Source organism: Halobacillus sp. ABD4_316 (assembly GCF_056161385.1).
The window spans coordinates 281,062-337,869 of record NZ_JBSWZA010000001.1 but is presented as its reverse complement, the minus strand read 5'-3'; the positions used below and the strand labels follow the sequence as shown (position 1 = coordinate 337,869).

Here is a 56,808-nt window from a genome sequence, read left to right as displayed (position 1 = left end):
ATAATCGGATTTTTCAAAGATAGGCCAGGCAGTTGAATCATCGTATTCATGAAAGCACAACCTCCTTATGGTGAAAGACCGGACCGTCACAGCAGATTCGCTTGTAGCCTTTTTCATCATGGGAAGGCACTACACAGGCAAAACAAGCGCCGATCCCGCATCCCATCCGTTCCTCCATGGAAATATATCCTTCTGTATCACCGAGCTGGTTGACCACTGCTTTCAGCATGGGCGTAGGTCCGCACGTATAATAGCGGTCAAACGAACCAGACATTCCGGCAATCCCGTCTGTTACAAACCCTTTATTTCCGGAGGTTCCGTCATCTGTCATAATGTGGACTTTCCCATATTGTTGAAATTCAGTCTTCAAAAAAGCGTGACGGATGGATTGAAATCCGAGAATAATAGTAAGGTCCGCTCCTTTTTCATACAACTCACGTGCCAGCCGGTATAGAGGGGGAACACCGATGCCTCCCCCTGTCAGAAGGACACTCTCTCCAGGCAGAGCCTTTACAGGAAAACCTCTGCCTCCGGGACCAAGCACATCAAGAGAATCACCTATCTGATAGGCTGTAAGAGCTTTTGTTCCTTTTCCAATCACTTTGTACAACAGGGTGATTGTTTCCTCATCTATATTGTAATCCGAGATGGATACCGGCCTACGTAAATATTCGTCCGCACTTGTCCGAATGTGAACAAATTGTCCAGGCTGCTTGATGTCATGCACCATACGCCCGCAAAGAATTAATTGGTACGTATCTTCGGCAACCAGCGTATGATCCACAACCGTCAGATCTTCTCTGATCACTGCCCCACCCCTTCCATCGGAGTAATGGCTCTTGCCGAAAAAGACATGGCGTTAATGACTTCAACGATAGCCGTTGCCGTATCAAGGCTCGTCAGACAAGCAATGCCGTTTTCCACAGCTTCCCGGCGGATTCTGAACCCGTCAGACCTTGCACGCATCCCTTTGTTCAACGTATTGATGACAAATTGAACTTCACCGTTCTGAATAAGGTCCAGCACATCCCTCTCTGCCGAACCAACTTTACCGACCGCTTCTACAGGAAGACCTTCCTGGGCAATTACGGTTGACGTGCCTTCTGTGGCAAACAAACGGAAACCGAGTTCATCAAAGGTCCGGGCGATGCGCACCATTTCTTCCTTATCCTTATCAGCAACCGTTAAAAGGACAGATCCTTGGACGGGTATTTTTAATCCAGAGGATATCATGCCTTTGTATAAGGCTTTCTCCAGCGTTTCATCATACCCGATGACTTCCCCTGTCGATTTCATTTCAGGTCCAAGCGTCGTATCGACACTTCTTAATTTTTCAAAGGAGAACACCGGCACTTTCACATAGACCCCTTTCGGCTTGCGGGCCGTTCCCGTGCTGTAGCCATGGTCGGTCAATTTCCCCCCCATCAGCACTTTCGTTGCCAGCCCGGCCATCGGAACACCGGTTATTTTGCTGAGAAAAGGAACGGTCCGGCTCGCTCTAGGATTAACTTCCAACACATAAGCGGTCCCATCTGAAATGACGAACTGGATATTGACGAGACCCTTCATCTTCAATTCTTTTGCGATATCAGCTGTGATGTCCAGACACTGCTTTTCAAGCGCAGGAGTCAACCGCCGGGGTGGGTAGACAGCCATGGAGTCACCTGAGTGGACACCGGCACGTTCAATATGTTCCATAACACCGGGTACGAACACATCCTCACCGTCTGTAATGGCATCTACTTCCACTTCCATCCCTGTCATATACTTATCGATCAAAATGGGGTGGCCGTTATGAACAAAAGCATTGGCATCCAGATAGGAAGCCAGTTCTTCACGCGAATACACGATGGCCATCGCTCTCCCACCGAGGACATAGGATGGGCGGACGACAATGGGATAACCGATTTTCTCAGCTGCGGCTGCAGCTTCTGCTTCACCAGCCACACTTTCTCCTCCCGGTTTCGGTACATTCAGACGGTTGAGCAGCTTTTCAAACAAGTCGCGGTCTTCTGTTTCATGGATGGCTTCCATCGTTGTTCCAAGGATCGGGATGCCATGCCGGCTCAGCCCTTCTACTAGATTTATCGCTGTCTGTCCACCGAATTGAACGATTACGCCTTCAGGATTTTCAAGGTCGGTGACATTGAGAACATCTTCAAGGGTCAAAGGTTCGAAGTACAATTTATCGGAGACACTGAAGTCAGTGGAAACCGTCTCCGGATTGTTGTTCATAATAATCGCTTCATAGCCCATATCTTTCAACGCAAGCACCGAGTGCACCGTAGCATAATCAAACTCGACCCCCTGACCAATTCGAATCGGGCCGGATCCAATGACGAGCACTTTTTTCCTTGATGAGGGAAGGGATTCATTTTCCTCTTCATAGCTGCTGTAAAAGTACGGCGTTTCGGATGCGAATTCCCCTGCGCACGTATCTACCATTTTATAGACTGGTTCAATATTCATACTCTTCCGCTTCTGTCGGACTTCATCGACCGAGACTCCTGCTGCACGGGAAATCTGCTGGTCGGACATCCCCAGCTGTTTCACTTTCCTTAGGAGAGAAGCAGACACTCCCTCTGTTTCAAGCTGCTGTTCCAGAAGGATGATCTGCTCCAATTTATAAAGGAAAAACTCATCAATCGCTGTTTTTTCGTGAAGTTCCTCTATAGAAAAGCCCCGCCGGAAAGCTTCGGCAATTAAGAAAATCCGTTCGTCGTCCGCTTTCACAATCCGTTCGTTCAATTCCTCTGCGGTTAAACGGGACGCGTGGGCCAGACGCAGTTCTTCCGTCCCCCCTTCAAGCGAGCGGATGCCTTTCAACAAGGACTCTTCCCAAGTCCTGCCGATGCTCATCACTTCGCCTGTCGCTTTCATCTGTGTGCCCAGAACGCGGTTTCCCTTGGCGAATTTATCGAACGGCCAACGGGGAATTTTGGATACGACATAATCCAGCGCAGGTTCAAAGCAGGCATATGTGGTTCCTGTAATCGGATTTTGAATCTCATCCAGCGTCATCCCTACTGCAATTTTCGCAGCAATTTTTGCGATAGGGTAACCCGTCGCTTTTGAAGCAAGCGCGGAGGAACGGCTGACTCTTGGATTCACTTCAATCACATAGTACTGGAAGCTGCCGGGATCGAGAGCCAGCTGCACGTTGCAGCCTCCCTCAATCTTCAAAGCTTCGATAATTTCCAAAGACACGTTTCGAAGCATCTGATATTCTCTGTCACTAAGTGTTTGAGATGGGGCGGTTACAATGGAATCACCCGTGTGTATTCCGACTGGATCAAAGTTTTCCATGTTACAGACGACAATTTTATTTTCTGTACTGTCCCGCATCACTTCGTATTCAATTTCCTTGAATCCGGCGATGTTTTTCTCGACGAGACATTGGGAGACGGGGCTTAGTGACAGTCCGCTTCTCACCGTTTCCCTCAGCTGCTCTTCATGATCACAAATCCCTCCACCGGCTCCGCCCATCGTATAAGCTGGACGGACGATGACTGGATAGCCGATACGATCGGCAAAACGTAACGCTTGATCCACTGTACTGACGATATCACTTTCCGGAACAGGGTGCTCCAATTCGTGCATGAGGGAGCGGAACTTCTCCCGGTCCTCCGCGCGCTGGATCGCTTCCAACGGTGTACCGAGCAGCTCCACCTGGTAGTGATCGAGAATGCCTGAGTCATGAAGTTCGACGGCCATGTTCAGACCTGTCTGGCCTCCCAGTGTCGGAAGCACGGCATCCGGCTGCTCCTTACGGATAATCTTTTTCATAAATTCAAGAGTCAAAGGTTCCATATAGACCTGATCCGCAAACGTATGATCCGTCATGATCGTAGCTGGATTGGAATTTGCCAGAATGACCTCATACCCTTCCTCTTTCAAAGACTGACAGGCCTGGGTGCCGGAATAATCAAATTCAGCCGCCTGACCGATGACGATGGGACCGGATCCGATGACGAGGATTTTATTTATATCTGTACGTTTAGGCATTGAGGTTCCTCCTTTGTACGCTTGTTCGTCTGTTCGATGTTTTCAAGAAAGTGGTCAAACAACCACGCTGTATCTTCTGGTCCCGGTGAGCTTTCGGGGTGATACTGCACACTAAAAACGGGCTGTGTGCGATGCTTCAGCCCTTCAACTGTCTCATCGTTCAGAGATACTTGTGTTGCCATCAATTCCGTATCTTCAAGAGATTCCAACGCTACGGTGTACCCATGGTTCTGTGAGGTAATGAAAGTTCGATTCGTTTCAAGATCTTTCACAGGCTGATTGGACCCACGATGTCCGAACTTCATTTTCATCGTATCGGCGCCACCTGCAAGAGCAATCAGCTGGTGGCCGAGACAGATGCCGAAAACCGGAACACGCCCGATGAGGTTCCGTACGGTTTCCACAGCCTCCGGGACATTTTTCGGATCTCCCGGGCCATTGGAGAGCATAACGCCGTCCGGTTTCAGCCTTAAGATCTCCTCATGACTGGTATGGTACGGGACAACTGTGACGTGACAGCTGCGCTTGGCAAAATCCCTTAAAATACCATGCTTCATTCCAAAGTCCATCAAAACAATCCTTTTCCCTCGGCCGGGTACAACGTACGGTTTCACAGTGGATACGTGCTGCACCTGGTTGTTGTAAGAAGGTGAATCCTCCAGCATTTTCATAACTTCTGAGGGGGATCGCTCACTGGAGGCAATCATCGCTTTCATCGTACCGTAACGGCGGATGATCTTGGTCAGTTTTCTCGTATCTACTCCGCTTATCCCGGGAATGTTCCTTGCCTCAAGGTAAGCATCCAGGGTTTCCTCACTGCGGAAGTTTGAAGGCCTTGCACAGTGCTCCTTCACAACAACTCCGAACACAGCGGGGTGAACCGTTTCAAAATCGTCACGGTTGATGCCGTAGTTTCCGATCAACGGGTACGTAAAAGTCACAATCTGACCGCAGTAGGAAGGATCGGACAGGACCTCTTGATAACCTGTCATTCCTGTGTTGAAAACAATTTCGCCGATCGATTCCCTTTCGCTTCCAAAACCTTCTCCTTTGAATACTGTTCCATCTTCAAGTACGAGCTGCTTCATGTGTACTCTCCTCCCACGCAAGATTTCCGTTGACTACGGTTAACACCGGCCAGCCTTTCAGTGTCCAGCCATTGAATGGCGTGTTTTTTCCTTTCGAAAGGAATGTTTCCCGCACCACATCCCTTTCACTGGTTAAATCAATCATAGTAAAATCTGCAGGAGCACCAGGGGCAAGCGTACCGTAAGGCAGATGGAAAACGGCTGCCGGCTTTACTGTCATCCAATCCACCAGTTCCTTCAAAGTGCAGAATCCTTCTTCAACGAGGTGTGTATATAGTAGAGGGAAAGCCGTTTCCAATCCTGTAATCCCAAAGGGGGCGTCTAAAAAGCCCTGCTGCTTTTCCTCTTCTGTATGTGGAGCATGGTCTGTAGCGATAAAGTCGATCGTGCCATCTTTTAAACCTTCAAGAAGGGCTTGTTGGTCCTCTCTGCTGCGAAGCGGTGGATTCATTTTATAAAACCCATGATCCTCGATGATGTCGTCTTCCTTCAGGACAAGATGGTGGGGAGTCACTTCAGCCGTTACATGGATCCCCGCTTTTTTTGCGTTGCGGATGATACGTACGGATTCTTTGGTGGAAACATGACAAATGTGATAGTGACAGCCGGTTTGTTCAGCGAGCAGGACATCTCTGGCAATCTGAACAGATTCCGCCGTTGACATGATGCCCGGCAGCGAAAGACGCTGACTCACATCCCCTTCATGACACACCCCTTTATGTACAAGAGAATTGTCCTCACAATGAGCGACTACAGCTTTATCGGCCGTTGAGGCAGCTTTCATGGCTTCCAGCATCATTCCCGCATCCTGAATTCCCACCCCATCATCAGTGAAGGCGAAGGCGCCTTTGTCTGCCAGTGTTTTCATATCCACAAGTTCCCGGCCGACCTGGCGGGTTGTGATGGAAGCATAAGGCAGGACACGGATATGGGCCGTCTCTTTTATTCGCTGCTGGAGCTCATCCAGGGTCTGCCCATCATCAGGGACAGGGGTGGTATTCGGCATGGCGCAGATGGTCGTAAATCCACCTTTCGCTGCTGCCTGTGTCCCAGTTTCAATCGTCTCCTTCGCTTCTCCACCTGGTTCGCGCAGATGGACATGTACATCAACAAAGCCGGGACTGATGAAAAGACCTTCCGCATCCCATACACGGTCGACCACCGTTTGGTTAAGGTTCTGCCCTATTTCCTGGATCCTCCCATTTTCCATCACCATTTCTGTGGATTCCATCTTTCCATCGCTTTGCAGCATACGAGCATTGATTACTTTTACCTTCATTTACAGTTCCCCCTTCATTAACGAATCCATAACAGCCATCCTAACAGCAACTCCATTGCTCATCTGCCTGAAAATTCTTGACTTACCACTCTCTACAAGATCACGATCGATTTCAACTCCGCGATTGACAGGAGCTGGATGAAGGATGATGCTGTGCGCATCCATTCTCGCTTCCCTTTCTTTCGTCAATCCGTACTGCTCAAGGTACGTGGCCGTGTCTTCTCGATGGATATGCCGCTCATGCTGGATTCTCAGGAGCATCAGTACATCACAGTTTGTGACAGCTTCATCCATAGAAATGTAATGATCCGCTATGGCTGCGTCCTGCCATTCGGGTTTACTGACAAAATAAACCTCCGCTCCAAGGCGGGAAAGCGCGGCAGCATTCGACCTGGCTACCCGGCTGTGTTTAATATCACCAGCGATACAGATGCGCAGCCCTTTGAAACTATGAAACTGTTCATAAATGGTATACAAGTCCAGGAGACTCTGTGTGGGATGCTCGCCACAACCATCTCCTCCGTTGATCAGAGTAAGATTCAAATGTGAAGCACAATGCTGAAGCAGACCCGTCTGTGACTGACGGACGACTGCCAGTTCGACTCCAAGGGATTCGAGTGTTTTCAACGTGTCATAGAGACTTTCCCCCTTCGTCAGGCTGGACTCCCGCCCCTCCAGATCGATGAGCTCAAACCCTGATTTTCGCTGAGCAATCTGGAAGCTTACTTTGGTCCGTGTGCTTGGTTCTAAAAAAAGGTTGGCAGCAAACCTGCCATGGTAAGAGGGACGATCCCCGGGCTTATTCAGACGCTCCGCCCTCTCGATAAGCTGGAATATCTGCGCCGGGCTCAGTTCCTTCATAGATAATAGATGTTGTAATGGCTGGACTACAGGCATATCCTTCACTCCGATCTTCTTGATTTTTGACCGGTATACAAAGAAAAAGGCACCCCCGGTGTACGGGGGTGCCTCACTCGCTGCGCAGGCAGACGAGCCATTCCCTGGTACACCTTTCCGGGCCTCACGGGACCCGATTAAAACGTGTGTTCTTGGTTATGCCACTTCATGCTGTTCTTTTTTCTCTTCCACTTCAGGTTCTTCAAACATTTTTCCATTGCCATAGCCTTTTTCTTTTCCTGGCAGCACTTGATGAAGGAAGACGCCGATCACTGCTGACAGAGCCATCCCGGCGATCTGAACCTCCTCGGTGACCTGTACGAAGGCGCCTCCTACGCCGAGAACAAGGATGATGGATGCTATTATCAGGTTGCGTTTTTCTCCAAAATCAATTTGATTATCAATCAGCATGCGTAGTCCACTGGAAGCGATAATTCCGAACAGAAGAATGGAAACCCCTCCCATAACGGCCGACGGGACAGACCCGATCACAGCCGTGACCATTCCGATAAAACCGAAGATGACTGCGATGACTGCTGCCCCTCCGATAACGAAAACGCTGTAGACTCTTGTGATGGCAAGCACGCCGATGTTTTCCCCATACGTTGTATTCGGAGGCCCGCCCAGACAGGATGCGATCATAGTGGCCGCTCCATCGCCGAGAATCGATTTATCAAGCCCCGGATTTTTCAAAAAGTTCCGCCCTACCACTTTGGAAAGAACCATTTGGTCCCCTGTATGTTCAGTAATCGTAACAAGGGCAAAAGGCACCATCAGGAGGGCAATTTCCCAGCTGATCACTTCCCATGGGCTGAAGTCGACAAAGGGAACGATGAAGTCAGGAACTTGGAAGAACGCTCCGAGAAAGCCTGTCAAAGAATCTGCTGAAGTGAGTGCCTGCCATTCTGCTTGAATCGCCGTTGTATCCACAATACCCTGGAATAAGGCAAAGATGTATCCGCCGACAATACCGAACAAGATGGGCAGCAGGGAGAAGAACCCCCTGAAAAAGATGGATGCGATGACTGTTAACCCTAAGGTGACCAGAGCTGTCGTCAAGTGTACACTGCTGTATACATTCTCTTCCTGTCCAGGCAGGTACATGGCCATATCGACCGCTGTGGAAGCCAGCCCAAGACCAATGACGATGATGACCGGGCCTACGACAATCGGCGGCAGCAGATTCATCAGCCATTTCGTTCCAAAAACAGTGATGAAGAGAGCGACCGCCCCGTATACAAGGCCTGTCAGGAAGCTTCCGACCATGGCCCCGGCTGCTCCGCTCGTCTTCGATACTTCAATAATGGGATAAATAAAAGCAAAGCTTGAACCAAGATAGGCCGGTACCTTTCCTCTTGTGATTAACAGATAGGCGAGAGTTCCAAATCCACTGGATACTAAAGCGACGGCTGGGGAAAGTCCTGTCAGAAAGGGGACAAGGATGGTAGCGCCGAACATCGCAAACAAGTGCTGCAGGCTTAAAGTCAGCCACTTCCCGGCTGCCGGAACTTCATGAATGTCTAATGCTGGTTGATGTTTTTCCATTTGTTCATTCCTCCTCTGCCCGTAAAAAAAGCCTCCCTACGCTTAAAAGGCGTAAAGAGGCACACGTGTAGCTGCTACACGAAAGGTCCATACGATTCCTTTTAAGCCTCACGGGACTTTTTTAAAGGGCGTGTTCATTCAGTTATCTTTCGAAAATTTTCACTTCGTCTTTCTCGTCCGTTTCCGCAAGCGTTACGGTGATGACTTCCTCAAGGGAAGTCGGCACATTCTTACCGACATAATCCGCACGGATAGGGAGTTCCCTGTGTCCCCGGTCAACGAGAACAGCAAGCTGGATTTCCTTCGGTCTACCGTGATCCATCAGTGCATCCATTGCGGCACGCACCGTTCGTCCTGTATACAGCACATCGTCGACGAGAATCACTTTCTTTCCATCAATATCCGTTTCAATATTGGTTTCTTTTAATTCCGGTTCGGACGTCTGTTTCTCAGGGGTGAGATCATCCCGGTATAACGTGATGTCCAGTTCTCCCCCCGGCAGTTCCCGGCCTTCAATTTCGGCTATTTTATTTCTTATCCTCCCGGCAATGGGAACACCGCGTGTTTTTATCCCGACAAGAACAAGATCTTCAATCCCTTTATTCTTCTCAATGATTTCATGGGAGATTCTGGTGAGTGCCCGCCGGATGGCTGCATCGTCCAGAACCGTAGCTTTCGGATTCATGGGCAAGCTCCTTTACAAAAAAACCCCTTTTCCACGTGTAGGCAGAAAAGGGGTTTTTTACGCATAGATCACTCGTAAAATTACCGTACCTTCTCAGCCTCACGGGACTGCTCTTAAAGGTCTTTATATTCTATTAAGGATTATGTCAAAGCATTCATCTTTTGTCAAGACTGGATTTACCCTTCACGAAGCTCGAGTTCACGAAGAACATCCGTAAATTCCCGGGGAGGATCCACTTCAAAGTGCATCCACTCTCCTGTGGAAGGATGCTCAAATCCCAGCACTTTGGCGTGAAGCGCCTGACCATTAAGATCGAGAGTTTTTCTCGGTCCGTATTTCGGGTCACCGGCCAGCGGATGGCTGATGTACCGCATATGGACACGGATCTGGTGGGTGCGCCCTGTTTCAAGCTTGCATTCGACGTGGGTAAAATCATTAAAAAGACGGATGACCCGGAAATGGGTCACGGCATCACGGCCGCCATCGACAACCGTCATCTTCTGACGATCCTTTGTATCACGGCCGATCGGGGCGTCAATGGTTCCATATTCATGACTGATCTCTCCATGGACGACCGCTTCATACTTCCGCTCCACTGTTTTCTTGGAAAGCTGGTCTGCAAGAGAGCGGTGGGCCTTATCATTTTTAGCCACCATAAGGAGCCCGCTCGTATCTTTATCAATTCGATGGACAATACCCGGCCGTTCCACCCCGTTGATGCCGGAAAGATCTGTACAATGATGAAGCAGCCCGTTGACGAGTGTGCCGGAATAATGCCCGGCGGCCGGGTGGATGACCATCCCTGAAGGTTTATTGACGACGATCACATCGGAGTCTTCATAAACGATGTCCAAGTTCATATCTTCCGGCAGAATATCCATCGGCTCCGGGTCAGGAACATGCCATGTAATGGTTTCCCCTTCCTGAACCTTATAATTACTTTTGACAGCTTTTCCGTCCACAAGAATGACATCATCCTTCAGCCATCCCTGGATCTGGGATCGGGACACCTCTTCAATGACTTCTGTTAATAATTTATCAATCCGGGTGGATTGGTCTTTTTCTGTTACGTTGTATTGTTCACTCAAGATTCTATACTTCCTTTCTTTTTACGCTCGTCTAAAAAAGCAGCGATCATGATGAAAGCAACACCGATGACGAGCGCCGAATCGGCGACATTAAAGATTGGGAAATCGTAGGTGAAAATATACGTGTTGGCAAAATCCACGACTTCCTTCCGAAAAATCCGGTCAATGAAATTGCCGACAGCTCCGGCGAGAATCAAGGAAAGGGCGGCTCCTACAAGGCGGCTCTGCTTTCCCATCTGCTGAAGATAGTAAATGACAAATCCAATCACGATTACCGTAATAATGTAAAAAAACCACATCTGCCCCTGGAGAATTCCCCAGGCAGCTCCCTGATTCCGGTGTGATGTTAAATAGAAGAAATTCTCGATAACCGGGATGCTTTGTCCTATTTCCATTTTAGTCACGACCAGATACTTCGTCCACTGGTCCAGTATGATCAGCACCAAGGCTGTCAGATAATACACATACATACGCGTCCTCCATCAAACAATTGTTATCCCTGGCTATTGTACCACATTTCGACAGGCGAAACCTGTTCCCATAGGAAAAGGCACCGCTGCACAGAACGGTGCCTGATGAATGGCACGGACCAGTTTATGTAGAATGCTGTTAAGGCTGGGAGCTGTACTCCTGTTCCATTTTCCGTTCCACTTCCTGCTCATTGTCAATCTCTGTATCAAACAGATGATCCCAATCATCATTTTCAATCATATCAATCTGTGCTTCCACAAGCATACGGAGCCTCGTTTTGAATACTTTAGCCTGCTTTTTCATATCCTCGACTTCAATGGAGATCCGGCGTGATTTTTCCAGTGCTTCATTAATAATACGGTCAGCGTTCTTTTCTGCTTCTTTAATAATGAGCTTCGACTCTTTGTTTGCACTGTTTTTTACATCTTCGGCCGTTTCCTGAGCCACAAGGATGGATTTATTCAATGTCGTTTCAATATCATTAAAATGACCAAGTCTCTCATTCAGCTGAGTCACTTCGCGCTCCAATTCTTTCTTTTGACGGATAACGATTTCATAATCCTTAATGACCTGATCCAGAAATTCGTTGACCTCATCTTCGTCATACCCACGGAAGCCCCGGGTGAATTCTTTGTTATGAATATCCAATGGTGTTAAAGGCACACCAGCCACCTCCCCATCTACTCGTTATGTTAAAGATTCGACAACAACCTGCGATTTCCTTCTTTTCAGCAGGATTAATTCAGGCGTGCTGTCATAATTTTGTATTTGTCCTTTTTCGTCTGGCCCGTTACTTCATCCAGACGGCTCCTCCCTCTTCCCTTGAGAGAAATCAAATCTCCGGGCTCCAGAGAAAATGCACCGTCTTCCACGGTCCGGAAATTCACTTTCACATGGCCGCCTTCAATAAATAGACCGGCTTTCTTTCGGGACATGCCGTAGATTTCTTTCACGATGACATCCAGACGAAGCGAAGAAACCGTCGTTTCTTTTTTCGTCCACGTTTCATCACTTTCTATACGACCCGTCCAAGGAACCTCCTTGAATTCGACGGTGGAACGCTTGATTCCCGTCAAATTCATTTTGATATAATCGCTGATTTCAGCAGCGGCCGTCAGCTGGATGATTCCATCCTTGACGACAACATCCCCGATTTTCTCACGGCGGATGCCAAGAGACATAAAAGCCCCGAGGACATCTCTGTGTTCCATCGTTACGAATTTCACCGGGTATTCGGCCTGAAGCAGGATCAGCCGGAAGTCTTCCTTGTCGATCTGCTCATAATCAGGAGCAATGACCGCCCGCTTCCGCTCACTGTTTTCCGCACCGCCTTCAAGCTGACAGATTAAATCCGCGTCATTGCCCATCACTGCTTTGACAATTTTCTGCTCACGCGGGTCGAGGAAATCTGATAAACGCCGCTGGTACTTTAAAGCCACATCCTCTCGCCAGGAAACCACCTGGTCGATAAACGGATGCTCTTCCTTTCTAAAATGCTGGTACATGTCCATAAAAATCCTCCATAACTACCAAAAGGAACAGAAAAGAGCGGGAAATGCCCTAGCTTCTGTTCCTTCTTTTATAACCCTGCAAGCATCCAGTAAAGCTGGTTCAATCCCTGCGAAGCAAACCGCAGAACGATAATGGCGACGAGCGGGGAAAGATCGATCATCCCAAGCGGTGGAATGATTTTCCTGAAAGGCTCGAGAAACGGTTCCGCCAGGCGGCCGAGTATCTGCCCGAAGCTGGATTCACGTGCTCCCGGAAACCAGGAAAGCAGGATGTAAATGATCAAGATCCAGCTGTATAATTGTAGTGCTGTCGTTAAAATGTTAAAAACAAAAGCCATGACTTACCACCTTCTATTCAAGTCCTCTTCTTCTGCTGTGATAATATCAGAAATCGATCCGGAAATTTCTACATTATCCGGTGTACAGAGGAAGGTTTGTGAACCTAGTTTTTGAATGTCTCCACCTATAGCATATACGGTTCCGCTTAAAAAATCTACTATCCGCTTCGCCTGATTGTGATCGACGCGCTGCAGATTAATGACAACGGCACGTCGGCTCACCAGCTGATCCGCAATATTCTGCGCCTCATTGTAGCTGTTCGGTTCACTCAGGACCATTTTGGACGAGGACTTTGCACTTTTCAGGCTGACAATGTTGTTACTGTCCTGCTTCTTCGTGTTTTTCTGGGGCTGATGGGACTCTTCGTCATCTTCTTCCACTTCTTCTTCAATGTATTCATATTCATCGTCTAACGTAAAAAATGAACGGAATTTATTTTTCATGCTCATTTCCATCACCTCATTGTTTTATTGTCCGCCGACAAGACAGGAACCGAGTCGTACGTGAGTAGCTCCTTCTTCTACAGCCAGCGCATAATCATTGCTCATTCCCATGGACAAGTATTCACAAGGGGCATGGGCATACCCTTTATCCCTGATCCGGTCCCTTAAGGCCCGAAGCTGACGGAAGACGCCGCGGAGACGCTCCTCATCTTCTGTATGCGGAGCCATTGTCATCAGACCAACGATTTTTACATGTTTAAAGTCCTGCACAGCTTCTATGAAGCTTTCCACTTCTGAGGCAGGGAGCCCATGCTTGGAGTCCTCCCCGCTGATATTCACCTGAACGAAGCATGGTACAGGTGCAGACGCCCTTTTATCAATTTCCTTTGCCAGGGAGCGCCTGTCAAGGGAATGAATCATCGACACATAATCGATGACTTCCTTCACTTTCCGGGACTGCAGCGTGCCGATGAAATGCCAGGTGGCCTGATCGCCGACCGCCTCATATTTTTCAAGCAGCCCTTCCCTGCGGTTTTCCCCAAGGTTGTGTATCCCTGCTTCCAATGCTTCCTGCGCCCGCTCGGTGGACACGTATTTTGTAACCGCCACAATGGATACTTCATTGGCATCACGCCCACACCTTTGACAGGCCTGTTCAATATTTTCTTTAATTTCTGCTAGATTTTCTGCTACAGACATTGCTGAACTCCTTCCCGTCCCTTAAGCTTTCAAAGCAATAAAACCGAGCATCCGCCCTGTTTCACCCTGATCACGGCGATGGGAGTAAAACTGATCTTCCTTCTCGTATGTACATGCACCGGAAACCTGAATTGCGGATTCCTGCATTCCCAATTCGATTAACATGTGTCTATTTAATTCTTTCAAGTCCAGTTGATACCGACCGCCGCCTTTATTCGAAACGCATGTTTCGTGGTAGGGCTTTGGTATGTGACGGATGACGTTGTCGTCCACTTCATACCGCTCTGGACTGATGCATGGACCGATCACAACCTGGATATCCTCCCTGGAGGACCCTTTCTCCTCCAGCGCAGCAATCATCCGGCCGGACATGCCGTGAACGGTTCCTTTCCATCCTGCATGAGCAATTCCAATCCATTGGGATTCGGGATCGAAAAAGTACAGGGGCACACAGTCGGCATAAAAAGCTCCAAGGACCAGATTCTTTTCTTTTGTGATCAGCCCGTCCACTCCAGCAGCGGCTGTTTCCAATGACTCGGAACCAGCACCAGCCGGCAGGGAGCCGGCGTCAGCTACTTTTGTGCCGTGAACCTGTTCCCCTATGACCCACCGGGACAAAGGGATACCGATTTCCTCTGCAAGAAGTCTGCGGTTTTCTATGACCAGGTCCTTGTCGTCATGGACATGGAGCCCCATATTCATGGATGCAAAAGAACCACGGCTGACCCCTCCGTTCCTCGTCGTTATTCCGGAAATGATTTCAGGATACTGTTGGAAACAGGAGAGCTGTCTCGTTGATTGTCGTTTGAAGGGTTCCATTTCTTAATCACCACCTCAATTTCATTCATTTTAACACATTTTCCTTCTCATTTCTTGCTCTATTCTGCTGAATCTGTCTTTTGAACTGCAGGCAGTCCTTTATAGGCAGACTTTTTCACTAATATAACGTCCGCTCCGATGTTTACGATCTGATCCCATGGGATGGTCATTTCTTCTTCTTTTCCGAACAGACCCATAGCTTTTCCTTTCATCGTCAGTACAAGCCCTTTCAAGCGGCCCCGCTGCGTATCAATATCAAGGTCGCTGATGTACCCGAGTCGTTCTCCTGTTTCCATGGCGATGACGTCCTTCATCTGCAGTTCGGTGATTTTCATTTCAGCTCACACTCCTTATCTTACTATATGCAGCGGCTGTGGAGAATAGAAAAAGTGGCTCGTTTCCCTGTATTCTTAAGGATATTCCCACATTGTGCCTGACGTGTTGGAAACAAAAAGAACCTCTCTGCCCGGCGGCAGAAAAGTTCTTTTATTGAAACATGGAGGTATTCATTTCTTTGATGGCTGCTTTTTCAAGCCTTGATACCTGCGCCTGGGAAATTCCGATTTCTTCGGCCACTTCCATCTGGGTTTTCCCCTGAAAAAAGCGTTTGGTCAAAATCATTTTTTCCCGGTCGTTCAGTTTTTTCATCCCTTCTCTCAAGGACAGTTCATCGATCCATACGGTATCTTTCTCCCGATCATCCTTCAGCTGATCCACTACAAAAATCGGGTCGCCTCCATCATTGTAGATCGGTTCAAACAGAGAGACCGGATCCTGAATAGCGTCCATAGCGAATACGACATCCTCGTGAGGAACACCCATCCGTTCGGCAATTTCATGTGGAGCCGGATCCTTATTGGTTTCACTGATCATCTTCTCCCGCATCTGCAGGGCCTTATAGGCTGTATCGCGCAGGGACCGTGAAACCCGGATCGGGTTATTGTCTCTTAAGTATCTTCGGATTTCTCCAATGATCATCGGTACAGCATAAGTGGAAAATTTCACATTGTGACTGAGATCGAAGTTATCTATGGACTTCATAAGGCCGATACATCCCACTTGGAATAGATCGTCGCCATATTCCCCACGATTGTTAAAGCGTTGAATCACGGATAAAACGAGGCGGAGATTTCCATTCACCAGTTGTTCCCTGGCCTCAAGCTCTCCACTCTGCAGTCGTACAAACAGGTCTTTCATTTCTGTGTTTTTCAGTACCGGAAGTTTTGATGTATCTACGCCGCATATCTCTACTTTATGTCGTGTCAATGTAAGACCCTCCCAGGAAGCTGTAATCAGTTCTCAGTATCTCCCTGGGTGGGAATTTTATGCATCGGCTTTACATGAGGTTTTTAGACCATTTTGTCGAACTCCCGCTGCAGACGGCGGATGATTTTCTTCTCCAGCCTTGATATATAGGACTGGGATATCCCCATCATATCGGCTACATCCTTCTGGGTTTTTTCTTTTTTTCCAATCAGGCCGAAACGGAGCTCCATAATCTGTTTTTCTCTGTCATTCAGCTGCTCGAGTGCAGATTTGAGAAGCTTTTTATCGATTTTCTTTTCAATTCCTTTTGTAATCAGATCTTCTTCCGTACCGAGAATATCGGATAATAGCAGTTCATTGCCGTCCCAGTCGACATTCAAAGGCTCATCAAAGGAAACTTCGGTTTTCAGCTTATTGCTTTTACGCAGGTGCATCAGAATCTCATTTTCTATACAGCGGGAGGCGTAAGTGGCGAGCTTAATCTTTTTCTCCGGGTCAAAGGTATTTACGGCCTTGATCAGACCAATGGTCCCGATACTGATCAAATCTTCTATGTTTAACCCTGTGTTTTCAAACTTTCTGGCAATATAAACGACCAGCCGCAGGTTTCTCTCAATCAGCATGGCCCGTGCAGCTTTGTCCCCTTTAGGAAGACGTTCCAGAAGCTCTTTTTCTTCTTCCCTGGAAAGGGGGGGCGGAAGTGCCTCACTACCACCGATATAGTAAATTTCATCCTGCTTAATCCCAAGCTTCATTAACAACCGGTAATACCAGAGCCGCGCTCTGAACATCCACTTTAACATGGAATCCTCCTTCTCCCTTACGCTGATTTTCCTTTGATCATGACATGGGGGTGGATCAGCATTTGATAAAGCCCGTCCCGGGTTAACGGTTGATGCTGGACACCGACGAGAGGCTGTTTGATTACCAGCGGCCCCTCATTTGTCTGTACAGTAATCTGATCGATCATGAGTGTTACGAGGAGCCTGCCGGATATCCCGGCTGCCTGATAAGGGACAAGCCTTACAGCAGACTGCAGCGTTTCGGGCAGCTCATGGAGAGAAGCGAGTACCTCCTCCTCTTTCAACTGATCCAGTTCCCCATCGGCCAGAAGCTGCTTCCACACCGATGGATCTGCAAGAAACACCATTTTTCTGCTGACTGGATCAATCAGCTGATTCCCACTATCTACAAGGCCTTGGCATACAGCATGTTGACCGTTCCATACCATGTCCACTTCATAAACATCCTCATATTTCAATTGATGAATCTGGAGCTGGTTGAACCTCCATTTGGTAAACAGATAAGCTGAAGGACAGCCGGCGGCAACAAACAGCCAGCTTACCGGATCCCCATACCCGCCGCTGAACGTGACGACCGCTCCCTTCAAGACGTCGACTTCTGAAGCGAGAAAAAAATGGACCCCCATCATACTTCCTCCAATGGCAAACGTTACGAAATAAAACGTGACCCACTGGACAAAAAAAGCACGGAGGGAAGTAAAGGAAAAGGCAGTCAGAACAATGCCTACGGAAAACAGCAGTTTCCCTGCACTGCCCACCAGCCATGAATCCGGCATATAAATGGTCACCGGTACAATCAGCGATGCTGTAAAAGCTCCGACAGCCATCCTCCATTTCGAGGACCCTGCACGGGTGAGACCCTGGGTAAGCGACAGGATCATGCCGTCCATCAAAAGATTAAGCAGCCAGACAGCATCCAAATATAAAATCCTTTCTCCCTCCCTTTTTCTGCTGTTACACCGAGTATAAGTCCGTCCGATTGAAAAGTCTGTCGCAATCTGATCATGCTGCTGGCAAGTTTTGTAGAAGACTGAAACCGAAAAAAAAGCCGCCGCACTCATGGAGAGTACGGCGGCTTTCTGCCATCATCAGCGGCGGCGGTTACGATTTCTTAGGAATGTTGGAATATCCAGGGTATCTTCTTCCTGCGTATTCCCTTTCTGCTGTGGCTGCGGCGCTTCACGGCGCGGCTGTTCTTCACGAACAGTACTGCGCTCACGTTCCGGCTGCTGCTGTTGAGGAGCAGGCTTCTGCTGGTTGATCTGCGGGCGCTTTTTCTGCTGTCCCTGTGCCAGCTGAGTCTCGTCAAATCCAGTTGCAATAACCGTTACGACGATTTCATCTTTAAGATTCTCGTTGATAACGGAACCAAAGATAACGTTCACTTCCTGATCGGCTGCAGACGTTACAATATCAGCGGCCTCCTGTACTTCATACAAGCTCAGGTTCGCTCCTCCGCTGATGTTCATCAGCACCCCGTGGGCACCATCAATGGAAGTTTCAAGCAGCGGAGAGGAAATCGCTTTTTTAGCAGCCTCTGCTGCGCGGCTTTCTCCTGTAGCAATACCGATGCCCATCAGAGCAGAACCTTTGTCCACCATGATCGTTTTCACGTCGGCGAAGTCCACGTTGATCAAGCCGGGAACGGCGATCAAGTCGGAAATCCCCTGAACACCTTGACGAAGGACGTTATCCGCCTCACGGAAGGCTTCAAGCATAGGCGTATTTTTATCTACGATTTCAAGAAGACGATCGTTTGGTATCACAATCAATGTGTCTACCGCGCCTTTCAAGCCTTCGATTCCGCCTGTAGCCTGTGTAGAGCGCTTGCGTCCTTCAAACGTAAATGGACGTGTAACAACCCCTACAGTCAAGGCACCCAGTTCTTTAGCAACCTGTGCAATGACAGGAGCAGCACCCGTACCGGTTCCTCCGCCCATACCAGCGGTAACAAAGACCATATCGGCTCCCTGAAGGGCCTCCTCAATCTGCTCTTTGCTTTCTTCAGCCGCTTTGCGACCGACTTCCGGATTCGCTCCGGCACCTAGTCCGCGTGTCAATTTTCCACCAATCTGCATTTTCACTTCTGCTTTGGAAAGGTTCAAAGCCTGGGCATCTGTATTGACAGCGATAAACTCTACGCCCTGGACTCCATGTTCAATCATTCGGTTGACGGCGTTGCTTCCGCCGCCTCCTACACCGATTACTTTAATAGTTGCCAGCTGATCCATGCTTGTATCAAAATCTAACATCTTCCGTTCCTCCTAATACACGAGATTACAAGATTTATTACTTCGTCCGTCGATCGACCGACTCAAACTTGTGATTTAATCAAAGAAATACTTTAAGAGATTGCTGAAGCCTGACTCTTTTTTCTTTTCTGTTTTTTCTTTTTCTTCTTTAGGCTGTGGTTTTGCCGAACGCTTCTGCTTTTTCGGCTGTGGTCTTTCCTGAAATTCATCTGAGACAGAAGGAAATATCTCTTTTCCTTGTATTTTCGCATTACGATAGGCGAATTGCAAGATGCCTACGCCGCTGGTAAACTGCGGTTCACGAACGCCGATATAATCAGGAATAGCCAGTCTGACGTTAGCGTGGAATACATCCTGGGCAAGCTCAAGCACTCCCGGCATATTCATCGTACCACCGGTGAGAACAAAACCTCCTGGTAATTCACGAACACCCATTTTCTGAAGTTCCTGTGCTGCAAAGACGAAAATTTCTTCTAGTCTAGCTTCAATCATATCAGAGATTTGCAATTGATTGAATGCCTGTTGACGATTACTGCCAATAATTGTGACGGAAAAATTCTCATCTTCGTTCGCATCGTCAAAAAAAGCGTGTCCATGTTCCACTTTCACCTGTTCCGCTTCTTCTGTTGATGTACGCAGACCGATGGATAAATCCTTGGTAAGGTTATCCCCGCCGAAAGGAATCATGCTCGTTCCTTTCAAGTGCCCCTCTTCAAAAACGGAGATGGTTGTCGAGCCGCCTCCTACATCAATTAGAGCTACGCCGAGATTCGTCTCGTCGCTGGAGAGGGAAACGGTCCCGGAGGCAAGTGGCTGCAGACATACATCGAGTACTTCCAGCCCTGCTCGTTCCACACATTTGAGTGTATTATGTAAAACGGTTTTAGCGCAGGTGATAATCATACCTTCCATTTCAAGACGGACACCAATCATACCGCGCGGGTCGGTAATTTCATCCTGACCATCCACAATGAACTGGCGCGGAATCACATCGATAATTTCCCGTTCCGGCGGAATAGACAGAACCTGAGCCGCATCAATGACCCGTGTAATATCCTCATTTCCGATTTCCCTCGTTTCACTGGAAACCGCCACGACTCCGTGACACGGCTGCAGCTGTATATGGTTGCCGTTGACGCCTACGACGACACGGTCGATTTTCATGTCCACCATCCGCTCCGCCTGTTCGACGGCTGATCGAATCGAATGAACGGTTTGATCGATATCCACGATCGCCCCTTTTTTCATTCCATTTGATTTTGCTGTACCAACCCCGATGATGTTGAGGCTGTCATTCATAATTTCACCAATAATAACTTTAATTCGACTTGTGCCTATATCTAAACTTACTAGTATTTCATTTTGATTCACCAGTGACGCACCTCCTGTTACAAGCCATATGAGTAGTTCAAAGCATATCGAATTCATGTAAAAAATACAATCATTGCAATATAAACGTAAATGAAATGATATATTGCATGGGTCATATCCCTTGATATCGTATAAAAAACCAGTACATTAGTTGTTTTCCACAGACTTTCGTTAATTTCCTCTTACATACGCTTATTTTTTTATGTTTTCCACTAGTAATTTCCGGACGAGGGAAAAGGTTTTGGGAAGGGCTGGAAAAAACACACCATCCAGCCCGGCAGCACCTTATTCCCGCCTCAACGGTTCGTCTACGACCGGATCCTGTGCCCCTTCTGTATCAGCGGCTGTGTTTTCCTGCTCCGGCTCTGCGGGCTGCTCTCCACCTTCTTCAGACGGCGCTTCACTTTCTGTCTCTGAACCAGCATCTTCTTCCACTCCGGGGTTCTCTTCATTATCTTCAGCTGTGCTGAATTCTTCGAAATAAGCCCCTACATCGATATGGATGATACCCTCCGCCCCTTCTTCCAGCTGGGCGGCAATGGAAGGATAAGCCGGCATTTTTTCCGAAAATGTCCGTATGGAAGCTTCCACCTGGTATCCATCATTCATATACAGGCGGATTTTATAAGGGTTTCCGTCCTTCGGTTCCCAGTGAACTTCTGAAATCAAGTCCGCTACACTCGAAGGCAGTTCTTTTAATTCCCCGGACATTTCCTTCAAGTACATCTCTTTATCAAATCCTGCTAAAACCGGAGCGTCTCCACCAGGAAGAGCTGTTTCCTCATCGAGCCTCGAACCGTCTTCCATGATGACATAATACTGACCATTGCTCTGCACGTATCCGATCCGTTCCGCTTCTTCCACTTCAATTGTTACATTGTTTGGAAAAGAACGGTCGATCGATGCAAAGGTAATCTCTTCGTGAGATTCAACCTTTGCCTTTAGTTCTTCCGGATCCATTCTCCAGTAATTCGTTTCGGTCGTGATTCCTGAAAGGGTCTGTATTTCCTCTGCAGACACATGGTATTCGCCTTCTACGGTGACATTCCGGACATTACTGAGTGGAGACTGCAGGTAAACAACGGCAGCAATCAGAAAAAATAAAATCGTTAAGTATAAGATTAATCGGCGGTTGGCTTTTTTACGCCTCGTCTGTTTCAGTTTTGGTATACGGTCTTCTATGGAAACTACTTTTCTTTCTTCCATAACGGGCATTTCTCCTTCTGGCTAGACACCCTTCTGCTGTCCATCTAGCTGTTTGAAAGAATGATAGTCCTCGCAAAGGTGTCTCGGATTTCCAAATACACCTAATTGGTTCCCATTATATCACAAAATGAGGGGGGGAGATTGAGTGAGTTTTACTAGATTCCTAACATTTTTGTGCAGAAGCCGTACCTTTCTTGATTGTTATGTCGAAAGGGTCTTCTTTCCTTCCCGCAAAGAAACGCACCGCCCACATAATTACCCCGGTATTTCCCCGGACAAACCTTATTCCTCCTGCCAATTTTTTCTGGACTTTGCCTACCTGTAAAAATGGAAAAACCACTGCCGTAAAGGGCAGCGGTTTTACCGGGTGGAATAGCGGCTCACACTGAGCAGGAGTCCAAGAGAAGCCAGTGTCAAAGTGAGGGAAGATCCCCCGTAGCTGACAAGCGGTAAAGTGATCCCCGTCACAGGAATCAAACCTGTGACAACACTCACGTTAATCATCACCTGAATACTGACCATACCGACGATTCCAAGAGCAAGCAGCGACCCGAACAAATCAGGAGCGAGCAGGCTTGTCCGTATGCCTCTCCAAAGCACAATAAAAAAGAGCGAAAGGATAAAAAAACCACCCAGGAATCCCAGTTCTTCAGCAAGCACGGCAAAAATGAAATCAGTCTGCGGCTCAGGCAGATAAAAGAATTTCTGCATGCTGTTTCCAAGACCAAGACCGAGCAGTCCGCCGGGACCGATCGCATACAGCGACTGGATGATTTGAAAACCTGCCCCAAGCGGGTCCTCCCATGGATGGAGGAAAGCTGTAATTCTTTTGATCCTGTAGGGAGCTGAAGCAATTAAACCGATCATGCCTGCCATTCCAGCAGCTGCAATCCACATAAAATGGCTGATCCGCGCGCCGGAAGTAAACAGCATCACGAGACATGTCCCCACCATGACGACGCCTGTCCCTAAATCGGGCTGCAGCATAATCAGGGCAAAAGGAAAAAGGATCAGAGCCAGGGCAGGGAGGAATCCCTCCTGGAACGAATTCATCTTCTTCTGCCGCTCAGAAAGAAAGCGGGAAAGATAAAGAATCAACCCCAGCTTCATAAACTCTGACGGCTGGATACTGAACATCCCCACACCAATCCAGCTCCTTGCCCCACCTCTCACCATTCCAACACCGGGAATCAGAACAGCGGCAAGAAAAAGCAGGCAGATGATCATAATCTTTTTCGAATGCGCGTGCCAGACATAGTAAGGAATTCTGGAGAGAACGACCATGGCAATCAGACCTGCAGCGGCAAAGAGAATCTGACGCTTAGCGAAGAACCACGGGTCATCAAACTTGTACTCCGACCAGATGCTGGAGGAACTGTATACCATTACAATTCCCATGATTAAAATGCCGAGAATAGCGGTGATCAACCATATATCCGGCTTTTTTGTCGTTTCCATAAAAAAAGCCCTACCTCCCATCGGAAATGGAAAACAGGGCTTAAGCTTGTCACATAAGCCCTTATTAAAGGGTATGCACAGCTTCGATAAACATGTGGCCTCTTTCTTCAAACGTTTTATATTGATCCCAGCTGGCACATGCAGGGCTTAAAAGAATAACATCTTCCTCAGCAGAACGCTGATACGCTTCCTTGACGGCCTCCTGCATCGTATCGACCTTCACGACATCAGAAATGCCAGCCTTCTCCGCGGTTCCGGCAAGAAGGTCTGCGGTTTCACCAAAGACAACCATGGATTTCACTCCAGCTAAGTAAGGAATCAGGCCGTCAAAGCTCGTTCCCCTGTCCAGACCGCCGGCCAAAAGGATGACAGGCTTTTCGAAGGACCGTAGAGCGTATGAGGTGGCCAGAAGATTCGTAGCTTTTGAATCATTGTAGAATAAACGGCCGTTCTTTTTCGTCACATACTGCAGCCGGTGGGGAACTCCAGCAAAGGTCGAGAGGACCTCTACAATCGCTTCACTGCTTATTCCGTTGGCTTTCACGGCTGCCACAGCCGCGAGAATGTTCTGCAGGTTCTGCTCCCCTACGAGAACGATATCCGCCTTCTTCATAATGGCTTCATTTTCAAAGTAGATGGAAGTCTCGTCCGCCCAGGCCCCTTTCCCCTGCTCTTTCAAAGAAAAAGGAACAAACTCTGCGGTCACTTCAGGCAGAAAGGATGCAATGGATGCGTCATCCGCATTGTAGACCAGTACGTCCTCCTCTGTCTGATTTTTAGTAATCCGCGCTTTAGCTCTATGATAATTGGCCAGCGTATGATGGTAATCCAGATGGGCTTCGTAGAGATTCAGCCAGACAGCAATATCCGGACGGAAGGTCTGGGTGCCAAGTAGCTGAAAGGAAGACAGTTCCGTGACCATCGTTTCAGCTTCAGACGTGTTTCTGGCTACCTCACAGGAGACGTGACCGATGTTTCCGGCAAGGGAAACAGGTTTCCGATCCGCTTGAATCATTTCGTGGATCAGCGTTGTCGTCGTCGTTTTTCCATTGGAACCTGTAACAGCAATCATCGGTCCTTCATGCAGCCAGCCTGTCAATTCCACTTCCGTGACGACAGGAAGATGGCGGTTGACCGCTTCTGCCACAACCGGATTTTCATAAGGAATCCCCGGGTTTTTAATAACATAATCGATGTCATCCAGTACAGATAATGGATGCCCGCCTGTAATGACTTCCGCACCGCTCTCTTTTAAATAGTGCACTTCCGGACTGTCCGGATCTGCTTTGAAGTCGTTGATTCTCACCCTTACTCCACTGTCAAGCAGCAGCTGTGCCGCTGCGGTCCCGCTCTTAGCAAGACCGAGAACAAGAACATGGGTATAAGGAAATCCGCTTAGCTTCTTCATCCAAACATCACCTCAATATAAATACCAAGCACGGCAAAAATCAGTCCGACCGCCCAGAACGTCGTTACGACACGCCACTCCGACCAGCCTTTCAGTTCATAATGGTGGTGAAGGGGACTCATTTTAAACACGCGTTTCCCAGTTGTTTTAAAGGATATGACCTGGATGATGACCGAGAGGGTTTCCAGGACGAAAACTCCGCCGATCACGACTAAGATCAATTCCATTTTTGTCAGGATAGCTATGATTGCGATCGCCCCGCCGAGAGCAAGGGAACCGGTATCCCCCATAAATACTTTGGCAGGGTGGGCATTAAATACAAGGAACCCGAGAAGGGCACCGACAATAGCCAGGGAAAAAATGGTGACTTCTACATTCAGCTGGCCTGTCCATGCAAGTATTCCGAATGCACCGAAGGCAATCGCCGCAGTTCCGGCCAGAAGACCGTCCAGGCCATCGGTTAAGTTGACCGCATTGGATGCTCCTACGAGCATAAATAAAATCAGCAGGGCGTACCCCCAGCCCAAGTCAAAATCAATGGATGTACCGGGAATACTGATATACGTCGGGAAATCGGACTGCCGCAGAATCATGTAAACGACAAGAGCAATGACAATCTGCCCGAGCATCTTTTGTTTGGATGTTAATCCAAGGTTCCTTTTCAGAGCTACTTTAATATAATCATCTAAAAAGCCCAGAAGGCCGTAGCCGACTAAAACAAATAACACAAGGAACAACTGGATGTTCCCCGTGTCCGGGTTAAACCAATAGGATGAGATCAATGTTGTGATCACGACAGATACAATGATCATGACACCACCCATCGTCGGGGTGCCGGATTTTTTCTGGTGGGACTGGGGTCCCTCGTCTCGAATACTTTGACCGAATTTCAAACGTCTTAAAAATGGAATGATCATCGGCGAAATGACTACAGTGATGGCGAATGAAAGGACCATTGTTAACAGTAGTATGTATTCATTCATCGTTTGTTTTCCTCCTTTTGCAACATCATCGCCTGTCGATCACTCCACAAGGTCTGGCAGCATGTCTTCCAATTTCATTCCACGTGATGCTTTCATGAGTACGACGGTATCCGCTGTTAATAACGGGCGGATATGATGACCTGCTTGTTGCTTTTCTTTGAAATGTTTGACTTCCATGTCCGGATAACGGGAGGAAGCAGCCTCTGAAATTTTCTCAGAATGGACGCCGATTGTAAAGACAGCGTCAATCTTTTCATCTACCGCTTCGGCTACACCGGCGTGCAGCTCCTCTGATTTCTCTCCGAGCTCATACATATCCCCTAATATTAACACCTTTTTTCTTTTGGATGTCAACTGTCGGACGACTTCAATCATTGCCTTCATTGATGTCGGGGAGGCGTTATAGGCATCATTTATAATGAGGGATCCTTTATGGCCCTGATGCTTTTCAAAACGCATGCCAGACATCTGCATCTGCTGAAACCCTTGCTGGATCTCCTCTTTTGTCAATCCAAGGCGTTTGGCAAGGGCGATGACAAACGAAGCATTTTTCACATTGTGGCGGCCTGTCATTGGCAGTTCATACGCTTCTTCCATCAGCTGGAATGAAGAAGCATCGTCCGTCATAGCTGTAATTTCAGCTTTATAGTCAGACGACGGCCCGAAACCGCAGCCGATTGTACCTGCTCTTGTTTTCACATGATCAAGCAGCGGCTCATCGGCGTCGATAATCAGGCAGCCACCCTCCGCCAGTCCATCTGTAATTTCAAGCTTGGCGGCGGCAATCGCTTCTCTGGTACCTAAATTTTCGATATGGGACTCGCCGATGTTTGTAATGATCGCATGGTCCGGCCGTGCGATGTGGGACAATACGGAAATCTCACCCGCTCTGTCCATGCCCATCTCCAATACGACGGCTTCAGTGTCCGGCTGCATAGCCAGGACCGTCAAAGGAAGACCGATATGATTGTTAAAGTTTCCCGCTGTTTTATGGGTGTTGAATTTCGCTCCGAGCACAGCGGCAGTCATATCCTTTGTTGTCGTCTTTCCATTGGAGCCTGTGACGCCTATGACAATCGGATCAACTTTTTCTAAGTACCAGGAGGCGAGATCCTGGAGCGCCTTGGTCGTATCCGTTACATAAAAGATCGGAAAATCGGTAGGGATCAAAGCGGGAAGCGGCTGGTCTTCCTGCCACAAGGCAGCCACCGCTCCTTGTTTAATGGCTTCACCGGCAAAGGTATGGGCATCAAAGCTCTCCCCTACGATGGGGACGAACAAACTCTGCGGAGCCGCCTTTCTTGTATCGGTCATGATGGAGGAGACAGCGATTTTATCTTTGCCGGCTCCTTTAAAGGTTGGAAATAGATGTGTAAGCTCCTGAACGTCAAAAATCATTATGAATGCTCCTTCATTTCTCTTATTATCTCTCTTACCGTTTCACTATCATCAAAGGGATGACGGACCCCTTTAATCTCCTGATACGTCTCATGGCCTTTTCCTGCTATGAGAATCATATCCCCGTCACAAGCAGAACAAACGGCCTTTTCGAGCGCCTCCCTGCGGTCTTCGACAATTTGGTAATTCCCATGCAGATCTGCGGTGATATCCGCAAAAATCTGACCGGGGTCTTCCGAGCGGGGGTTATCTGTTGTGAAAATCACGTGATCTGCATGCTGGACACTGATTTCCCCCATCACGGACCGCTTGCTTCTGTCCCTGTCCCCGCCGCATCCGACTACGAGGATGATCTTCCCTGTAGTGACAGCTGCTGCCGTTTTCAGCACATTCTCAAGAGAATCAGGGGTATGAGCATAATCGACGACCACTCCAAAAGGCTGCCCTTCCCGAATCGATTCAAAACGCCCCTTCACCCCTTTGGTATGAAGAAAAGACTGCTGAATCGTCTCAAGTGGCGCGCCGGACAGGATCGCAGCAGCAGCTGCAGCCAGCATATTATAAATGCTGAATTCCCCCATCAAAGGGCTTTCAATCTCAATCGTTCCAATCGGGGTCTCCATTTGAAAAAAAGTCCCTTTTTCCGTCAGGCGGCAGTCCCGGGCTTGAACATCAGCCCTGCCCTTTACGCCATAGGTCAGCAGTCCCTGCGAAGTAGAACGGATAAACTTCGGAGCTGCAGGGGAGTCAATATTTATAACGGCAAAACGCTCCCGTTGTTTATTATACCCATTCCCTAATTGTGCGAACAATAGGGACTTCGCACGAAGATAATCATCAAAATGATCATGATAATCCAGATGGTCCCTCGTCAGGTTTGTAAATACCGCCACATCGAAATCACATCCGTACACCCGCCCCTGATCGAGCGCATGAGATGACACTTCCATCACCGCGTGCTCCACACCGGCTGTTTTCATATCGCTGAAATATTGATGGAGGGTTAAGGTATCAGGCGTCGTATTTTTCACAGGCCGCCGCTTTCCGGCAATATCCACTTCAATCGTTCCAATTAACCCTGTCTTCTTCTCCATCCTCTGGAATATATCATAAAGCAGATAGCTGATGCTCGTCTTGCCATTGGTTCCTGTAATTCCTGTCACATGGAGACCTTCTGAAGGGTTGCGATAAAAAGCGGCGGCTGTCATAGCAGCCGCCCTGGTTGTATCATTAACAAGAATAACTGGAACATTCAAAGGCAGCGGCTCTTCAGCTACCACAGCTGCCGCCCCCCGCTTGACGGCGTCAGCCGCAAAGCGGTGACCATCCATGTTCACCCCACGCATGCAGATAAACATGTCTCCAGGTGAGGTTGCGCGTGAATCCATACTGAGACCGGTAATACTGACGTGCTTCAACGACTGTGAACTTTGGTAAAAAGGGACAAAGCGGAGTACCTTTTCTAATTTCAACACTGTCACCCTCCCCCGTTTACAGATTTAATGAATGACGAAAAAACATCAATCCCCAAGAAAAACACGGACGGTAGACCCTGTAGGAACCTTTACTCCTGCTTCTGGTGCCTGAGTAACGACCTTCGTCCCCTCACCGCTGACCTCTACCTCTAAATTCATCAGCATCCGGCTCAAATCTTCCTTGTCCATCCCTGTAATTTCCGGCACTTCCACGAGCGGCTCTTCCGGCCAGACGTATTCTTTTTCCAAACCATCCTTGCGTGGTTCCACCCCCATGGCCCGCAGACTATCCCCCATGATGTTTCCAACAATCGGTGCTGCTACGACGCCGCCGAACTGAACGGTGTTTTTTGGGTTGTCAATGGCAAGATAAACAACGAGCTCCGGATCATCCGCAGGGGCAAAACCGATAAAGGAAACGATGTGGTTATTCTCCATATACTTCCCGTCCGGTCCGACTTTCTGCGCTGTACCTGTTTTCCCACCGACACGGTACCCTTCTACATAGGCGCCCCGGCCGGTCCCCTGTGCGACAACACTTTCCAGCGCATGACGGATCTGGGCAGAGGTTTCTTCTGATATGACTTGTTCTTTCATCACCGGCTCATTTTCTTCCAGCACTTCTCCTGATATTGGATCAAGCCAGGCCTCCTGGATGTATGGCTCATAATAATAGCCTCCATTCACAGCGGCGGCTACAGCCATGACCTGCTGGATCGGTGTGACAGATACTCCCTGTCCAAAAGCAGTGGTCGCCTGTTCGACAGGGCCCACATTCTCCCGTTTGAATAAAATACCACTGCCTTCTCCTTCCAGGTCAATCCCTGTCTTCGAGCCGAAGCCGAATAAGTCGATATAGTCGAACAGCTTTTCTTTGCCAAGGCGTTCTCCAAGTTCCACAAAACCAGGGTTACAGGAGTTCTGGACCACTTCTAAAAACGTCTGATCTCCATGCCCCCCGCTTTTCCAGCAGTGCAGGGTCGCCCCGTCCACTTTTACAGCACCGGAATCATGGAAGTGTTCCTCTTCAAGATCCACAAGTCCCTCTTCAAGTGCTGCAGCCAGGGTTATAATCTTAAAGGTCGATCCCGGCTCATATGTACTCCACACAGGAAGGTTGCGGTTGTACACCTCGGGTTCCACTTTTTGATAATCCGCCGGATCAAAGTTCGGCCTGGACGCCATCCCTACCACTTTGCCCGTATCCGGATCGACAGCAAGCGCTACCGCTCCGTCAGGGTTATATTTGGCCTGGGCGATATCCAGTTCCCGTTCGATAATGGACTGCACTTGATAGTCCACTGTAAGCTTGAGGTCTTTCCCGTCAATAGGAGGCTCATACACATCCGCCATATCCGGCATCCGTTTTCCCTTGGCATCAGAGAAAAAGGATAAGGCTCCTTTTTCGCCTTTCAACTCGTCATCATAATACGCTTCAAGTCCCAGAAGACCCTGGTTATCGATGCCACTGAAACCCAGCACATGGGATAAAAAAGAGCCGTGCGGGTAGTACCGCTCTGAATCCTCAGCAATATAGACACCCGGCATATTCAACGATTGAATCGCCGCCGCCTGCTCCTCTGAAATCTTCCGTCCCTCCGGGTGAATTTTTTCGATGGAGATCAGCTTCGTTACGTGTGTGTAGGCTTTCTCCACACTCATATCCAAAATCTTCGAAAGGTTCTTCGCTGTCTGTTCGGGTTCTTTAATCTGCCTCGGTACAACCATGACTGTCGGCGCTGACTGATTTCCTACCAGCACCTCTCCATTCGTATCAAGAATCTTCCCCCGCTCGGGCTCGAAGGTAATATCCCTGCTCCAGGACTCTTCAGCCTTCGCAATGAGAAAGTCGCTCAAGAAGAACTGCACATACCCGAGCCTTCCGGCAATGACCATGAAAATAAACATGCCCACAAAAAAGACAGTGACTAATCGTTTCTTTACGATTACCTGTGATACTCGTCTCATCTCCATAACTCCTTTAACAAGTCGTAGAGTCAGCTTGTATCACTATATGCAATCGAAAAACGATTAGAACACTGCCTGGACAAGGGGTTACGGCTGTTCCGGCACAGCCAGTTCAACGACTAAATAACCATCATCTTTGATTTCAGAACCAGCAGCAATGCTTTGTGTTTCTACATAACCACTGCCCATAATTTCCATTTTCAAGTTGAAATGCTTTGCCAGACGCTGGACATCGCGGAGCGAATATCCTGTCAAATCCGGCATCTTCGGCTCATCGGTTACAATAAACACCCGCTGGTTTTCCACGACCTGCTCTCCTGATGAGGGGAGAACAGCTTCAACGGTGTTTCCGTCACCAATCACTTCCACATGAGGGAAAGAAGCTTGAAGCGTGTCCTCAGCTTCCTGAACGGACTTTCCAGATACGTCTGGAATCGTGACAGGTTCCAAAGACTCTTCTGCATCTTTATCAGGCTGAATGTTCAAATAATGCAGGCTGTTTTCCATCACGGTCCGAACGATATAGGAAACAGGCTCAGATCCGAGCTCTGTCACCTCAAGTTCCGGCTGCTGGACAGCTACATACATCAACAGCTCGGGATCTTCTGCAGGAGCCATTCCCAGGAAGGAAAAGACATAATTGTTCCGGCCGGTCAGATACCCTTCCCCGGGCTTACTGATCTGGGCGGTTCCTGTCTTGCCTGCAAGGGAATAATCGTCCAGCTTAAAGGATTGGCCCGTTCCATCTTCTGAGGTAATCACCGTGCCCATCAATTCACGCATCTGCTCGGCTGTCGAAGCAGAAACCGGCTCACCAATCTTCTCCGGCTTCCCTTCCTCGATCACCTCTCCTGTGTCACTGGAAGTAATTTTGGAAAGCATGTATGGACGCATCATTTCTCCATCGTTGGCAATGGCTGTAGCCCCCGTCATGAGCTGGATCGGCGTAAATGTAGAGCCTTGGCCGAAGGAGGTCGTAATCTGCTCAATGGGACGCTCATACACAAATTTCCCAGTCGTTTCATTCGGCAGATCAATCCCCGTCTTCTGATCGAGGTTGAAATCGGATAGATATTCCCTCAGCTTCGTCGGTCCCAGCACCTCATAGGCAAGCTTCGAGGAAGCCACGTTGGAAGATCTGCGGAAACCTTCGTCATATGAAATATCATCCCACCCCTGTCCATTGTTATGATCGCCAATGGATGGGGAGCTTTCCGTCACTTTATAGGTTCCGGATTCAAAGAGTTCATTCCCGTTATAGACGCCCTCTTCCATGGCACTTGCCCATGTAAAGATCTTCATCGTGGAACCGGGTTCAAACGGATAGGAAATCAAGTCGTTGTACCAGTTATCCACGTCACCGATATCATTCGGATTGTAGCTTGGGCGGTTACTCATGGCAAGAACCTCTCCTGTTTCAGGGTCCATCACAGCAGCCATGATTTTCTCTGGATTGTACTGTTCATCCACCTGGGACATCGCGTCCTCGAGGAATGTCTGGATTTTTTGGTCGATCGTTAAATACACATCGCTGCCATCCTCTGGTTCGGTCATAATTTCATTCGGATTCAGCAGCTTCGTCCCGTATTTATCCCGTTCATAACTGATTTTCCCTTTTTCCTCCTGAAGGTAATCCTCCATCTGCTTCTCGATGCCGGTCACACCGGAAATGCTGCCTTCCTGGGTGCGGGCAAAACCGATTAAGTGGGAGGCAAACACACCGTTCGGGTAATAACGTTTGGATTCTTCCTTAAAGGAGATGCCATTCAGTTCAAGGTCTTTGATCTCTTCCATTTCCTCTTGAGTGAGAGAACTGGAATTCGTCCCGAACTCTACCTGAAAACGGCCGTCTTCCTGAGCGGATCTCAGCTTGTCCGCAATCTCACTCGCTTCCATCCCTAATAAAGGCGCAAGCCCCGAAGCGGTTTCGTCGATATCGTCGACATGCTGGGGCTCAGGAAGGTTTTTGGAATAGGAGGGATCTACAACAGCATAAAGCCTGTAGGTCGGGCGGTCATAAGCAAGGACCATTCCGTTCTTATCGTAGATTTTCCCCCGGGCGGCATCGATTTCATAGGAGCTTGTACGGATGTCCTCTGCATACTCGGACAAATCCACCCCTTCGATGGTGGCGGCGGTTTCTATATAGAGGAAGCGCCCCACGATGACGAGGAAGAACAAGGAAAACACGGCGATTAATATTAAGGAACTAAGGTTTTTTTTATTGTTCATCATAGATGATCACCAGCGTTTATTCTTGACTGATTTTGCCGGCCTGTTTCACCTGGGCATTCTGAATGTTCAACCCGTTCTCCTTGGCTATCGTCAGGATTCGGTCCGGGTTGCTTAATTCCTTCACCTGGTAGGCCAGATTTTCATTCTGGGATTCCTGTTTGGATATGTCCTGCTCCAAACTGCGGATATCACGGTTGATGGCATCCGTTTCTGCTGAGGTATGGATTAAAAAAACAGAAGCTGCCAGTACTACAGAGGTGGTTATGGAATACAAAAATTTTTCGCCGGTACTTAACCATTTCTTTTTATGTACCTTTACCTTGACCTGTTTCTGTCTGTCAGGCTGCTGTAAAGGCTGCTGTTTTCTAATCTTTTCAGCACTCATGTTTGTTTCCACCCTTCATTAAATTCGAATTCTTTATTCCAAGGTTTGACTTTCTCGGCAATCCTCAATTTCGCTGAACGGGAACGGCGGTTTTCCTCCAATTCGCGCTCTTCCGCTACTATAGGCTTTCGACTGACTAAACGGAAAGGTGGCTGTTTATCCTCTGGAATCATTGGAATATTTTTTGGAAGTGGTGGGTTCGAGCTCCATTTTTTGAAGGCCTGCTTACATAACCGGTCCTCAAGGGAATGGAACGTGATGACGGCTACCCGGCCGCCGACGCTGACCATTTCAGCTGCCTGCTGAAGGCTGTCCTGAAAAGCACCCAGCTCATCATTAACAGCAATCCGCACAGCCTGGAATATCCGTTTGGCCGGATGTCCACCTTTTCTTCTTGCCGGTGCAGGTATTCCTTCCTTCACTAATTCAACCAGCTGGCCTGTCGTTTCAATCGGGCCGGTTTCCCTCGCAGCTTCAATTTTACGGGCGATCTGCTTTGAAAACTTTTCTTCCCCGTATTTAAAGAAAATGCGCACAAGATCTTCATACGCCCATTCATTGATGACATGCCAGGCGCTTAAGTCACTATTCTGGTTCATGCGCATATCCAGTGGAGCATCCTGATGGTAGCTGAAGCCGCGTTCTTCGACATCCAGCTGAGGACTGCTCACTCCCAGATCGTAAATAATTCCGTCAACTTCTGAAAGACCGAGTTCAAGAAGCTCTTCCTTTAACTGGCGGAAATTGGCACGGACAAACGTAATGTGCTCCTCATAAGGTTTCAGACGCTCTTCTGCTGCCTGCAGGGCTGTTTCATCCTGATCGAAACAAATGAGTCTTCCCTTTCCTGTCAAGGTAGAGGCGATGACTTCCGAATGCCCTCCGCCACCAAGGGTGCAGTCGACATAGATGCCTTCCGGGTCCACATTCAAAGATTCAATGGTTTCATTTTTTAGTACACTGTAATGTTCAAACATAAATTTCACTCGTTTCTAGTCTGTCAAATGTCAAATATCAAATATCAAAATCCAGCATGTTTTCAGCAATTTCAGAGAAGGATTCTTCTGATGCATCAAAGTAACTTTCCCACTCATCGTGACTCCAAAACTCGATACGGTTGGAAACGCCGATGACCACACATTCTTTTTCCAGGGAAGCGTACTTACGCAGAGGGGCGGGGATATTGATACGTCCCTGCTTGTCCACTTCGCACTCTACAGCTCCCGAAAAGAAAAAACGGGTGAAAGCACGGGCATCTTTTTTAGTAAGGGGAAGTTTTTTGAGTTTCTCTTCCAGCAGTCTCCACTCGTTCATAGGATAGGCAAATAAGCATTGATCTAATCCTCTCGTCAGGACAAAACAATCGCCCAGGCCGGGACGGAATTTCGAAGGGATGATGATTCTCCCTTTCGTATCAATGTTGTGTTGAAATTCTCCCATGAACATAGAGGTCCCCCACCTTCTATTTTCACCTTACCACATCGCCCCACTTTTCTCCACTTACTTTTTTATGATTCTCCCCCCACAAAAAAAATCCTGCCTGTGAAGGCAGGATTTTCAAAGGAATCACACGTTTTTGTACAGGTGGGAGAAGGTGGGGACACGTCCTACAAGTAAACGACATAATGGTCGTGTTCAAAGCTCAGATGGTGTCTGTTCATCTCCTGGAACAAAGACAAGCCGTATCCATTCACCCATGGGAGAATGTTCCACATGCGTTCCTGGAGACCACCAGCCGGATGCAGGGTGATATCGATATCATCAAACTGGTCGAGCTCTCTGCGATACGTATCCTCCAGCGAGTGGAGCATCCGCTTTTCAAGGAAAGCCACCGTCTCCTGTAGATAGGCAAGGTTTTTATCGGCAAGCTGGCCGAGGTCTCCCCCAAGTTCTGCGGCTTTTTCACGGAGAGGAGCATGGATCCGGGCTATTTCATCCTTCACCTGCTCACTCAGCCGCTTCACCGGCGGTGTGCTCACAGCACTGATCCAGTTCATCTTCTTCTCCGCCGCGCCATTCTTCACCACATCTTCAACTGAAAGCTGGAAGTGACGAAGACTACGATCCGTTTTCCTGTCTACCAGCGTAAAGGATAACCGCGGCAGGACAGGCGGCATACAGAGACCAGCGGCATCGAATGCCGGCTTCAGCGCTGACCAGTAATTGATTTCACCAGGACCGCCGATGAAAGCCAGGACCGGGAACAAGGATTCCTGCATCAATGGTCGTGTGACTACATTGTTACTCAGTTTTTCCGGCGATTCCTCAGCAATATGAAGAAGTTCTTCTTTAGACAAAACCACTTCGTTATTTTTCCCTCTGAATCTTCCCTCCTCGTCACGGACGAGAAGAATACGATCGCCGCGATCATGGTAAAAGAGGTGGGCATCCTGCATTTCACTGTCCAGCAGCGTTTCATAGCCTTCCTGACGGTTTTTCTGAAGAACAGAAAAAACACCTCCGGCCATTTCCCTGTTTTGATGAATCATGGTTGTGAAATAGGGAGTCTCCAGTCTCCTCACCTCTGGGTCATGGGCATCGATCAATACAAGACCCTCATGCGGGAACAACTGATAGATTAACCGGGCGAAAAAATCGGTATAGCTGTCGGACTGGTGCAGATGATCCTGTACCAGCTGGTAGAAGTGGTTCGTGTTCTCGGTTTCCGGCAGCATACGGAACACATCTTCAAGCCACGCATCCGCTTCTGTCTGGTCCATCTGCAGTTCGGAAACGGAGGATTTCACTTCAGGTTCATGCCCGATCGTTTTCTTCTCCATCCGTCCTTCCTGCTTCATCATGATGTGATTGATTTCATCAAAGTCATGATCCTCCCCGGCAATCCAGAAAACGGGAATGACCGGCCGGCCCAGTTCCTTTTCTTTCTGTCCGGCCAGCTGCAGGACTGAAATGATTTTATGAACCGAATACAAAGGGCCCGTAAGCAGACCCGCCTGCTGACCCGCTATAACAACAACACTCTCTTCATCTTTCAGCCGTTCTATATTTTCCAGCGTTTCTCTAGGGACCTCCCACTTTTCGTTCATTGTCTTCAATACTCCTGAGAGGGCTTCTCTCTGGTACGTCTTGGTTTTCAAATCCTCCAGGCGTTCGGCCCAGACATTTTCGTCGTAAGGAGAATAGGAAAAACGGTCGGCAATTTTTTCATAGCTATATTTATAATCACGAAACAGCGTCTGTTTCGGCTCCATGTTCATAGAATCAATACGCATATTAAGGCTCCTTTGTAGGCAGAATTACACTTTACAGTATGTATCCTATTGTATTGTACAAAAAACCAGCCAAGAGTTCACCTTATCTGTTTATAAGATGAACATTTCTTATTTCCCCTGTCCTCATTCCCTGTAGGTGAAAAGTAAAGAGTCATAAAAAAACTGCTCCTGATAGAGAGCAGTCTGCTGCTTTAGTATTCCCGGTCCTGTGCAGGACTACACGTGCGGAGGATTCAGCTGAAAAACAACCGGAAGATCAATCCGAAGGTCGACAGTCCGATGTAAAACAGGCCGAACAAAAGGAAACTCACTCTCCAAAAACCACGGACAGCCCGGAACAGCCGGACCTCTTCCTTTAATTTGTACTGGGTAATGATGGACAGCCCCAGCAGAAGGAGAAGAAAGATTAGAATGAAAGGAAAAAAACTGCGGTCAAACAGAACAATCAGCAGAACATGGACAGCCAGAACAAACACAGGAGCCGTGAAGCCGGCCGTCCGGTGGATGGCTTTCCACTTATGCTTACTCCATTTCCTTGCGAAGAAATAAAAGACAACCAGGAATGGAAGAGGAAGGGTAAGGACAGCACCGATACTATAGGCAAGCCAGTCACTCATCAACGATCACCCCCTTTTCATATTCCATGGCGTGCACCGCTTCCAGGATAAACTGATGAACAGGAAGATCTTCACGGGAACGGTCGAGAATAAATCCGGAAATGGCTTCTATTTCTGTTCGACGTCCTTCTTGGAGATCCTTCCACATTGATGACTGGTTTCCACCGGTCTGTTCCGCAATAGAAAGCACCCGGTCCCACTGGTGCTGGACATCCAGACCAAGCGTACGGCAGGCTTCCTCACAAAGCCGGTACCCGAGTGAACGGATATAAGGATTATCTTTGACCGCACGGTTCTTCTGCTTGAATAACGCAGTCAGTGGATTGATTACTGCGTTGACCACCAGCTTTTCTGAGAGCATTTCCACCGCGTCAGCATGGACAAGAAAAGGAAAATCCTCTTGATGGAGAGAGTCTGCCAGCTCTTCCATATCAGGAAGTGAACCTGTGAATGGAGCCGCTTTTATGCGCCCTTTCCCTGTATGGGCCACTTCATTGGAGGAAACTTTGAGCGCTCCATGTTCCACCACGGCAGCAAACGTATCCAGATTGAGGCTTTGAAGCTGGTCCAGGTGGCTCATACCATTCTGGAGAAAAAGATACTTGCCGTTTTCCGGAAGAGGCAGAGATAGAACCCCTTTAAGATCATACTGCTTCACACTGACAAGCCAGACGTCCATGTCCCGGGGCATCCGCGGATATACATGAGCTTCTACAAAAACAGCTGAAGACAGTGCATCGCACCAGATACCTTCGCGGCAGAGGATATCTTTTTGTTCCTCGTTTCTTACCACCATATGTACATCATGTGTCCTTCCGAGATAAGCTCCGGCTAATAACCCGACAGCACCCCCGCCGATAACCCCTATTCTCATCCCCTCTCCCCCGTTCATCCTTATCTAAGTTCTCATTGTAGCAGAAACTTTTTCACAATTGCAGTCGATTCCTGTCCCGTTGGTAATTATTCATTTCTTTCTGAATATTTTTATATTATAATGAGTGTATATATAGATAATTGAAAGGGGTTTCTTTCATGATGACAAAAACAAAAGTAGAACCTTTATTAGTCAATTACAAAACACTGGAAGAATTCAAGCGCTTTAAAGAATACGGCAATCAGGAACTTGCAATGCTCGAAGATCTGGAAAGCAACATTGTGGAAAACGACAGCGAATCACCTTTTTACGGCATTTACTATGGAAGCGCTTTAGTTGCGCGGATGAGCCTGTACAGAGTCAGAGCGAAATACGATCACTATTTTGATCCCGCTCAGGATTACCTTGAACTGTGGAAGCTGGAAGTTCTTCCTGATTACAGGGGTCAGGGCTTCGGCCGGTCATTGGTAGAATTCGCTAAGAGTTTTGAGCTCCCAATAAAAACCAACCCAAGAATCAATTCCCACGGATTTTGGGAAAAGACGGGCTTCCAAAAAGCTCAGTATGATATGGAAAGAGATTTAGGAGAAAATCCGCTCATCTGGATGCCTTCCGGCGTGGAGGAAAGAGAATACTGATGAAGGAGAATGAGGCCGCTACACTCTACTGTAGGGGCCTTTTTTTGAGGATAGATGGGATAACAGATAATAAAACCAATCTCACAGGCCGTATGAATCACACACCACTTTCACTTGTTCGCTGCTTCTTGACCCAGTGGACGAGCTTATCCATTTCATTCCAGGCAGCTTCCCACTGTTTAAGCTCCTGCCTTAACTTTTCATTGTCTTCATTCAGCTGTTTCAGTTGATCTTCGAGACTCGCCTTTCCTTCTTCCTCATGCTGTCTTGATTTCATTTCTTTCAAAAATGAGATCGCCGCATCCAGAGACATGGGGGTTTCTTCCGCAGTGGCCGGGGGGGTGTAGAGAGTGCGAGTGGCTTTACGGCTGTTTTTCGCCTCTTGAATTTCCTTATGGTACTGCTTTCTCACTGTGGCATTCCAGCGAAAGCCACAGGCTGCCGGAGTACGGTGCAGATGAGCCGCGACCTCCTGGAAAGCTTCCAGCTGCGTTTTCCCTTCCCGGATGTACTTTAAGACCGTTGTCGCGAGCAGAAGGTCCTCATCATCTTTCCACGCGTCCTGCCTAGGGGCATCCATAAACATCCCTCCTCTATCGTTTGCTTATAGTTATGCAGGAGGGATGATTGATAGAATCGTAACCTTTCATCTTTTTCTTGTCTGCAAGAATTTTTTTACGGCTCTTTTATGCTCCACAGATTCCCAGAGTCTGGAACACTGCAGCACTTCAGCCTCCATACGGTCCAGAAGATTCCCTGTATCCATGTGCTTCAAATACTGCCCTTTCAAAATCCTCATCTGTCTGGGCGTTTTGTTCATAAACCCCTGGAACATGCGGTCTTCCACTTCTTTTTCCCTCCACACTTTATGAAGCCATCCGATTCGGAGGGCCTCTTCTGCTGTGTACATCTCTGCGTCCATTAACCAGTGGGCGGCCCGTGTTGGGTGGATCCTTTCATAAAGCAGCTCCCCACCCCCGAAACCAGGCACAAGTCCGAGATTGCCCTGGACGAATCCAAAGGACGCCGTTTCCGACCCATAACGAAAATCACAGGCCGTCGCCAGCTCACAACCGCCCCCTCTTGCCTGTCCGTTCAAAAGAGCTGCGACCGGGGTGGGAAACGTCAGGAGATCGTAGACAACCTCTTTGATCCGATTCAGCTTTTCATATGCCTCCCCCATCGATAAATGACCGTGGAACTCCGTCAAATCCCCACCAGCACAGAACGATTTGTTTCCAGCTCCTGTAAGAACGACAAAACTTACATCCTCTTTTTCCCTCAGTTCTTCCAGCTGCCATTTCAGTTCTGAAGCCATTTCTGAAGATAGGGCGTTCAGTTTTTCCGGTCTGTTCAGGATCACTTCAGCCATTCCTCCCCGGCGTTTGACGATAACGTGGCTCATGCATACCTCTCCCTTCCCTTTCTTCCTTCAATGTACCAGATCATAACACCGAATCCTATACGGCCATAAAAAAAAGCCTGACCGAAGTCAGGCTTTCCTGGTGAATTAGTTGTTCACCACTTGTTTTCCATTATATTGTCCACAAGATTTGCAAACATGGTGTGGTTTTGAGAACTCGCCGCAGTTATCACATTTCACCATTCCTGGTGCGTGAAGTTTCTTGTGCGTACGGCGTTGGTTCTTGACTTTCTTAGACGTTCTGCGCTTAGGTACTGCCATGTTGTACACCTCCTTTAAGTAAGAATCTGAGAACCATGAAGATAGTCTTATTCGTTCTCTTTGTCATTCAATAATGATTGCAGTTTAGCCATTCGAGGATCCACTTTCTTTTCCTCTGGTTCCTCTGTAACCACCTGCCAGCCTTTCCCTTCATCAGGGGCTGCTTCATGAGCCTCATCATCTTCGGAAAATACGCGTGTCGGAATCTCCAGTTGTACATTTTCCTTGATATAAGGCGTTAAGTCAAGCACTTCTCCATTCACGGGATGAACTTCAGAGTCATCTTCTTCTGTATGGTAAGGTGACAGATTGAATGCCTCCAGAGCATCAATGTGAAATGGGTAAGTCACATCTACTAACGTCCGGGCACAAGGCAACACCATTTCTCCATCAATCGAAAAAGTTACCGTTATATCATTTCCTCGTGTGATTGCTTGACCTTTGACATGAACAGGGGAAATCCTGCGAATGTCATTGTTCATCTGTTCTAATTCGCGAATATCTACATGTTCCTCAAAGTAAAACGGATCATCACCCGTCTGTTTGAGTTTTTGTAGAGGAAATTTCATAGTTATCACCTCATGGCAACAAGAGTTATTGTAAAAGGATTTCGCTGATTTGTCAATATTTTTTCTTTACAGCATTTCCTTTCAGCTGTGTTGTTTAATAAAGATAACATATTTACAGGGAAACAAGCGAATTTTCCCCTATTCCATGATAAAATAAACCAAACACATGTTCAACAGCGGAAATCAGCTAAAGGAGGCTTTTTATGAGATCATGCGGGGTTGTTGTCGAGTACAACCCGTTTCATAACGGGCATTACTATCATTTGGAGCAATCCAGGGAGCACTCCGGGGCGGATGTGATGATCGCCATTATGAGCGGTCATTTTCTGCAGCGCGGAGAACCAGCCATAATGGATAAATGGCACCGGGCGGAAACAGCCTTGAAAAACGGGGCGGACCTTGTTCTTGAACTGCCGTTCCTTTATGCCGTCCAGCACAGCGACTATTTCAGCCAGGGAGCTGTTCAGACACTCGCAGAAGCCGGGGTCGACGCGATATGTTTCGGAAGTGAAAGCGGGGATATCGGTGCCTTCATGGACGCATACAGCCATATGAATGACCACCAGGATGAATTTAACGCATCCTTGAGAAGTCACCTGAACGAAGGACATTCTTTCCCTGAATCCTCCCGCCTGGCCTATGAGTCCATCCAGTTCCCTTCAGGAGCGGTCGATCTTTCCCAGCCCAATAACATCCTGGGCTACAGCTATGTCAAACAGATCCTGTCCCACGCTCCTTCTGTCACTCCATTAACCATTCACAGGAAGAACAGCCATTATCATGATGAAAACATCACCGGTCCGATTGCAAGCGCTACAAGCATCCGGAGGCAGATGCTTAAGGCCGGAACTTTGACCAAGGAAACGGAAGAGACCCTGCCGTCGTCCGTCCCGTCCCTTCTGGATGATTATAAACAGATGTACGGCTGCTGGCATGAGTGGGAAGCTTATTTCCACCTGCTCCAATATAAGATCCTGACGATGGATGAAGACACACTCCGCTGTTTCCACGGCGTAGATGAGGGGCTTGAATACCGCTTAAAACGAGCGATGAAAAAAGCAGTCACCTTCGAGGACTTCATGAACCGTGTCAAAACGAAACGCTATACGTGGACGAGACTTCAGCGGACAATGACCCATGTGCTCGTCGGTACAGACAAAGAGGACGCACGAAGGGGCTTAAGAGAGACGCCCCCTCCCTATGCCCGCATCCTTGGTATGAACGAGTCCGGAAGAAAATATTTGAAATGGGCGAAAAAAGAAACACGCATTCCGTTCATCACCCAGCCACAGGCGATGCAGCATCCGCTTCTTGACCTTGAAGCACGTGCGGCCGCTGCCTATTACAGCCTCTTCCCAGCCGCTGTGCGGGTAAACCGGCTGAATAGAGAATTTGAGGCGCCTGTCATTCTGCCATCCCACCCTTAAAAAAAGCCGTGCCCCTTCCAGGGCACGGCTTTTTATGACAGTCAGATTTGATCAGCATTCCGTTTTTCTAAATATTCCAGAGCATCCTGGAAAGTGTCGACAGGGACGATTTCCATTTCTGTATCGATTTCTTCTGCTGCCGCTTTGGCGGTTTCATAGTTCGATCCTTCTCTTCCTTCTTCATTAGGGGCAAAGAAAACATCGGCTCCATGTTCTGAGGCTGCCACGACTTTCTTATCAATGCCTCCGATGCGTCCGACGATTCCTTCGTAATTGATTTCCCCTGTTCCAGCGATCTCAAGTCCTTGAGTAATATCCTGTTCTGTCAATTGATCATAGATTTCAAGCGAGAACATCAATCCAGCGCTCGGCCCGCCGATTTCCCCGCTTTTCACATTTACTTCAGGATCTACTTTGACCGTCCTGTCGGTTACAAGCGAAATCCCTACTCCTACTTTTTCCGGCGTATCAGGAAAAGGAGCCAGTTCGATGTCACGCTCCAAGGTTTTTTCTTCACGGATGAGCGTCAAGGTAACCTTTGATCCAGCTTCTTTACCATTCACATAGTCAATCAGGTCACTCGTCTCCTGAATGTCATTGCCATCCACTTTTGTAATTTGATCTCCGGTCTCCAGTACTTCCTCCGCCGGCATCCCTTCAATTACACTCATCACGAAAACACCTTCGTAATTGATTTCAATATCCCTGTCTGCCGCCTGGTAAGCGACCACTTTAGATGCCTCTTGAGAGGATTCCATCATCTGCAGCTGTGCATGGTAATACTCTTCTTCACTTACCCCTTCCGGACGGATGTCTTCGATCGGGTAAATTTGATGAAATGGCTGAAACTGGGCAAGCAGCCAGAGAACCGGCGTCGCTTGTCCACCCCGGACCGTTACGAGGTGCATGTCCCCTTCACTCGGGTAGCCTCCCGCCACTTCTACAATGTCGTCCAGTGCATCCGCAGTCCCTGGTTTGTATATGTAATAAGGCAGACGCCATGAGGTTAACAGGACCGTCACTAAAATAACGATAATCCCTGTAATAACCAGTTTTCTATTCGCTCTCATAATCATTTAACTCCTTCCACGCCGCAAGCTTTCTCTTGATTTCCTCTATCCGATCCTCCGCCGCCTTTTCACCTGCCTTCACGATTTCCTCAAGGTTCGTAAACGCTCGTGAACTGTAGGCCGCTACATCAGGCTTGATCATCACATCTGCATCAGAGGACACCCCGATGGCGTTGACGAGTTCATCCTGCATAATATCGATACTTTGGGTGATCACATCATAAATAGAATGAATGTTGGGGTCGGAATCAAAATGGGCACAATCCACGGCAATAATGAAATCAGCACCCATCTGTTTGGCAACAGAAACAGGAACACGGTCAATCACACCACCGTCTACATACAGTCGGTTATTGATTTTCTCAGGCACAAAGATTCCCGGTATAGCGATACTTGCCCGGACAGCATCACAAGCAGGTCCTGTCGTGAATATCTTTTTTTCTCCGGCATACAGATCTGTAGCTACAATCGAAAGAGGGATTTTAAAATCCTCGATATTGTTACCAAACGTAAACAGCCGGATATATTCTTTAATCCTGCGCCCCTGTACAAAGCCCATCTTAGGCACAGTAAAATCAAGGTAATATTTACGTTTAAAGGTTAAGGCCAGTTTATACATATCATCAATGCTCTGTCCGGCAGCAAAAAAAGAGCCGACGAGAGCTCCCATACTGCTGCCTGCCACCATATCCACAGGAATATCATGATCATGAAGGACTTTAATAACACCCAGGTGAGCGAACCCACGCGCTCCCCCTGAACCAAGCGCAAGGCCGATAACAGGTCTATTCACGGATACTCCCCCTTCATCATGTGGTTTATTTTATGGAATAAACCATTCCCTTATGAGCGTACAAATGATATAGGGACAAGTGGTAACTTTGTCGAAATCTATCACCATTTTACTATTTCCACAATCATAAGTACAGGAAACTGCGGGCGGAAAGGAGGGGGGCCTTACCTGTGATAAAAACCATCACTTTCGCTGTATTTGCAGTCGGACTGGCTGCATCTTTAATTTTATTCCCTACTCCCGTTTTAACCGCGAGCTTGAGAGGCCTTGATCTTTGGTGGGAAGTCGTTTTCCCATCCCTTCTTCCTTTTTTCATCACCGCTGAGCTTTTGATCGGGTTCGGTGTCGTCCACGGCCTCGGTGCTGTCAGTGAGCGGATCATGCGTCCGCTGTTCAATGTCCCCGGCTGCGGAGGGTTTGTGTGGGTCATGGGAATGGCCAGCGGATATCCAGCAGGAGCCAGGTGGACAACTGACCTCTACAAAAACGGACAGGTCACAAGAACCGAGGCGGAAAGGCTCGTAGCTTTCACGAACGCCTCCAGCCCTCTATTTATTTTCGGGGCCGTAGCGGTCGGCTTTTTCCACGATGCAGGACTCGGAATTTTAATTGCTGCAGCCCATTACGGCGGCAACTTTATCATTGGTATCCTGATGAGGTTTTATAAAAGAAAGGACCGGACACAAAGGAGGGATCACACCTCCTCTTCTCTCAAAGAGGCCTTCTGGACGATGCACCACTCCAGATTAAGGGACGGCCGGACGCTCGGAAAACTGCTGGGGGATGCAGTGACCAAATCTGTGGATACCCTGCTGATGGTGGGCGGCTTCATCATGCTGTTTTCCGTACTGACCGAATTATTGAAGCAGACGGGGCTCATCCACCTGTTCACCCATTTCCTGGCCCTCACCGCACTCCCGGAAGGGTTTCATGTCCCTTTAACTGCAGGGATGCTTGAACTGACGACAGGGATCGGTGCTGTCACTCAGTCCCATGAATCACTCCCGGCTCAGCTGGCGGCTGTCAGTTTCATCCTCGGATTTCACGGCTTTTCTATACAAGCCCAGATTGCAAGCATTCTGGCAGAGACGGATATACGTTTCCTTCCCTACGCTCTCGCCAGGTGCGCGCACGCCGTCATTGCTGCCTGTCTGACGTACCTGATGTACGTTTTGTATCAGCCTTTTCAGACATCGACCATTCCAAGCTGGAACCCTGCCCGTTCTGATCCGTTTTCCATCCTTGCATTTTTCCAACAGTACGGACCACCGCTGACATTGAGTGCCATCCTGCTGATGATTATCATCCGCTGGCGGACCCAGGCAGTAAAAAATCATTAAATAGGAAGGCTGCCGAGCATCAGCTCGACAGCCTTTATCCGTATATTTATTATACCTTTTGATTAAAATTTTTCAGAAAGTGCTTTTTCCACGGGTGGTGGCACAAGATCACCGATGTTGGCCCGGTATTTCGCTACTTCCTTCACAATGCTTGAACTCAGGAAAGAATACTGATTATTCGTCATAACAAAAAACGTCTCAATATCATCGTTCAGTTTTCTGTTCATGGACGTAATCTGCATTTCATATTCAAAGTCACTAACCGCTCTTAATCCACGGATAATAGCCTGGGCGCCCTTTTCTTCTGCGTAATCCATTAAAAGACCATTGCATGCATCCACAGAAACGTTATCAAGATCTTTAGTCACTTCTTTTAAAAGGGCTGTTCTTTCATGCACATCAAACAGCGGGGATTTACTCTGGTTATTAAACACCGCCACAATGACGTGGTCAAATACTTTCGCTCCCCTGCGGATGATATCCAGATGTCCATATGTAACGGGATCAAAACTTCCCGGGCAGATTGCCAGCCGTGTCATACGTTTCACTCCTCATTCAAAAATAGATACACCGATATTACTGCCATAATGATCGGTTTTCACCCGTTTAAACGGACCCACCTGCTCGGGGATTTTTTCCGAAGCATCATGCTCGCAGATAATTCTCGCTCCTTCAGCAGCAAGATCATGTTCTAAAAGCGCTTCCATCAGCTCCTCATAGGAAAACTTCTTATAAGGAGGATCCAGGAAGATGTAGTCAAACTGAAGCCCGCGTTTCCCCGCTGCTTTCATGGCCCGGTACGCATCCGTACGGAAAACCTCGGTGCGGTCCTCCAGCTTCAGCAGTTCAATGTTTTCATATACGGTTTTGACCGCCTGATGCTGCTGGTCAACAAATACACAGGAACCTACACCCCGGCTGAGTGCTTCGATTCCGAGACCTCCGCTTCCAGCAAAAAGATCGAGAGCCCTGCCTCCATCAAAAAAAGGGCCGATCCCGTGGAACACAGCTTCTTTCACTTTATCTGTCGTTGGACGTGTTTTATGTGTAGGGACAGACTTCAACGGTCTTCCCTTAAAATCGCCTGCAATCACTCGCATCCAGTACACCTCACTTGTCAGCATTCCCCATAATCCTACCACAAATCCGAACAACCAGGGAAGTCCAACCCTGTGATGACGGAGCAAGAAAAAATTTCACCCATCGTGAATAAAAGAAAAGACCTCCGTCCATACTAGTTTTTGAAGCGGATGATACTGCTTCTGAAAACGGAGAAGGCTTACATCCCCATAAGCTCTTCCTCCGGTTTCTCCTCTCCCTTTACTTTTTTGTTTCATTTCGCATGATACAAAAAAGCGGGGCTGTCCTTTATGGACAGCCCTATTTTTTTTGGAAAGTAATCATGCCTTCATCCTTTACCGCCTGGATATCGAGGAGGTTCTCCAGCTCTTCCTCTTTCATGTACACAACCCCTCCCAGGGACTTGACTACTTCCTCTCCCGTGCCGAAGCCCTCTTCATTCACGATAAAGGAATCCTGATCCACGAAAAAACGAAAATGGTTATCATCTGTCTGTATTCGATACCCCTTTCCGTTTTCAAGGGTGCTCCATGAAAAACCGGACGCTTTTAAAATGGAAGCCAGTGGGTAGTACCAGGCCTGCTTGTACCGGACCGCCCTTCCCTCCAGACGGGCTCGTTGGAATTGGAGAGCCTGATCTACGGTGAAAAAGAAGGGAACATCCTTATTGACTCCTGCCCTTTGGAAGTAATGAGTCGTCCCTTGTGTTATTTCCGAAAGCGTGTCGTCAAGGAAAACCGGAACATTCTCCACCTGATCTTCAGATAGGAGCACTTCTTTCCAGGACTGGAGCTCCTGCGTCGACAAGCCTGACTTTATCTGTTCTCCAGCTTCTGTCAATGGAGGGTCAGAACGATACACGTCCTGGATAACCTGTTTGTGAAAATCAGATAATCCGTCAGCGAATGATTGAAGGTGGGCAGTGAGAATTTCTCCTTCAAGCTTCTCCACCTCCCTGTCTTTCCGTGTCACAAGAGATTCCGCAATTCTTGAATGGCTGCGGTCCAGCTCAACAATCCTCCCGATCTGCCCTTCCAGCGCCCGACGGAGGTCTGCTTTTTGTTCATAGGTAAGGGGCTCATCCTTTTCATAGATGACCGTATTATGTTCAACGTCCCATACATCCTGCTGTGTTTGATCAGCAGCGAATAAAGGAAAGGGCTCTTCCGCCACCTGGAAGCGGTAATAATGGACATGTTCCATAGCGATGCTGCTCTCCAGCTTCACAGGAGCCGTCCATATCAAAGCTTCCTTTGAGAAGTCCTTTACAGTCAAGGTGAAAGGGATATCCTGGTATTCACCATCCTTGTGAAGTTTCAAAAGCCATGACTGATCGACAAAACCCTCTTCAAAAGGCTGTTGATAGTGAACAGTCACAGGGTCCCCGCCCTCGTAGTTCAACTGCTGATGGTCCATCCAGCAGGAACGGCCGTTTTCATAAGAACAGGACAGCTCCCCGGCCTTCACCGGTAATTCAACTTTGTAAATGCCCGGCGCCAGGTTGTGAAACGTATAAGAAATGTGGAGCATGCTCCTTTTTACATGGACGCCCACCTCTCCTGACTCCTCTGGCTCTTCCCCCTTCTTCTCTAACCCGCTCCATGGGTATAATAAGACCAACATGCCGCCGATCAAAATGATGGAGGCCATCCTAACAAAGAACTTCATAGGGCAACCCACCTGCTGCTTCTAGTATATTTATCGTTCACATTTAGAAAAAAACATGCTACGTTTAGTTTAATGGATACGAGAAAGGACGTACATGCTCATGATACAAAAATTTATTGAACTCGGCGAAGGCTACGCCGATATTTATGAACTGATTGAAATGGGGGAGCGGATGCCTGATCGCATTCAGCATGCCATCGCCTTTTACTGCGAGAAAGAAGGAAGACCTTCCGCTTCCCTCGCGTTGGTCATGAACCCGACGGCAAACGGGAAATTCCAGCCGATTTACATATGTCGTGAAGGAATCCCTAATCCGCATGAGATTCCGAATCAGCGGTTTGAGCTTTTTCAAAAGATGGTGAAGCAGGCGGATAAAGAAGTTCATGAGTTTACCATCAAACCTTCCTCCCTGTTTCCGGAAACGGAATTATATTATCAGCATTTGATCGGGATTTTACGGATGAACCGGTACATTGCTCCATTAAGCTGAAAAAAGCGCCCCGGAGGGCGCTTTTTTTGTGGAATCATATTCCCATTTTATAATCATACTGCTTCGCTTTATCAGGCTTGGAATTTTCATAATCCGTGCGCACTTCCGGTTTATGCGAAGGGACAACACGGGAAACGAAAGGTAACCGCTCCAGTTTTTCCATCTTGAATTCAACATCCTCTTGATTCACATAAAGTAACGCATACTTCATCTTTTTGGAGGCGTAGATCAAGTGACCGTGTTTTTTTATCTGTCTAATATTTTTCATATGCTGAAAATATACGATAAGACCTTGCCGGTTTGTTTTGTTCATACCATCCCTCGACTCCCTGTGGAACGTTGATTTCTAACGTAAGTGTACCAAATCCTCAGAACGGGGGCAATGAAATCAGACAATTTCAGAAAGGAGTGTCCTGGATGTGGACTGACCACGAAAGAGCCGTGCAGCTGTTTGAAAAGCTGCTGAATGAATCCGATCTCCTATTAAAAGCAGAGTTCAAATCGTTTACAGGTCTTCCTTTTGTCTATGTGTATCCAAAAGAGAACACCTCACAAAAGGAGATGGAAGAACAATTAAAATGGTGTGCGGCGAAAGCGATGAAAGGAAAACGCCTGAGCCTTGCGATGAATTATGTACGCAGGACTCAGACGTTTTATGTTTACCGTGTGCGGTTTCTCGTCCCGCAGAGAAAAATGTTCTGCTGCGGCAATTTCTGTGACGACTGCATCCGTTTTACGAACCCGTAATCAGGAAGCACACCCGCAGCTTCCCCCACTGCCACAGCCGCCGCTGCAGCCTGTGTCTGTCAGGGCCATGCCGTTCTTAGGCACTTTGATCTGCTGACTCACACTGAAGGCAACACTCTCACTGATTTCATCCAGTAGTTTTTGGATATTCCGTTCTGCCCGCTTGAACCGGGCCACCGTTTCATGCATGTCCATCTCGCGTTTTACGGTGCGGACCTGCTTCATGATGGAGTTATAATCAGGGTGGTAGCGTCCAAATCGCTGCACATCCTCATAATGATCTTTCATATCTGCAAAGCTTTTAATGAGTCTCTGCGCCTCTTTATCTTGTTCAAGAGCAAATTTTGCCTCCTGATATTGCTGCATCGTTTCAGAATGTAGAACCATCTGGCCAATCGTTTCTGAACGGTCCAAAAGATCGACAATTTCCATTGTTGCTAACATACTGTATGTCCACCTCCCTCTCTATCTTATCAAATAGAAAAGCAGATGGAAATGAGAGAAACTTTCCACCTGCAAGAAATTAATAATACGGATATTCAAATTCCTGCTCATCTTTTTGGCGTGTTTTTCTTACATCCGTCATAAACTGCTGAAACTGCCCGATCGCTCCATTCAATTCCTCTATCTGCTTCGAGACCTCTTCCCAGTTCAAATCTTCCATAAGGACACCCAGTTGTTTCAGCCAATCCATCTTCTTTGTCGTATCAATTTTCTTCTCCGCCTCAGGCAGACTTTCCCAAAAAGGGTCATCCTCACCGAGGATCATAAACTTTTCATAATAGCTTTGAATAAGCTTATGATCTTTTCTCAATTGATTTTTGACGCCGGGGTGTTGATCGACAAATGCTTTGAACTGCTGGACAGATGGATGCAGTTCCCCTGTACTCATCCTCATCCCACCTCACACTTAAAAACTAACAGTATAGCCTATGCATCATGGAGGCAGGCGTTCATCTAAACGGAAAATCCCCTTCATGGATGAAATAAAAAAAGCCTGCGGCAGGCAGGCTTTCCATTATTAATGAAGTTCAGGCCGTTCTGAAATATCCTGCAGCGCCACACCTGCTGCATGATCAGACATCTCATCTGTGGACAGGTCACCAAGGGAGATGATTCCGGCCAGACGTCCGTTTTCAACAACAGGCAGGCGGCGGACCTGGTGTTGAGCCATGATACGGCTCGCTTCTTCCAGGGAACAATCCGGTGCGCAGTTGTACATCCGGTCACTCATCACCTGCTGAATTGGTGTTGAATCCGGTTTTTTATCCGCATAGCCGCGGATAACCAAGTCACGGTCTGTGACCATACCCATCACATTGCCTTGATCGTCGCAGACAGGAACAGCCCCGACGTTTTTGTCTTTCATCAGCTTGGCTGCATCACTTAGTTGGTCACTCGTCTGACAAACGGAAACATCCTTCGTCATGATATCTTTTACAGTTTTCATACAAAGATCCTCCTCATTGATCATGATCACTGTTTAGTGTCCCCGATCGACCGAATTTATTACATGCAGCCTCTGTCTATTTATAGTATAATGATGAGGAAACTGCTGACACGCCCTGGTGTTTCTGCCAGGAATTGCAACCTGGGTCATTTCATACTAAAATGAAGGAAGATACATACCAAATAGGTGAGGTGGAAAGTAATGAAATTAGAAGGCACTGGTCTTGAAGGTCTTGTGGTCGATTACAAACCATTGACTGAAATCATGGAGAAAAACGGATTTATCCTGGGCGGTTCCTGGGATTATGAACGTGTTACATATGATTACAAACTAATGGCTCCTGAGAAAAACATTACCCACTACGTCCGGATTCAAGGGTTTGCCCTTGAAGGAGACGTTGATAAAGGAGATGCGGTGATCCGTCTGATGAAGCCGCTGCTCGGCCGTCATTACTACCCTCACGGTGTAGAATACGGGCATCAGGAAGGTTTCTCAGATGACATGATCCAAAAAGCCAAAGCACTGATTGCCAAAGTAGCTGAACCTGCGAAAAAATACCACAGCCAGGTACCGGAGCACGTTGTCCTGGACAAGCTGAAAAAATGGGCACAGGAAAACGAAAACGACGAAGTCCTGCAAAAAGTGGAAGAGCTTTCAAACGACCCGGACCGCCGCTGAGGTTCACCCAATAAGTGATTTCTTTAGTCGCACATCATTGTATGGTGAGCGGCTTTTTTTAAAACCGGAATCCCCCGGATAAGAAAATCACTTGATTTTAATGGGGAAAGGAGAAAATTACATAAATTGTTACGCTATCTTTCAAAAAAACAATGGATTCTACTTATACTTTCCATCCTGCTCATCGTGGCAGGTTACTTCATCCTGCCTGTGTCCATTCCCTTGATCCTTGCGTTTGTGACGGCCCTGTTTTTAAACCCAGCCGTACGTCTGATGCAGTTCCGGTTCCGGATCAACAGAAAAATGTCGGTGACGATTGTCTTTCTGCTGTTTCTCATTCTACTCGGACTGCTTGGAGCTTTTGCTGTCACAAGAGCTGTCACGCAGGTGGTCCAGCTGGCAGATAACGCACCGTTATACATTAATCAAATAAACAATGTGCTGTTAGACTGGGAAAAACACATGGCCAGCTTCACTCAAAATATGCCGAAGGAATTCGTCGATAAAGTGACCAATGAAATATACAACACCGTCGACCGGACCACTACGGCCATTTCAGAAAGGCTGCAGCTGGGCAACATTGCAGCTGCAGCAGCAAAAATCCCGGAACTGCTTGTCAGCTTCCTCGTTTACTTGATTGCGTTGTTTCTGTTCATGCTTGAACTTCCGCGTCTGCGTGAAAAGATGCATGACTCTTTTACTGAAGCCACATCTGAAAAAGTGAAGTTCATGAACGCCCGTCTCGGGTATGTCGTTTTTGGCTTTTTAAAGGCACAGTTTCTTGTAAGTATCATTATTTTTGTCGTCTCCCTTATTGGACTGCTCTGGATTACGCCGGAGGTGGCCGTCATCATGTCGCTGATTATATGGGCGATTGATTTTGTCCCGATAATTGGTTCCATAGTTATTCTCGGTCCATGGTCCGTGTACATGTTCATTGTCGGGGATATTGCCATGGGAACACAGCTGGGTGTCCTGGCTGTAATCCTGCTTGCCATACGAAGAACTGTAGAGCCAAAGGTGATGGGACGACACATCGGGTTATCTCCGCTGGCTACATTGATTGCTATGTATCTTGGTCTGCAGCTGATCGGTCTGCTTGGATTCATCCTTGGACCGCTCGTGGTTATTGCCTTTAACTCAGCCAAAGAAGCCGGCATTATCAAATGGAACTATAAACTTTAACATCAATGACATCTGTATGTAGATCACACCCTCTCCAAAGGCAGCCGGGAGAAACCAAACAGAACACTTCCTTACGGGGGTACTTTTTATACAAACAAAAAACCTGAAGCGGTGCTTCAGGTTTTTTGCTGCTTTATTTAGCCTTATATGAATTCTGTTTATGGTCATTTCTTGCTTTTTCCTTCTTGAAGACCAGAATGTCCTGGCTTCTTCCTGTATGAGAAAAACCATTATTGATCAAAACTTTTTGTGACGGAATATTTCCTTTATCACACTGAGCCTCAATGCCTTCCACCCCCGGCTGGGTGAATGCCCAACGGCACAACTCGCCGACGGCTTCGGAAGCATAGCCTGCATTCCTCTCCGAGGCAACGACATGATAGCCGATTTCGATGTTCCCATCCTCATCAGGGCTCCCTTTAAAGCCGATATCTCCAACGACATGTTCCCCTGCGGCGTCCATCATCACCCAGGGACCAAACCCCATTTCTTCTGCACGCTCCTCCAATCGTTCCGTATAAATAGGCAGCATGGCTTTCAAGCCGTCATGAGGCCAGTTTTTGTTCCAGGGGAGCTGGTATTGATAATAAAAAGCCAATGAATTCTTCATTAAGGTTTGAGCCAGATCAAGGGTGATCGGAAAAATCCGCAGCCTTCCTGTATTAATTTCCACTTTTATCCATCCCTTTCATTATGTAGGCAGATTATGTCCATCGGTTCTCCTATTCCTTTTATCCCCGTGGTTTAAACAATAAAAACACTTCTTTCAAAATAAAAACAACGGACCGTTCGTACGGTCCGTTGTTTCCTCACCCTCCAAGTATAGCCTTGATCATACTTGTGGTCGTTCCACCATCATAGATGATATATAAGAGCAGGTAGACGGCTACTCCGGTAACCGCTGTACAGAACCAGATCACGCTTGTCACGGGCCCCACACGCCGGTGCCTGCTGATCTTCCGTTTAAAAGCAAGGACGAGTGTAACAATTCCAAAGACCGCCCCCACTGTTGCCAGGAAGATGTGGAAAATTAAAAAGATAGTATAAAAAATTTTAATGTCGTCCGGACCGCCAAAGCTTGTGTTTCCTACAACAATGGTCCGGCTTACGTAAATAATGAAAAATGTCAGGGCACTGACAGCGGCCGCTATCATCACTTTCCTGTGCGGCTCCCTTCTTTCCTTTACGATCAACACCCAGCCGACTGCAACTAAAACAGCGCTCAAAACGATGAAAAATGTACTCAACGTCGGCAGCAAAGGCATACCTTCACCTCTCCTCAATCAAATCTCTCTATGTTTCCGACGACAGCTCACCAGGAAGCGGATCAATGGTATCACGCTCACGGTTGAACCAGCTGAAGAAAATATAGGCGATGACGGAACCAAATATGATTTCCTGTGTCACCTTCATAATGATGCCACCCAGCTGCTGATCTTCAATAAGCGGCATCGGAGTGAAATAAGCCGGACCGCTTAAGCTTGCAGATAAGTCCGACAGCACGTTAACGGGTACGCACAGACTCATGGCCTGCAGCCAGGCGCCTGCTTCTGAATAGGTCGCATACAGCGGGGACCCTGCAAAAATAATCAATCCACACGCAGGTGTAATCAGTACCCCATTCGCAAATATGAACCCGATTTTCATAATAGGACTGAGAGCATCCATACTTTCGAGAGGTGGAAATATGGAAATCCACATACAAAAGGCGGTAATCAAAATGACGGTAGTAATCACCGCATGGGCGGTTTCACTGGATTTGGCGTAGTCAAAAATAACCGGCATATGGTAAAGCGAAAACAACCCATTAAACAAAATCAAAGATAGGAGCGGCTTTGTCAACAGCTTCATCACTGGACGTACAACGTTCTGTTTGAACAGCCATTCCCATATCCATGCGGGAATCCCACGGATGATAAGGATCGGAAACAAAAGGTAATACAAAGCCATCTGCGTCATATGGGCCGTAAACATGATGTGCCCCAGTAAATCAACAGGAGATCCTTTTACGATATACAAGAGCACAAGGCCTGTATAAAACATAAACTGCCGGGCTGGATTGGGCCTCTCCTCCCCCTTTTTCCTGCCGGGGCCTGTGATGTAGAAATAGACCAGAGCCAGTCCGAGGACAAACAGAAAGTAAAAAGGACTCCATAACGCCCGAAACCCGAATATTTGTAGTTCCAACCACATTGGTGTCTCACCTCAGATTGTAGACTTATACGTTTTCATTTTACCTAATTTAACTATAAAAAACGAGCCTTCCAGGCAGAATTTTACGATTGTTCATAATTTAGCCATAACTGTTGATAGACGCAAAAAGACCGGATATCCGGTCTTTTTGCTTTTCACCTATCTGATTTTTAGTGATTACCACCAGATGATCGAAGTAAAGGTGATAATCGTCAGAAGAGCGACAGCTGCTCCCCCGTACATCATTAATGCAACCATATCATGCCCCTTGTTTTTCATATGCATGAAATAGTAAAGCTGGAAAGCGACCTGCACGATAGCAAGGATGATCAGCGTAGGAATAATGAAATAGGAATTCACTTCCATGACGACCATACCAAAGGCAATCAGCGTAAACAGGATCATTAAAGCAAAGGTCAGGACCTGGTGCTTCATTTCCTCTTTATGCTGCTGCTTCTCATATTCCACTTTGTGCATCGGTTTGGATTGTGTTTGATCAGCCATCCGTTAACCCACCTTTCCCATAAGGTATACAACGGTGAAGATGAACACCCATACGACGTCAATGAAGTGCCAGTATAGGCTGGCGATATAATACTTCGGAGCGTTGTACAGATTCAGTCCTCTCTTCCGGTTCCGGAGAAGAAGAGCCGTAATCCAGCTGAGTCCGAACAATACGTGTCCGCCGTGGAAACCAACGAGCGTATAGAATGCGGATCCAAACGCTGAAGAACGGAACGTGAATCCATACTCATGGATGTAATGGTAGAACTCATAAATCTCACATCCAAGAAACGCGAGACCGAGAAAGACCGTAATGGCAAGCCACGTCTGCATCTTGCTGAAATTATGGTTTTTCATATGGTACATCGCATAAACGCTGGTCAATGAGCTTGTAAGGAGAAGCATCGTCATGATGAACACAAGTTCCAGGCCGAACAGGTGGTCAGGTGTATTCTCCCCCTGTGTGGATCCATTCAGAGCGAGATAGGTACCGAAAAGACTCGCGAAAAGCACCGTTTCTCCTCCAAGAAAGAACCAAAAGCCCAGAAATTTATTTTTTCCTTCAAGGGTGGCCTTTTCTGGATCATGGGGCATATGCTTCGGATTTAGAACGTCTTCATGACTCATTATCTGCCCACCCCTTTCTTAATATCTTCTTCCAGTTCTTCTTTATGAATATGATGGCCGAGATCGTCTTTCAGTGAGCGGATCAGCATAGAACCAAGCGTGATTCCCATACCTGCAAAGACGGCGATAAGCCATGCTGGATCATCAACCTGGTAGATGAATCCAAATCCTGCGATGAACAGCCCAAGAGAAATCGTAAATGGAAGAATTGAAGCGTTAGGCATATGAATATCCCCCAGCGGTTCTGCCGGTGTCATGCCTTCTTTTCCATCCATTTTTTCCACCCATAGCGGATCAAGACCACGTACAAGTGGTGTTTGAACGAAGTTGTAGTGCGGCGGTGGTGACGGAATGGACCATTCGAGCGTACGGCCGTTCCAAGGATCACCGCTGACCTTTTTCTCTTTTACAGACGTGTACACAACGTTAATCAGGAAGATGACTGTACCAATAGCCATCAGGAATGCACCAATCGTACTGATTAAGTTTCCTGCATCGAGACCCTGTCCCTCCAGGAAGACCCAGTAACGACGCGGCATTCCCATAAGACCAAGGAAGTGCTGGATAAAGAACGTCAGATGGAAACCGATGAAAAACGGCCAGAATGCCAATTTTCCAAGTTTCTCGTTCAGAACTTTACCGAACATTTTCGGCCACCAGTAGTGAAGGGATGCAAATATACCGAAGACGACCCCTCCGACGATAACGTAGTGGAAGTGTCCAACAACGAAATACGTATCGTGATACTGATAGTCCGCTGCTGCGGCCGCAAGCATAACCCCTGTCATTCCTCCAATTGTAAATGACGGGATAAAAGCGATGGACCAGAGCATGGCGGAGGTCATTTTAATCTGACCGCCCCAC

At 47.8% G+C, this 56,808-nt stretch carries 62 protein-coding genes (2 of these 62 cut by a window edge); 7 read left to right on the top strand and 55 right to left on the bottom strand.

All coding sequences use genetic code 11. From position 1 onward, the window contains the following. The 36 genes from ACXAJH_RS01910 to ACXAJH_RS01735 form a co-directional block, all read right to left on the bottom strand. Positions 1-50, bottom strand: the beginning of a protein-coding gene (locus tag ACXAJH_RS01910) for a dihydroorotate dehydrogenase (RefSeq protein ID WP_474971499.1). It extends 883 nt beyond the left edge of the window; the window shows 50 of its 933 coding nt (coding positions 1-50); its start codon is at positions 48-50; the stop codon falls past the left edge of the window. Next, a complete protein-coding gene (locus tag ACXAJH_RS01905) occupies positions 47-808 on the bottom strand; it encodes a dihydroorotate dehydrogenase electron transfer subunit (protein ID WP_474968439.1) in 762 nt (253 codons plus the stop codon). The genes ACXAJH_RS01910 and ACXAJH_RS01905 overlap by 4 nt, the downstream gene beginning before the upstream one ends. Further along, the gene (carB, locus tag ACXAJH_RS01900; protein ID WP_474992954.1) at positions 805-4,005 is read right to left on the bottom strand and encodes a carbamoyl-phosphate synthase large subunit; all 3,201 of its coding nucleotides are present in this window, start codon (positions 4,003-4,005) and stop codon (positions 805-807) included. Before carB ends, ACXAJH_RS01905 begins: the two co-directional genes overlap by 4 nt. Further along, the gene (locus tag ACXAJH_RS01895) at positions 3,984-5,093 is read right to left on the bottom strand and encodes a carbamoyl phosphate synthase small subunit (protein WP_474968437.1); all 1,110 of its coding nucleotides are present in this window, start codon (positions 5,091-5,093) and stop codon (positions 3,984-3,986) included. The genes carB and ACXAJH_RS01895 overlap by 22 nt, the downstream gene beginning before the upstream one ends. After that, positions 5,074-6,372 carry a dihydroorotase gene (locus tag ACXAJH_RS01890; protein ID WP_474971501.1) on the bottom strand — a complete coding sequence of 433 codons (1,299 nt, stop codon included), beginning with the start codon at positions 6,370-6,372 and terminating at the stop codon, positions 5,074-5,076. Before ACXAJH_RS01890 ends, ACXAJH_RS01895 begins: the two co-directional genes overlap by 20 nt. After that, entirely contained in the window at positions 6,373-7,269 is an 897-nt protein-coding gene (locus ACXAJH_RS01885; protein WP_474971502.1) for an aspartate carbamoyltransferase catalytic subunit, read from the bottom strand. A 156-nt stretch (positions 7,270-7,425) separates the two neighbouring features. Beyond that, the gene (locus ACXAJH_RS01880; RefSeq protein WP_474971503.1) at positions 7,426-8,814 is read right to left on the bottom strand and encodes a solute carrier family 23 protein; all 1,389 of its coding nucleotides are present in this window, start codon (positions 8,812-8,814) and stop codon (positions 7,426-7,428) included. A gap of 142 nt (positions 8,815-8,956) precedes the next feature. Beyond that, positions 8,957-9,499 (bottom strand): bifunctional pyr operon transcriptional regulator/uracil phosphoribosyltransferase PyrR, encoded by a 543-nt coding sequence (gene pyrR, locus ACXAJH_RS01875; protein ID WP_474971504.1) that lies wholly within the window; start codon positions 9,497-9,499, stop codon positions 8,957-8,959. A 176-nt stretch (positions 9,500-9,675) separates the two neighbouring features. Continuing rightward, positions 9,676-10,587, bottom strand: a complete 912-nt coding sequence (locus ACXAJH_RS01870) for an RluA family pseudouridine synthase (RefSeq protein WP_474968432.1) — start codon at positions 10,585-10,587, stop codon at positions 9,676-9,678. Continuing rightward, on the bottom strand, positions 10,584-11,057 hold the full coding sequence (gene lspA, locus ACXAJH_RS01865) for a signal peptidase II (RefSeq protein WP_027954127.1): 474 nt from the start codon (positions 11,055-11,057) through the stop codon (positions 10,584-10,586). The genes ACXAJH_RS01870 and lspA overlap by 4 nt, the downstream gene beginning before the upstream one ends. Before the next feature lie 139 nt (positions 11,058-11,196). After that, positions 11,197-11,721 (bottom strand): DivIVA domain-containing protein, encoded by a 525-nt coding sequence (locus tag ACXAJH_RS01860; RefSeq protein ID WP_027954126.1) that lies wholly within the window; start codon positions 11,719-11,721, stop codon positions 11,197-11,199. Positions 11,722-11,795: 74 nt separating this feature from the next. Beyond that, positions 11,796-12,569 carry a YlmH family RNA-binding protein gene (locus tag ACXAJH_RS01855; protein ID WP_474968430.1) on the bottom strand — a complete coding sequence of 258 codons (774 nt, stop codon included), beginning with the start codon at positions 12,567-12,569 and terminating at the stop codon, positions 11,796-11,798. A 68-nt stretch (positions 12,570-12,637) separates the two neighbouring features. Further along, positions 12,638-12,907, bottom strand: a complete 270-nt coding sequence (locus ACXAJH_RS01850) for a YggT family protein (RefSeq protein WP_027954124.1) — start codon at positions 12,905-12,907, stop codon at positions 12,638-12,640. Between the two features lie 3 nt (positions 12,908-12,910). Then, entirely contained in the window at positions 12,911-13,357 is a 447-nt protein-coding gene (locus ACXAJH_RS01845; RefSeq protein WP_027954123.1) for a cell division protein SepF, read from the bottom strand. Between the two features lie 18 nt (positions 13,358-13,375). Beyond that, positions 13,376-14,050 carry a YggS family pyridoxal phosphate-dependent enzyme gene (locus ACXAJH_RS01840; RefSeq protein WP_474992952.1) on the bottom strand — a complete coding sequence of 225 codons (675 nt, stop codon included), beginning with the start codon at positions 14,048-14,050 and terminating at the stop codon, positions 13,376-13,378. Positions 14,051-14,071: 21 nt separating this feature from the next. After that, positions 14,072-14,869, bottom strand: coding sequence for a peptidoglycan editing factor PgeF (gene pgeF / locus ACXAJH_RS01835; RefSeq protein ID WP_474992950.1), 798 nt, complete (start codon positions 14,867-14,869; stop codon positions 14,072-14,074). Positions 14,870-14,928: 59 nt separating this feature from the next. After that, positions 14,929-15,204 carry a YlmC/YmxH family sporulation protein gene (locus tag ACXAJH_RS01830; protein ID WP_027954120.1) on the bottom strand — a complete coding sequence of 92 codons (276 nt, stop codon included), beginning with the start codon at positions 15,202-15,204 and terminating at the stop codon, positions 14,929-14,931. A gap of 151 nt (positions 15,205-15,355) precedes the next feature. Further along, complete coding sequence (gene sigG / locus ACXAJH_RS01825) at positions 15,356-16,135, bottom strand: RNA polymerase sporulation sigma factor SigG (protein ID WP_027954119.1); 780 nt, start codon at positions 16,133-16,135, stop codon at positions 15,356-15,358. An 83-nt stretch (positions 16,136-16,218) separates the two neighbouring features. Then, positions 16,219-16,938 (bottom strand): RNA polymerase sporulation sigma factor SigE, encoded by a 720-nt coding sequence (sigE, locus tag ACXAJH_RS01820; RefSeq protein WP_474992948.1) that lies wholly within the window; start codon positions 16,936-16,938, stop codon positions 16,219-16,221. 17 nt (positions 16,939-16,955) lie between these two features. Next, positions 16,956-17,858 (bottom strand): sigma-E processing peptidase SpoIIGA, encoded by a 903-nt coding sequence (gene spoIIGA, locus ACXAJH_RS01815; protein ID WP_474968427.1) that lies wholly within the window; start codon positions 17,856-17,858, stop codon positions 16,956-16,958. Positions 17,859-18,026: 168 nt separating this feature from the next. Further along, a complete protein-coding gene (ftsZ, locus tag ACXAJH_RS01810) occupies positions 18,027-19,190 on the bottom strand; it encodes a cell division protein FtsZ (protein ID WP_474968426.1) in 1,164 nt (387 codons plus the stop codon). Positions 19,191-19,265: 75 nt separating this feature from the next. Further along, positions 19,266-20,561, bottom strand: coding sequence for a cell division protein FtsA (gene ftsA, locus ACXAJH_RS01805; RefSeq protein WP_027954115.1), 1,296 nt, complete (start codon positions 20,559-20,561; stop codon positions 19,266-19,268). Positions 20,562-20,846: 285 nt separating this feature from the next. Further along, on the bottom strand, positions 20,847-21,767 hold the full coding sequence (locus ACXAJH_RS01800; RefSeq protein WP_474992947.1) for a cell division protein FtsQ/DivIB: 921 nt from the start codon (positions 21,765-21,767) through the stop codon (positions 20,847-20,849). Positions 21,768-22,127: 360 nt separating this feature from the next. Beyond that, positions 22,128-23,225 (bottom strand): stage V sporulation protein E, encoded by a 1,098-nt coding sequence (gene spoVE / locus ACXAJH_RS01795; RefSeq protein WP_474968424.1) that lies wholly within the window; start codon positions 23,223-23,225, stop codon positions 22,128-22,130. 64 nt (positions 23,226-23,289) lie between these two features. After that, positions 23,290-24,633 carry a UDP-N-acetylmuramoyl-L-alanine--D-glutamate ligase gene (murD, locus tag ACXAJH_RS01790; RefSeq protein WP_474968423.1) on the bottom strand — a complete coding sequence of 448 codons (1,344 nt, stop codon included), beginning with the start codon at positions 24,631-24,633 and terminating at the stop codon, positions 23,290-23,292. Continuing rightward, positions 24,630-25,616 (bottom strand): phospho-N-acetylmuramoyl-pentapeptide-transferase, encoded by a 987-nt coding sequence (gene mraY / locus ACXAJH_RS01785; RefSeq protein WP_474968422.1) that lies wholly within the window; start codon positions 25,614-25,616, stop codon positions 24,630-24,632. The genes murD and mraY overlap by 4 nt, the downstream gene beginning before the upstream one ends. Before the next feature lie 39 nt (positions 25,617-25,655). Continuing rightward, entirely contained in the window at positions 25,656-27,014 is a 1,359-nt protein-coding gene (locus tag ACXAJH_RS01780; RefSeq protein WP_474992945.1) for a UDP-N-acetylmuramoyl-tripeptide--D-alanyl-D-alanine ligase, read from the bottom strand. Beyond that, positions 27,014-28,489, bottom strand: coding sequence for a UDP-N-acetylmuramoyl-L-alanyl-D-glutamate--2,6-diaminopimelate ligase (locus ACXAJH_RS01775; protein ID WP_474992944.1), 1,476 nt, complete (start codon positions 28,487-28,489; stop codon positions 27,014-27,016). Before ACXAJH_RS01775 ends, ACXAJH_RS01780 begins: the two co-directional genes overlap by 1 nt. Before the next feature lie 45 nt (positions 28,490-28,534). Beyond that, complete coding sequence (locus tag ACXAJH_RS01770; protein ID WP_474992943.1) at positions 28,535-30,457, bottom strand: stage V sporulation protein D; 1,923 nt, start codon at positions 30,455-30,457, stop codon at positions 28,535-28,537. 87 nt (positions 30,458-30,544) lie between these two features. After that, positions 30,545-32,692 carry a penicillin-binding protein gene (locus ACXAJH_RS01765; RefSeq protein WP_474971512.1) on the bottom strand — a complete coding sequence of 716 codons (2,148 nt, stop codon included), beginning with the start codon at positions 32,690-32,692 and terminating at the stop codon, positions 30,545-30,547. A 16-nt stretch (positions 32,693-32,708) separates the two neighbouring features. Continuing rightward, a complete protein-coding gene (ftsL, locus tag ACXAJH_RS01760; RefSeq protein WP_027954107.1) occupies positions 32,709-33,077 on the bottom strand; it encodes a cell division protein FtsL in 369 nt (122 codons plus the stop codon). Continuing rightward, entirely contained in the window at positions 33,074-34,054 is a 981-nt protein-coding gene (gene rsmH / locus ACXAJH_RS01755) for a 16S rRNA (cytosine(1402)-N(4))-methyltransferase RsmH (RefSeq protein WP_474992941.1), read from the bottom strand. Before rsmH ends, ftsL begins: the two co-directional genes overlap by 4 nt. Before the next feature lie 37 nt (positions 34,055-34,091). Continuing rightward, on the bottom strand, positions 34,092-34,523 hold the full coding sequence (gene mraZ, locus ACXAJH_RS01750) for a division/cell wall cluster transcriptional repressor MraZ (RefSeq protein WP_027954105.1): 432 nt from the start codon (positions 34,521-34,523) through the stop codon (positions 34,092-34,094). A gap of 161 nt (positions 34,524-34,684) precedes the next feature. After that, a complete protein-coding gene (gene bshC / locus ACXAJH_RS01745; protein WP_474992939.1) occupies positions 34,685-36,310 on the bottom strand; it encodes a bacillithiol biosynthesis cysteine-adding enzyme BshC in 1,626 nt (541 codons plus the stop codon). A gap of 233 nt (positions 36,311-36,543) precedes the next feature. Further along, positions 36,544-36,927: a DUF3397 domain-containing protein gene (locus ACXAJH_RS01740; protein ID WP_474968417.1), complete on the bottom strand. Its 384-nt coding sequence runs from the start codon at positions 36,925-36,927 to the stop codon at positions 36,544-36,546. Beyond that, positions 36,920-37,801: a 2-dehydropantoate 2-reductase gene (locus tag ACXAJH_RS01735; RefSeq protein WP_474992937.1), complete on the bottom strand. Its 882-nt coding sequence runs from the start codon at positions 37,799-37,801 to the stop codon at positions 36,920-36,922. The genes ACXAJH_RS01740 and ACXAJH_RS01735 overlap by 8 nt, the downstream gene beginning before the upstream one ends. A 161-nt stretch (positions 37,802-37,962) precedes the next feature. Here ACXAJH_RS01735 and ACXAJH_RS01730 point away from each other — a divergent pair, with 161 nt between their 5' ends. Further along, the gene (locus tag ACXAJH_RS01730; protein WP_474970383.1) at positions 37,963-38,439 is read left to right on the top strand and encodes an N-acetyltransferase; all 477 of its coding nucleotides are present in this window, start codon (positions 37,963-37,965) and stop codon (positions 38,437-38,439) included. A 97-nt stretch (positions 38,440-38,536) separates the two neighbouring features. Here the strand turns inward: ACXAJH_RS01730 and ACXAJH_RS01725 are convergent, their stop codons facing one another. The 4 genes from ACXAJH_RS01725 to ACXAJH_RS01710 form a co-directional block, all read right to left on the bottom strand. Further along, positions 38,537-39,019 carry an RsfA family transcriptional regulator gene (locus ACXAJH_RS01725; RefSeq protein ID WP_027954101.1) on the bottom strand — a complete coding sequence of 161 codons (483 nt, stop codon included), beginning with the start codon at positions 39,017-39,019 and terminating at the stop codon, positions 38,537-38,539. A gap of 66 nt (positions 39,020-39,085) precedes the next feature. After that, a complete protein-coding gene (locus ACXAJH_RS01720; RefSeq protein WP_474992935.1) occupies positions 39,086-39,844 on the bottom strand; it encodes an enoyl-CoA hydratase/isomerase family protein in 759 nt (252 codons plus the stop codon). Between the two features lie 105 nt (positions 39,845-39,949). Then, on the bottom strand, positions 39,950-40,123 hold the full coding sequence (gene rpmF, locus ACXAJH_RS01715) for a 50S ribosomal protein L32 (RefSeq protein WP_027954099.1): 174 nt from the start codon (positions 40,121-40,123) through the stop codon (positions 39,950-39,952). A 47-nt stretch (positions 40,124-40,170) separates the two neighbouring features. Next, entirely contained in the window at positions 40,171-40,692 is a 522-nt protein-coding gene (locus ACXAJH_RS01710) for a YceD family protein (protein ID WP_027954098.1), read from the bottom strand. A 203-nt stretch (positions 40,693-40,895) separates the two neighbouring features. On the opposite strand from ACXAJH_RS01710, the gene ACXAJH_RS01705 reads away from it, so the two are divergent. Next, positions 40,896-42,119 (top strand): nucleotidyltransferase, encoded by a 1,224-nt coding sequence (locus ACXAJH_RS01705; protein ID WP_474992933.1) that lies wholly within the window; start codon positions 40,896-40,898, stop codon positions 42,117-42,119. A 41-nt stretch (positions 42,120-42,160) separates the two neighbouring features. Here ACXAJH_RS01705 and ACXAJH_RS01700 read toward each other — a convergent pair whose 3' ends face one another. Both ACXAJH_RS01700 and ACXAJH_RS01695 read right to left on the bottom strand, forming a co-directional pair. Continuing rightward, on the bottom strand, positions 42,161-43,189 hold the full coding sequence (locus tag ACXAJH_RS01700; RefSeq protein ID WP_474992931.1) for a SepM family pheromone-processing serine protease: 1,029 nt from the start codon (positions 43,187-43,189) through the stop codon (positions 42,161-42,163). Next, on the bottom strand, positions 43,176-43,982 hold the full coding sequence (locus tag ACXAJH_RS01695) for a patatin-like phospholipase family protein (RefSeq protein ID WP_474968412.1): 807 nt from the start codon (positions 43,980-43,982) through the stop codon (positions 43,176-43,178). Before ACXAJH_RS01695 ends, ACXAJH_RS01700 begins: the two co-directional genes overlap by 14 nt. A gap of 170 nt (positions 43,983-44,152) precedes the next feature. On the opposite strand from ACXAJH_RS01695, the gene ylbJ reads away from it, so the two are divergent. Beyond that, a complete protein-coding gene (gene ylbJ, locus ACXAJH_RS01690; RefSeq protein ID WP_474968411.1) occupies positions 44,153-45,322 on the top strand; it encodes a sporulation integral membrane protein YlbJ in 1,170 nt (389 codons plus the stop codon). A gap of 62 nt (positions 45,323-45,384) precedes the next feature. Here ylbJ and coaD read toward each other — a convergent pair whose 3' ends face one another. The 3 genes from coaD to ACXAJH_RS01675 form a co-directional block, all read right to left on the bottom strand. Beyond that, entirely contained in the window at positions 45,385-45,861 is a 477-nt protein-coding gene (gene coaD / locus ACXAJH_RS01685; protein ID WP_474968410.1) for a pantetheine-phosphate adenylyltransferase, read from the bottom strand. Between the two features lie 12 nt (positions 45,862-45,873). Further along, positions 45,874-46,446, bottom strand: coding sequence for a 16S rRNA (guanine(966)-N(2))-methyltransferase RsmD (gene rsmD, locus ACXAJH_RS01680; RefSeq protein WP_474968409.1), 573 nt, complete (start codon positions 46,444-46,446; stop codon positions 45,874-45,876). A gap of 256 nt (positions 46,447-46,702) precedes the next feature. Continuing rightward, positions 46,703-48,070: a hypothetical protein gene (locus tag ACXAJH_RS01675; RefSeq protein ID WP_474992929.1), complete on the bottom strand. Its 1,368-nt coding sequence runs from the start codon at positions 48,068-48,070 to the stop codon at positions 46,703-46,705. Between the two features lie 100 nt (positions 48,071-48,170). Here ACXAJH_RS01675 and ACXAJH_RS01670 point away from each other — a divergent pair, with 100 nt between their 5' ends. Further along, positions 48,171-48,560, top strand: coding sequence for a DUF7147 family protein (locus tag ACXAJH_RS01670; protein ID WP_474968407.1), 390 nt, complete (start codon positions 48,171-48,173; stop codon positions 48,558-48,560). Between the two features lie 34 nt (positions 48,561-48,594). Here the strand turns inward: ACXAJH_RS01670 and ACXAJH_RS01665 are convergent, their stop codons facing one another. Continuing rightward, positions 48,595-48,873 (bottom strand): YlbG family protein, encoded by a 279-nt coding sequence (locus ACXAJH_RS01665; protein WP_027954088.1) that lies wholly within the window; start codon positions 48,871-48,873, stop codon positions 48,595-48,597. A gap of 104 nt (positions 48,874-48,977) precedes the next feature. Between ACXAJH_RS01665 and ACXAJH_RS01660 the strand changes: the two genes are divergently transcribed. Beyond that, positions 48,978-49,307, top strand: a complete 330-nt coding sequence (locus tag ACXAJH_RS01660; RefSeq protein WP_474968406.1) for a hypothetical protein — start codon at positions 48,978-48,980, stop codon at positions 49,305-49,307. Here the strand turns inward: ACXAJH_RS01660 and ACXAJH_RS01655 are convergent, their stop codons facing one another. The 3 genes from ACXAJH_RS01655 to ACXAJH_RS01645 form a co-directional block, all read right to left on the bottom strand. Then, positions 49,308-49,751 carry a YlbF/YmcA family competence regulator gene (locus tag ACXAJH_RS01655; protein WP_474971519.1) on the bottom strand — a complete coding sequence of 148 codons (444 nt, stop codon included), beginning with the start codon at positions 49,749-49,751 and terminating at the stop codon, positions 49,308-49,310. Positions 49,752-49,830: 79 nt separating this feature from the next. Beyond that, on the bottom strand, positions 49,831-50,199 hold the full coding sequence (gene ylbD / locus ACXAJH_RS01650; protein WP_474968404.1) for a spore coat protein YlbD: 369 nt from the start codon (positions 50,197-50,199) through the stop codon (positions 49,831-49,833). A gap of 129 nt (positions 50,200-50,328) precedes the next feature. Further along, positions 50,329-50,757, bottom strand: coding sequence for a CBS domain-containing protein (locus ACXAJH_RS01645; protein WP_027954084.1), 429 nt, complete (start codon positions 50,755-50,757; stop codon positions 50,329-50,331). Positions 50,758-50,958: 201 nt separating this feature from the next. Between ACXAJH_RS01645 and ACXAJH_RS01640 the strand changes: the two genes are divergently transcribed. Together ACXAJH_RS01640 and ytvI are read left to right on the top strand one after the other, a co-directional pair. After that, positions 50,959-51,435: a YugN family protein gene (locus tag ACXAJH_RS01640; protein WP_474968403.1), complete on the top strand. Its 477-nt coding sequence runs from the start codon at positions 50,959-50,961 to the stop codon at positions 51,433-51,435. Between the two features lie 126 nt (positions 51,436-51,561). After that, on the top strand, positions 51,562-52,620 hold the full coding sequence (gene ytvI / locus ACXAJH_RS01635; RefSeq protein WP_474968402.1) for a sporulation integral membrane protein YtvI: 1,059 nt from the start codon (positions 51,562-51,564) through the stop codon (positions 52,618-52,620). Between the two features lie 133 nt (positions 52,621-52,753). Here the strand turns inward: ytvI and ACXAJH_RS01630 are convergent, their stop codons facing one another. From ACXAJH_RS01630 to ctaD, 6 genes are all read right to left on the bottom strand, one after another. Then, positions 52,754-53,293 (bottom strand): GNAT family N-acetyltransferase, encoded by a 540-nt coding sequence (locus tag ACXAJH_RS01630; protein ID WP_474971520.1) that lies wholly within the window; start codon positions 53,291-53,293, stop codon positions 52,754-52,756. Between the two features lie 136 nt (positions 53,294-53,429). Continuing rightward, positions 53,430-53,885 carry a DUF420 domain-containing protein gene (locus ACXAJH_RS01625; protein ID WP_474968400.1) on the bottom strand — a complete coding sequence of 152 codons (456 nt, stop codon included), beginning with the start codon at positions 53,883-53,885 and terminating at the stop codon, positions 53,430-53,432. A 28-nt stretch (positions 53,886-53,913) separates the two neighbouring features. Next, complete coding sequence (gene ctaG / locus ACXAJH_RS01620; protein ID WP_474968399.1) at positions 53,914-54,813, bottom strand: cytochrome c oxidase assembly factor CtaG; 900 nt, start codon at positions 54,811-54,813, stop codon at positions 53,914-53,916. Between the two features lie 177 nt (positions 54,814-54,990). Then, a complete protein-coding gene (gene ctaF, locus ACXAJH_RS01615) occupies positions 54,991-55,317 on the bottom strand; it encodes a cytochrome c oxidase subunit IVB (RefSeq protein ID WP_027954078.1) in 327 nt (108 codons plus the stop codon). Positions 55,318-55,320: 3 nt separating this feature from the next. Beyond that, entirely contained in the window at positions 55,321-55,944 is a 624-nt protein-coding gene (locus tag ACXAJH_RS01610; RefSeq protein WP_474968398.1) for a cytochrome (ubi)quinol oxidase subunit III, read from the bottom strand. Continuing rightward, positions 55,944-56,808 carry the end of a cytochrome c oxidase subunit I gene (gene ctaD, locus ACXAJH_RS01605; protein WP_474968397.1) on the bottom strand. It continues 1,004 nt past the right edge of the window, so the window shows 865 of its 1,869 coding nt (coding positions 1,005-1,869); its start codon lies beyond the right edge, outside the window — the gene reads right to left on this strand; it ends in the stop codon at positions 55,944-55,946. The genes ACXAJH_RS01610 and ctaD overlap by 1 nt, the downstream gene beginning before the upstream one ends.

What these genes read in the sequence shown, in the direction of transcription:
- carB (WP_474992954.1), bottom strand. Translation starts at nt 4,005, where the DNA reads ATGCCTAAACGTACAGATATAAATAAAATCCTCGTCATCGGATCCGGT.
- ACXAJH_RS01895 (WP_474968437.1), bottom strand. Translation starts at nt 5,093, where the DNA reads ATGAAGCAGCTCGTACTTGAAGATGGAACAGTATTCAAAGGAGAAGGT.
- ACXAJH_RS01890 (WP_474971501.1), bottom strand. Translation starts at nt 6,372, where the DNA reads ATGAAGGTAAAAGTAATCAATGCTCGTATGCTGCAAAGCGATGGAAAG.
- ACXAJH_RS01885 (WP_474971502.1), bottom strand. Translation starts at nt 7,269, where the DNA reads ATGCCTGTAGTCCAGCCATTACAACATCTATTATCTATGAAGGAACTG.
- ACXAJH_RS01880 (WP_474971503.1), bottom strand. Translation starts at nt 8,814, where the DNA reads ATGGAAAAACATCAACCAGCATTAGACATTCATGAAGTTCCGGCAGCC.
- pyrR (WP_474971504.1), bottom strand. Translation starts at nt 9,499, where the DNA reads ATGAATCCGAAAGCTACGGTTCTGGACGATGCAGCCATCCGGCGGGCA.
- lspA (WP_027954127.1), bottom strand. Translation starts at nt 11,057, where the DNA reads ATGTATGTGTATTATCTGACAGCCTTGGTGCTGATCATACTGGACCAG.
- ACXAJH_RS01855 (WP_474968430.1), bottom strand. Translation starts at nt 12,569, where the DNA reads ATGGACATGTACCAGCATTTTAGAAAGGAAGAGCATCCGTTTATCGAC.
- ACXAJH_RS01850 (WP_027954124.1), bottom strand. Translation starts at nt 12,907, where the DNA reads ATGGCTTTTGTTTTTAACATTTTAACGACAGCACTACAATTATACAGC.
- ACXAJH_RS01845 (WP_027954123.1), bottom strand. Translation starts at nt 13,357, where the DNA reads ATGAGCATGAAAAATAAATTCCGTTCATTTTTTACGTTAGACGATGAA.
- ACXAJH_RS01840 (WP_474992952.1), bottom strand. Translation starts at nt 14,050, where the DNA reads ATGTCTGTAGCAGAAAATCTAGCAGAAATTAAAGAAAATATTGAACAG.
- pgeF (WP_474992950.1), bottom strand. Translation starts at nt 14,869, where the DNA reads ATGGAACCCTTCAAACGACAATCAACGAGACAGCTCTCCTGTTTCCAA.
- ACXAJH_RS01830 (WP_027954120.1), bottom strand. Translation starts at nt 15,204, where the DNA reads ATGAAAATCACCGAACTGCAGATGAAGGACGTCATCGCCATGGAAACA.
- sigE (WP_474992948.1), bottom strand. Translation starts at nt 16,938, where the DNA reads ATGTTAAAGTGGATGTTCAGAGCGCGGCTCTGGTATTACCGGTTGTTA.
- ftsZ (WP_474968426.1), bottom strand. Translation starts at nt 19,190, where the DNA reads ATGTTAGATTTTGATACAAGCATGGATCAGCTGGCAACTATTAAAGTA.
- ACXAJH_RS01800 (WP_474992947.1), bottom strand. Translation starts at nt 21,767, where the DNA reads ATGGAAGAAAGAAAAGTAGTTTCCATAGAAGACCGTATACCAAAACTG.
- spoVE (WP_474968424.1), bottom strand. Translation starts at nt 23,225, where the DNA reads ATGGAAACGACAAAAAAGCCGGATATATGGTTGATCACCGCTATTCTC.
- murD (WP_474968423.1), bottom strand. Translation starts at nt 24,633, where the DNA reads ATGAAGAAGCTAAGCGGATTTCCTTATACCCATGTTCTTGTTCTCGGT.
- mraY (WP_474968422.1), bottom strand. Translation starts at nt 25,616, where the DNA reads ATGAATGAATACATACTACTGTTAACAATGGTCCTTTCATTCGCCATC.
- ACXAJH_RS01780 (WP_474992945.1), bottom strand. Translation starts at nt 27,014, where the DNA reads ATGATTTTTGACGTTCAGGAGCTTACACATCTATTTCCAACCTTTAAA.
- ACXAJH_RS01770 (WP_474992943.1), bottom strand. Translation starts at nt 30,457, where the DNA reads ATGAGACGAGTATCACAGGTAATCGTAAAGAAACGATTAGTCACTGTC.
- ACXAJH_RS01765 (WP_474971512.1), bottom strand. Translation starts at nt 32,692, where the DNA reads ATGATGAACAATAAAAAAAACCTTAGTTCCTTAATATTAATCGCCGTG.
- ftsL (WP_027954107.1), bottom strand. Translation starts at nt 33,077, where the DNA reads ATGAGTGCTGAAAAGATTAGAAAACAGCAGCCTTTACAGCAGCCTGAC.
- rsmH (WP_474992941.1), bottom strand. Translation starts at nt 34,054, where the DNA reads ATGTTTGAACATTACAGTGTACTAAAAAATGAAACCATTGAATCTTTG.
- mraZ (WP_027954105.1), bottom strand. Translation starts at nt 34,523, where the DNA reads ATGTTCATGGGAGAATTTCAACACAACATTGATACGAAAGGGAGAATC.
- bshC (WP_474992939.1), bottom strand. Translation starts at nt 36,310, where the DNA reads ATGCGTATTGATTCTATGAACATGGAGCCGAAACAGACGCTGTTTCGT.
- ACXAJH_RS01740 (WP_474968417.1), bottom strand. Translation starts at nt 36,927, where the DNA reads ATGAGTGACTGGCTTGCCTATAGTATCGGTGCTGTCCTTACCCTTCCT.
- ACXAJH_RS01735 (WP_474992937.1), bottom strand. Translation starts at nt 37,801, where the DNA reads ATGAGAATAGGGGTTATCGGCGGGGGTGCTGTCGGGTTATTAGCCGGA.
- ACXAJH_RS01730 (WP_474970383.1), top strand. Translation starts at nt 37,963, where the DNA reads ATGACAAAAACAAAAGTAGAACCTTTATTAGTCAATTACAAAACACTG.
- ACXAJH_RS01725 (WP_027954101.1), bottom strand. Translation starts at nt 39,019, where the DNA reads ATGGATGCCCCTAGGCAGGACGCGTGGAAAGATGATGAGGACCTTCTG.
- ACXAJH_RS01720 (WP_474992935.1), bottom strand. Translation starts at nt 39,844, where the DNA reads ATGAGCCACGTTATCGTCAAACGCCGGGGAGGAATGGCTGAAGTGATC.
- rpmF (WP_027954099.1), bottom strand. Translation starts at nt 40,123, where the DNA reads ATGGCAGTACCTAAGCGCAGAACGTCTAAGAAAGTCAAGAACCAACGC.
- ACXAJH_RS01710 (WP_027954098.1), bottom strand. Translation starts at nt 40,692, where the DNA reads ATGAAATTTCCTCTACAAAAACTCAAACAGACGGGTGATGATCCGTTT.
- ACXAJH_RS01705 (WP_474992933.1), top strand. Translation starts at nt 40,896, where the DNA reads ATGAGATCATGCGGGGTTGTTGTCGAGTACAACCCGTTTCATAACGGG.
- ACXAJH_RS01700 (WP_474992931.1), bottom strand. Translation starts at nt 43,189, where the DNA reads ATGAGAGCGAATAGAAAACTGGTTATTACAGGGATTATCGTTATTTTA.
- coaD (WP_474968410.1), bottom strand. Translation starts at nt 45,861, where the DNA reads ATGACACGGCTGGCAATCTGCCCGGGAAGTTTTGATCCCGTTACATAT.
- rsmD (WP_474968409.1), bottom strand. Translation starts at nt 46,446, where the DNA reads ATGCTGACAAGTGAGGTGTACTGGATGCGAGTGATTGCAGGCGATTTT.
- ACXAJH_RS01675 (WP_474992929.1), bottom strand. Translation starts at nt 48,070, where the DNA reads ATGAAGTTCTTTGTTAGGATGGCCTCCATCATTTTGATCGGCGGCATG.
- ACXAJH_RS01670 (WP_474968407.1), top strand. Translation starts at nt 48,171, where the DNA reads ATGATACAAAAATTTATTGAACTCGGCGAAGGCTACGCCGATATTTAT.
- ACXAJH_RS01665 (WP_027954088.1), bottom strand. Translation starts at nt 48,873, where the DNA reads ATGAACAAAACAAACCGGCAAGGTCTTATCGTATATTTTCAGCATATG.
- ACXAJH_RS01660 (WP_474968406.1), top strand. Translation starts at nt 48,978, where the DNA reads ATGTGGACTGACCACGAAAGAGCCGTGCAGCTGTTTGAAAAGCTGCTG.
- ACXAJH_RS01655 (WP_474971519.1), bottom strand. Translation starts at nt 49,751, where the DNA reads ATGTTAGCAACAATGGAAATTGTCGATCTTTTGGACCGTTCAGAAACG.
- ylbD (WP_474968404.1), bottom strand. Translation starts at nt 50,199, where the DNA reads ATGAGTACAGGGGAACTGCATCCATCTGTCCAGCAGTTCAAAGCATTT.
- ACXAJH_RS01645 (WP_027954084.1), bottom strand. Translation starts at nt 50,757, where the DNA reads ATGAAAACTGTAAAAGATATCATGACGAAGGATGTTTCCGTTTGTCAG.
- ACXAJH_RS01640 (WP_474968403.1), top strand. Translation starts at nt 50,959, where the DNA reads ATGAAATTAGAAGGCACTGGTCTTGAAGGTCTTGTGGTCGATTACAAA.
- ACXAJH_RS01625 (WP_474968400.1), bottom strand. Translation starts at nt 53,885, where the DNA reads ATGCCTTTGCTGCCGACGTTGAGTACATTTTTCATCGTTTTGAGCGCT.
- ctaG (WP_474968399.1), bottom strand. Translation starts at nt 54,813, where the DNA reads ATGTGGTTGGAACTACAAATATTCGGGTTTCGGGCGTTATGGAGTCCT.
- ctaF (WP_027954078.1), bottom strand. Translation starts at nt 55,317, where the DNA reads ATGGCTGATCAAACACAATCCAAACCGATGCACAAAGTGGAATATGAG.
- ACXAJH_RS01610 (WP_474968398.1), bottom strand. Translation starts at nt 55,944, where the DNA reads ATGAGTCATGAAGACGTTCTAAATCCGAAGCATATGCCCCATGATCCA.